61 protein-coding genes, 1 tRNA gene and 1 riboswitch (1 of these 63 only partly in view) are annotated in these 55,626 nt (G+C 68.2%); of the genes, 18 read left to right on the forward strand and 44 right to left on the reverse strand.

The window, feature by feature from the left end; all coding sequences use genetic code 11:
• Positions 1–812 (reverse strand): DUF7159 family protein (locus MVA01S_RS04325; protein ID WP_255251672.1); only part of this gene is annotated, 812 nt, incomplete at its 3' end.
• Between the two features lie 307 nt (positions 813–1,119).
• On the opposite strand from MVA01S_RS04325, the gene MVA01S_RS31865 reads away from it, so the two are divergent.
• From MVA01S_RS31865 to MVA01S_RS31875, 3 genes are read left to right on the forward strand one after another with little or no spacing between them, the layout of a single operon-like run.
• Entirely contained in the window at positions 1,120–1,377 is a 258-nt protein-coding gene (locus tag MVA01S_RS31865; RefSeq protein WP_051015353.1) for a cytochrome P450 family protein, read from the forward strand.
• Positions 1,378–1,399: 22 nt separating this feature from the next.
• The gene (locus tag MVA01S_RS31870) at positions 1,400–1,546 is read left to right on the forward strand and encodes a hypothetical protein (protein WP_237024332.1); all 147 of its coding nucleotides are present in this window, start codon (positions 1,400–1,402) and stop codon (positions 1,544–1,546) included.
• The gene (locus tag MVA01S_RS31875) at positions 1,546–2,217 is read left to right on the forward strand and encodes a cytochrome P450 (protein ID WP_255251674.1); all 672 of its coding nucleotides are present in this window, start codon (positions 1,546–1,548) and stop codon (positions 2,215–2,217) included. The genes MVA01S_RS31870 and MVA01S_RS31875 overlap by 1 nt, the downstream gene beginning before the upstream one ends.
• A gap of 38 nt (positions 2,218–2,255) precedes the next feature.
• Here the strand turns inward: MVA01S_RS31875 and MVA01S_RS04340 are convergent, their stop codons facing one another.
• Positions 2,256–3,209: a 2-hydroxyacid dehydrogenase gene (locus MVA01S_RS04340; RefSeq protein WP_003932612.1), complete on the reverse strand. Its 954-nt coding sequence runs from the start codon at positions 3,207–3,209 to the stop codon at positions 2,256–2,258.
• A gap of 81 nt (positions 3,210–3,290) precedes the next feature.
• On the opposite strand from MVA01S_RS04340, the gene MVA01S_RS04345 reads away from it, so the two are divergent.
• The gene (locus MVA01S_RS04345) at positions 3,291–4,376 is read left to right on the forward strand and encodes a DUF2855 family protein (RefSeq protein ID WP_003932613.1); all 1,086 of its coding nucleotides are present in this window, start codon (positions 3,291–3,293) and stop codon (positions 4,374–4,376) included.
• On the opposite strand, the gene MVA01S_RS04350 is transcribed toward MVA01S_RS04345, so the two are convergent.
• From MVA01S_RS04350 to MVA01S_RS04380, 7 genes are all read right to left on the reverse strand, one after another.
• A complete protein-coding gene (locus MVA01S_RS04350; RefSeq protein WP_003932614.1) occupies positions 4,326–5,285 on the reverse strand; it encodes an AraC family transcriptional regulator in 960 nt (319 codons plus the stop codon). The genes MVA01S_RS04345 and MVA01S_RS04350 overlap by 51 nt on opposite strands.
• Positions 5,286–5,340: 55 nt before the next feature.
• The gene (locus MVA01S_RS04355) at positions 5,341–6,075 is read right to left on the reverse strand and encodes an SDR family oxidoreductase (RefSeq protein ID WP_040542644.1); all 735 of its coding nucleotides are present in this window, start codon (positions 6,073–6,075) and stop codon (positions 5,341–5,343) included.
• A gap of 75 nt (positions 6,076–6,150) precedes the next feature.
• A complete protein-coding gene (locus tag MVA01S_RS04360; protein ID WP_003932616.1) occupies positions 6,151–7,590 on the reverse strand; it encodes a UDP-glucose dehydrogenase family protein in 1,440 nt (479 codons plus the stop codon).
• 221 nt (positions 7,591–7,811) lie between these two features.
• Entirely contained in the window at positions 7,812–8,591 is a 780-nt protein-coding gene (locus MVA01S_RS04365) for a LuxR C-terminal-related transcriptional regulator (protein ID WP_081529162.1), read from the reverse strand.
• A 635-nt stretch (positions 8,592–9,226) separates the two neighbouring features.
• On the reverse strand, positions 9,227–10,555 hold the full coding sequence (locus tag MVA01S_RS04370) for a PE-PPE domain-containing protein (RefSeq protein ID WP_003932618.1): 1,329 nt from the start codon (positions 10,553–10,555) through the stop codon (positions 9,227–9,229).
• A gap of 548 nt (positions 10,556–11,103) precedes the next feature.
• Complete coding sequence (locus MVA01S_RS04375) at positions 11,104–11,526, reverse strand: nitroreductase family deazaflavin-dependent oxidoreductase (protein ID WP_003932619.1); 423 nt, start codon at positions 11,524–11,526, stop codon at positions 11,104–11,106.
• 123 nt (positions 11,527–11,649) lie between these two features.
• Positions 11,650–11,732, reverse strand: a tRNA-Tyr gene (locus MVA01S_RS04380).
• 154 nt (positions 11,733–11,886) lie between these two features.
• Between MVA01S_RS04380 and MVA01S_RS04385 the strand changes: the two genes are divergently transcribed.
• Positions 11,887–12,378 carry a YajQ family cyclic di-GMP-binding protein gene (locus tag MVA01S_RS04385; RefSeq protein WP_003932620.1) on the forward strand — a complete coding sequence of 164 codons (492 nt, stop codon included), beginning with the start codon at positions 11,887–11,889 and terminating at the stop codon, positions 12,376–12,378.
• Positions 12,379–12,437: 59 nt separating this feature from the next.
• Here MVA01S_RS04385 and MVA01S_RS04390 read toward each other — a convergent pair whose 3' ends face one another.
• Entirely contained in the window at positions 12,438–12,893 is a 456-nt protein-coding gene (locus tag MVA01S_RS04390; protein ID WP_237024328.1) for a WXG100 family type VII secretion target, read from the reverse strand.
• 132 nt (positions 12,894–13,025) lie between these two features.
• On the opposite strand from MVA01S_RS04390, the gene MVA01S_RS04395 reads away from it, so the two are divergent.
• Positions 13,026–14,051 (forward strand): NAD(P)H-dependent glycerol-3-phosphate dehydrogenase, encoded by a 1,026-nt coding sequence (locus tag MVA01S_RS04395; RefSeq protein ID WP_003932622.1) that lies wholly within the window; start codon positions 13,026–13,028, stop codon positions 14,049–14,051.
• 8 nt (positions 14,052–14,059) lie between these two features.
• Here the strand turns inward: MVA01S_RS04395 and MVA01S_RS04400 are convergent, their stop codons facing one another.
• Complete coding sequence (locus MVA01S_RS04400; RefSeq protein ID WP_003932623.1) at positions 14,060–14,533, reverse strand: Lrp/AsnC family transcriptional regulator; 474 nt, start codon at positions 14,531–14,533, stop codon at positions 14,060–14,062.
• A 172-nt stretch (positions 14,534–14,705) separates the two neighbouring features.
• Between MVA01S_RS04400 and MVA01S_RS04405 the strand changes: the two genes are divergently transcribed.
• The 5 genes from MVA01S_RS04405 to MVA01S_RS04425 are packed head-to-tail and all read left to right on the forward strand — an operon-like array spanning position 14,706 to position 20,335.
• Entirely contained in the window at positions 14,706–15,563 is an 858-nt protein-coding gene (locus MVA01S_RS04405) for an ABC transporter permease (protein WP_003932624.1), read from the forward strand.
• Between the two features lie 4 nt (positions 15,564–15,567).
• The gene (locus tag MVA01S_RS04410) at positions 15,568–16,356 is read left to right on the forward strand and encodes an ABC transporter permease (RefSeq protein ID WP_003932625.1); all 789 of its coding nucleotides are present in this window, start codon (positions 15,568–15,570) and stop codon (positions 16,354–16,356) included.
• A 21-nt stretch (positions 16,357–16,377) separates the two neighbouring features.
• A complete protein-coding gene (locus MVA01S_RS04415; RefSeq protein ID WP_003932626.1) occupies positions 16,378–17,487 on the forward strand; it encodes a polyamine ABC transporter substrate-binding protein in 1,110 nt (369 codons plus the stop codon).
• Entirely contained in the window at positions 17,487–18,740 is a 1,254-nt protein-coding gene (locus tag MVA01S_RS04420; RefSeq protein WP_110765678.1) for a M24 family metallopeptidase, read from the forward strand. The genes MVA01S_RS04415 and MVA01S_RS04420 overlap by 1 nt, the downstream gene beginning before the upstream one ends.
• Positions 18,737–20,335, forward strand: coding sequence for an amidohydrolase (locus tag MVA01S_RS04425; RefSeq protein WP_003932628.1), 1,599 nt, complete (start codon positions 18,737–18,739; stop codon positions 20,333–20,335). The genes MVA01S_RS04420 and MVA01S_RS04425 overlap by 4 nt, the downstream gene beginning before the upstream one ends.
• Here the strand turns inward: MVA01S_RS04425 and MVA01S_RS04430 are convergent.
• From MVA01S_RS04430 to grcC1, 3 genes are all read right to left on the reverse strand, one after another.
• Complete coding sequence (locus MVA01S_RS04430; RefSeq protein ID WP_003932629.1) at positions 20,328–20,858, reverse strand: hypothetical protein; 531 nt, start codon at positions 20,856–20,858, stop codon at positions 20,328–20,330. The genes MVA01S_RS04425 and MVA01S_RS04430 overlap by 8 nt on opposite strands.
• A gap of 43 nt (positions 20,859–20,901) precedes the next feature.
• The gene (htpX, locus tag MVA01S_RS04435; protein ID WP_003932630.1) at positions 20,902–21,792 is read right to left on the reverse strand and encodes a zinc metalloprotease HtpX; all 891 of its coding nucleotides are present in this window, start codon (positions 21,790–21,792) and stop codon (positions 20,902–20,904) included.
• A gap of 77 nt (positions 21,793–21,869) precedes the next feature.
• Complete coding sequence (gene grcC1, locus MVA01S_RS04440) at positions 21,870–22,877, reverse strand: nonaprenyl/(2E,6E)-farnesyl/geranylgeranyl diphosphat synthase (protein WP_003932631.1); 1,008 nt, start codon at positions 22,875–22,877, stop codon at positions 21,870–21,872.
• A gap of 48 nt (positions 22,878–22,925) precedes the next feature.
• Between grcC1 and menJ the strand changes: the two genes are divergently transcribed.
• Both menJ and MVA01S_RS04450 read left to right on the forward strand, forming a co-directional pair.
• Entirely contained in the window at positions 22,926–24,173 is a 1,248-nt protein-coding gene (gene menJ, locus MVA01S_RS04445; protein WP_003932632.1) for a menaquinone reductase MenJ, read from the forward strand.
• Positions 24,174–24,261: 88 nt separating this feature from the next.
• The gene (locus MVA01S_RS04450) at positions 24,262–24,678 is read left to right on the forward strand and encodes a hypothetical protein (RefSeq protein WP_003932633.1); all 417 of its coding nucleotides are present in this window, start codon (positions 24,262–24,264) and stop codon (positions 24,676–24,678) included.
• 47 nt (positions 24,679–24,725) lie between these two features.
• On the opposite strand, the gene MVA01S_RS04455 is transcribed toward MVA01S_RS04450, so the two are convergent.
• A complete protein-coding gene (locus MVA01S_RS04455; protein ID WP_003932634.1) occupies positions 24,726–25,784 on the reverse strand; it encodes an alpha/beta hydrolase fold domain-containing protein in 1,059 nt (352 codons plus the stop codon).
• A 154-nt stretch (positions 25,785–25,938) separates the two neighbouring features.
• Positions 25,939–26,625, reverse strand: coding sequence for a demethylmenaquinone methyltransferase (locus MVA01S_RS04460; RefSeq protein WP_003932635.1), 687 nt, complete (start codon positions 26,623–26,625; stop codon positions 25,939–25,941).
• A 91-nt stretch (positions 26,626–26,716) separates the two neighbouring features.
• On the opposite strand from MVA01S_RS04460, the gene MVA01S_RS04465 reads away from it, so the two are divergent.
• A complete protein-coding gene (locus MVA01S_RS04465) occupies positions 26,717–27,541 on the forward strand; it encodes an SDR family oxidoreductase (protein WP_003932636.1) in 825 nt (274 codons plus the stop codon).
• Between the two features lie 8 nt (positions 27,542–27,549).
• Positions 27,550–27,735, forward strand: a complete 186-nt coding sequence (locus MVA01S_RS04470; protein WP_003932637.1) for a hypothetical protein — start codon at positions 27,550–27,552, stop codon at positions 27,733–27,735.
• Positions 27,736–27,757: 22 nt separating this feature from the next.
• Here the strand turns inward: MVA01S_RS04470 and MVA01S_RS04475 are convergent, their stop codons facing one another.
• The 5 genes from MVA01S_RS04475 to MVA01S_RS04495 all read right to left on the reverse strand — a co-directional run bounded on the left by MVA01S_RS04475 (position 27,758) and on the right by MVA01S_RS04495 (position 31,002).
• On the reverse strand, positions 27,758–28,591 hold the full coding sequence (locus MVA01S_RS04475; protein ID WP_003932638.1) for a class I SAM-dependent methyltransferase: 834 nt from the start codon (positions 28,589–28,591) through the stop codon (positions 27,758–27,760).
• A gap of 26 nt (positions 28,592–28,617) precedes the next feature.
• Positions 28,618–28,911, reverse strand: a complete 294-nt coding sequence (locus MVA01S_RS04480; protein WP_003932639.1) for a cytochrome C oxidase subunit IV family protein — start codon at positions 28,909–28,911, stop codon at positions 28,618–28,620.
• A 2-nt stretch (positions 28,912–28,913) separates the two neighbouring features.
• The gene (locus MVA01S_RS04485; RefSeq protein WP_003932640.1) at positions 28,914–29,432 is read right to left on the reverse strand and encodes a cytochrome c oxidase subunit 3; all 519 of its coding nucleotides are present in this window, start codon (positions 29,430–29,432) and stop codon (positions 28,914–28,916) included.
• Between the two features lie 86 nt (positions 29,433–29,518).
• Positions 29,519–30,262: a hypothetical protein gene (locus MVA01S_RS04490; protein ID WP_003932641.1), complete on the reverse strand. Its 744-nt coding sequence runs from the start codon at positions 30,260–30,262 to the stop codon at positions 29,519–29,521.
• On the reverse strand, positions 30,259–31,002 hold the full coding sequence (locus MVA01S_RS04495; protein ID WP_040542775.1) for a hypothetical protein: 744 nt from the start codon (positions 31,000–31,002) through the stop codon (positions 30,259–30,261). The genes MVA01S_RS04490 and MVA01S_RS04495 overlap by 4 nt, the downstream gene beginning before the upstream one ends.
• 173 nt (positions 31,003–31,175) lie before the next feature.
• Here MVA01S_RS04495 and MVA01S_RS04500 point away from each other — a divergent pair, with 173 nt between their 5' ends.
• Positions 31,176–31,778, forward strand: a complete 603-nt coding sequence (locus MVA01S_RS04500) for a TetR family transcriptional regulator (protein ID WP_003932643.1) — start codon at positions 31,176–31,178, stop codon at positions 31,776–31,778.
• Between the two features lie 7 nt (positions 31,779–31,785).
• Here the strand turns inward: MVA01S_RS04500 and MVA01S_RS04505 are convergent, their stop codons facing one another.
• Positions 31,786–32,913: a glycosyltransferase family 4 protein gene (locus MVA01S_RS04505; protein ID WP_003932644.1), complete on the reverse strand. Its 1,128-nt coding sequence runs from the start codon at positions 32,911–32,913 to the stop codon at positions 31,786–31,788.
• 117 nt (positions 32,914–33,030) lie between these two features.
• Here MVA01S_RS04505 and MVA01S_RS04510 point away from each other — a divergent pair, with 117 nt between their 5' ends.
• Complete coding sequence (locus MVA01S_RS04510; protein ID WP_003932645.1) at positions 33,031–33,717, forward strand: DsbA family protein; 687 nt, start codon at positions 33,031–33,033, stop codon at positions 33,715–33,717.
• Here MVA01S_RS04510 and MVA01S_RS04515 read toward each other — a convergent pair.
• The 22 genes from MVA01S_RS04515 to MVA01S_RS04620 form a co-directional block, all read right to left on the reverse strand.
• Positions 33,678–34,226 (reverse strand): DUF3592 domain-containing protein, encoded by a 549-nt coding sequence (locus MVA01S_RS04515; protein WP_003932646.1) that lies wholly within the window; start codon positions 34,224–34,226, stop codon positions 33,678–33,680. The genes MVA01S_RS04510 and MVA01S_RS04515 overlap by 40 nt on opposite strands.
• Positions 34,223–35,872 carry a 2-succinyl-5-enolpyruvyl-6-hydroxy-3-cyclohexene-1-carboxylic-acid synthase gene (menD, locus tag MVA01S_RS04520; RefSeq protein ID WP_003932647.1) on the reverse strand — a complete coding sequence of 550 codons (1,650 nt, stop codon included), beginning with the start codon at positions 35,870–35,872 and terminating at the stop codon, positions 34,223–34,225. The genes MVA01S_RS04515 and menD overlap by 4 nt, the downstream gene beginning before the upstream one ends.
• A 2-nt stretch (positions 35,873–35,874) precedes the next feature.
• Complete coding sequence (locus tag MVA01S_RS04525) at positions 35,875–36,657, reverse strand: alpha/beta fold hydrolase (protein WP_040542651.1); 783 nt, start codon at positions 36,655–36,657, stop codon at positions 35,875–35,877.
• 10 nt (positions 36,658–36,667) lie between these two features.
• Positions 36,668–37,420: a DJ-1/PfpI family protein gene (locus tag MVA01S_RS04530; RefSeq protein WP_003932649.1), complete on the reverse strand. Its 753-nt coding sequence runs from the start codon at positions 37,418–37,420 to the stop codon at positions 36,668–36,670.
• An 81-nt stretch (positions 37,421–37,501) separates the two neighbouring features.
• A complete protein-coding gene (locus tag MVA01S_RS04535; RefSeq protein ID WP_003932650.1) occupies positions 37,502–38,458 on the reverse strand; it encodes an o-succinylbenzoate synthase in 957 nt (318 codons plus the stop codon).
• Between the two features lie 14 nt (positions 38,459–38,472).
• Positions 38,473–38,850: a DMT family transporter gene (locus tag MVA01S_RS04540; protein ID WP_003932651.1), complete on the reverse strand. Its 378-nt coding sequence runs from the start codon at positions 38,848–38,850 to the stop codon at positions 38,473–38,475.
• A gap of 1 nt (position 38,851) precedes the next feature.
• On the reverse strand, positions 38,852–39,166 hold the full coding sequence (locus MVA01S_RS04545; RefSeq protein WP_003932652.1) for a DMT family transporter: 315 nt from the start codon (positions 39,164–39,166) through the stop codon (positions 38,852–38,854).
• A gap of 12 nt (positions 39,167–39,178) precedes the next feature.
• Positions 39,179–39,246, reverse strand: a riboswitch (guanidine-III (ykkC-III) riboswitch).
• Between the two features lie 51 nt (positions 39,247–39,297).
• Complete coding sequence (locus MVA01S_RS04550) at positions 39,298–40,860, reverse strand: long-chain-fatty-acid--CoA ligase (RefSeq protein WP_003932653.1); 1,563 nt, start codon at positions 40,858–40,860, stop codon at positions 39,298–39,300.
• A gap of 45 nt (positions 40,861–40,905) precedes the next feature.
• On the reverse strand, positions 40,906–41,499 hold the full coding sequence (locus MVA01S_RS04555) for a TetR/AcrR family transcriptional regulator (protein ID WP_003932654.1): 594 nt from the start codon (positions 41,497–41,499) through the stop codon (positions 40,906–40,908).
• 6 nt (positions 41,500–41,505) lie between these two features.
• Complete coding sequence (locus tag MVA01S_RS04560; protein WP_003932655.1) at positions 41,506–42,471, reverse strand: oxygenase MpaB family protein; 966 nt, start codon at positions 42,469–42,471, stop codon at positions 41,506–41,508.
• Between the two features lie 79 nt (positions 42,472–42,550).
• Positions 42,551–43,147 carry a hypothetical protein gene (locus tag MVA01S_RS04565; RefSeq protein ID WP_040542653.1) on the reverse strand — a complete coding sequence of 199 codons (597 nt, stop codon included), beginning with the start codon at positions 43,145–43,147 and terminating at the stop codon, positions 42,551–42,553.
• A gap of 2 nt (positions 43,148–43,149) precedes the next feature.
• Positions 43,150–43,956: a mannan-binding family protein gene (locus tag MVA01S_RS04570; protein ID WP_003932657.1), complete on the reverse strand. Its 807-nt coding sequence runs from the start codon at positions 43,954–43,956 to the stop codon at positions 43,150–43,152.
• Entirely contained in the window at positions 43,956–44,618 is a 663-nt protein-coding gene (locus MVA01S_RS04575; protein ID WP_040542655.1) for an Rv1363c family protein, read from the reverse strand. Before MVA01S_RS04575 ends, MVA01S_RS04570 begins: the two co-directional genes overlap by 1 nt.
• Positions 44,619–44,638: 20 nt before the next feature.
• The gene (locus tag MVA01S_RS04580) at positions 44,639–45,889 is read right to left on the reverse strand and encodes an MlaD family protein (RefSeq protein WP_003932659.1); all 1,251 of its coding nucleotides are present in this window, start codon (positions 45,887–45,889) and stop codon (positions 44,639–44,641) included.
• Positions 45,886–47,247: an MCE family protein gene (locus tag MVA01S_RS04585; protein WP_003932660.1), complete on the reverse strand. Its 1,362-nt coding sequence runs from the start codon at positions 47,245–47,247 to the stop codon at positions 45,886–45,888. Before MVA01S_RS04585 ends, MVA01S_RS04580 begins: the two co-directional genes overlap by 4 nt.
• Complete coding sequence (locus tag MVA01S_RS04590; protein WP_003932661.1) at positions 47,247–48,365, reverse strand: MCE family protein; 1,119 nt, start codon at positions 48,363–48,365, stop codon at positions 47,247–47,249. The genes MVA01S_RS04585 and MVA01S_RS04590 overlap by 1 nt, the downstream gene beginning before the upstream one ends.
• Positions 48,362–49,417, reverse strand: coding sequence for an MCE family protein (locus MVA01S_RS04595; protein WP_040542657.1), 1,056 nt, complete (start codon positions 49,415–49,417; stop codon positions 48,362–48,364). Before MVA01S_RS04595 ends, MVA01S_RS04590 begins: the two co-directional genes overlap by 4 nt.
• A complete protein-coding gene (locus MVA01S_RS04600; protein ID WP_003932663.1) occupies positions 49,410–50,465 on the reverse strand; it encodes an MlaD family protein in 1,056 nt (351 codons plus the stop codon). Before MVA01S_RS04600 ends, MVA01S_RS04595 begins: the two co-directional genes overlap by 8 nt.
• Positions 50,462–52,030, reverse strand: a complete 1,569-nt coding sequence (locus MVA01S_RS04605; RefSeq protein WP_003932664.1) for an MlaD family protein — start codon at positions 52,028–52,030, stop codon at positions 50,462–50,464. The genes MVA01S_RS04600 and MVA01S_RS04605 overlap by 4 nt, the downstream gene beginning before the upstream one ends.
• Positions 52,031–52,888, reverse strand: coding sequence for an MlaE family ABC transporter permease (locus MVA01S_RS04610; protein ID WP_003932665.1), 858 nt, complete (start codon positions 52,886–52,888; stop codon positions 52,031–52,033). It lies immediately after the preceding gene.
• A gap of 2 nt (positions 52,889–52,890) precedes the next feature.
• Positions 52,891–53,736 carry an MlaE family ABC transporter permease gene (locus MVA01S_RS04615; RefSeq protein ID WP_003932666.1) on the reverse strand — a complete coding sequence of 282 codons (846 nt, stop codon included), beginning with the start codon at positions 53,734–53,736 and terminating at the stop codon, positions 52,891–52,893.
• Between the two features lie 258 nt (positions 53,737–53,994).
• Complete coding sequence (locus MVA01S_RS04620) at positions 53,995–54,639, reverse strand: TetR/AcrR family transcriptional regulator (protein ID WP_003932667.1); 645 nt, start codon at positions 54,637–54,639, stop codon at positions 53,995–53,997.
• A gap of 171 nt (positions 54,640–54,810) precedes the next feature.
• Between MVA01S_RS04620 and MVA01S_RS04625 the strand changes: the two genes are divergently transcribed.
• On the forward strand, positions 54,811–55,626 hold the 5' portion of the coding sequence (locus MVA01S_RS04625; protein ID WP_060941546.1) for an oxygenase MpaB family protein. The gene runs 93 nt beyond the window's last position; the window shows 816 of its 909 coding nt (coding positions 1–816); its start codon is at positions 54,811–54,813; the stop codon falls past the right edge of the window.

Here is a 55,626-nt window from a genome sequence, read left to right on the forward strand (position 1 = left end):
GGCGGGGCTTCGGGCTCGGGCGCACGCGGGGCCGCGGTGGCGGGCTTGGGCGGAGCGACGCGCTCGACGGTCGGCTCGGTCACCGCGCGGGCCATCTGCGGGGCGGGATCGTCCGGCGTCAGGCTCATGCCGACCGCGACAGACAGGGACACCACGAATGTCACCACCGCGGCGGCCAGCACCGACACCAGCGTCGCCGTCGGCGACAGCCTGCGCCGCTTCGGCGCGGCCTCGGCGTCCAGGATCGACACCGCCGAACCGGACGCCAGCGCCGCTCCGCGGGCCAGCGCGAGCTCGGCCTCGGCCGCAGTGACCACCGGAACCTCGAGGCGTTCCTCGACAGCGGCCACCACGCCCGCGACGTCACCGGAACCGACCACGAAGACTGCGTCGGGATCCAGGCCGTCGACGTCGGCGAGTGTGGACGGGTCGACGCGGTCGGCCGTCACCCCGTCCGGGGTCACCGCGGCGATCACCGAGGCTCCCGGCTCGGCGACGCACACCACCACGCGTTCCAGGCCGGCGAGGTCGGCGATACCGCAGGCCAGCGCTTCGGCGGCTTCGACGTCGGACACCGCGATCACGTTCTCGACCGCGCGGTCGGTCAGCGCCTGCCAGACGGCGCTTGCGATGCGCTCCGCGTCGCTGGTCCAGGTCAACCCGAGGGCGTGCACCGGCCGGTCCAGCAGCGCGCCCACCAGGGTTTCGGCACTGAAAGCAGGGTCGACGGGAACGGTGCCGCGGTCAACGGTGCGGCTCTCTGCGCCCGTCGCGTCGTCGACGAGGACCCAGCGGATCGATGACGCCGTCATCGACAAACCGAGTACGAGGTCCATGTATTAGCTACCAATCTTCCTGAGACTGGTTCTCGACATTACCGCGACCGCCCGCGAGCGCACAGTCGCCGGCACCCCGGACCCCGGGGGCTCCCGGGCACTCCCCTGCCGAGATTGCATCTACGCAGGGGTTTTGCGCCCGGACGCCGCATGGAATGCGGTTTCGGCGAAGAGGTCAGTCCGACAAGCGGAGGCGGGCCACCTCGGCGGCGCCGTTGCCGGTGATCAGCCACAGCGCGGTCAGGCTCTCGATTTCGACGAGCACCGAGATCACCGCCGGATCATGCAGCAGGCGTTCACCCGCACCGCGCTGAACGGCTATCTGGAGCTCATGCAGCCCAGTATCGACCGGATGCTGAGCACATGGCCTGCGGCACAGACACTTCCGTTCTACGACGCGATCAAACACCTGCTCCCCGAGCAGGCCACCGAGGTGTTCGTCGGCGCCCCCCTGGGTCCCGAATCCGACCGGTTGTCCGCCGATTTCCACGCCACGGTGCGAAGACTACTTCCGCAAGCAGCTTCCCGACCGCCGCGCTGATCCCGGCAACGACCTGTTCTCGATGCTGTGCGGCAGCCGCGATGACGACGGCGTGCGCTTCAGCGATCAGGACATCGTCAACCACATGATCTTCCTGCTGATGGCCGCCCATGACACCAGCGCGATCGCGCTGTCCATGCTCGCCTTTGAACTGGGCCGGAACATCTAGTGGCAGAACGCGTTACGCGAGGAGGCCTGGGCCGTCCCGACGATGCCCCCGCCGGCACGTTGTTCCGGCAGGCCGTGAAAGACACCGAGGTCGCCGGCTATTACCTCCCGCGGAAGTGTCAGGTGGCCATCAAGGTCTACGCGTCGATGCGGTTGCCGAACTGGTGGGACAACCCGGACCAGTTCGATCCCGGTCGGTTCACCTCCGGACGTGGTGGGCACGACGTCAGCCGCTATGTGTTCGCACCGTTCGGCGGCGGCGCGCACAAGTGCATCGGCCAGCAGTTCGCCGACATGACAGTCAAAGCGGCAACCTGGGTGTGGATACGGCCGCGGCCGCCAGTTGACTGCCGGCGTCGCTCCTGGACTCCGGTCCGGGCCCGCCGAAAGTGCATTCCGGTAGGTCGTGACTCGGACTTTGCCCTCCTGGAATGCACGTTCGGCGAGGACAGGCGCGGGAATCGGGCGCGGGAGAGAAACTCAGCCGCGACGCTGTTCCGCGCGCGTTCAGAGGGCTACCGTCGAAGGTATTCGATGAAGGAGTTCGTCATGGGCGACGACCACAAAATCTCAGAAGCACTCAAGCACAAAGGCTGCAGGTGCCGCTGCGCCGGCTGCAAATCCGAGGGGCACTGCCACAACGTCGCCGCCGGTTGCAACGTACCGCGGTGACCAGCCTCAGCGTCTAGTTCGCCGCTGATCGCGCAGGGTCAGATGGGGGTGACGAGTTCGCCCGTCTTCAGGTAGCTGTCGAGGTTGCGCAGGGTGAGCGCTTCCATCGCCGCCCGGGTCTGCACCGTGCCGCTGCCCACGTGGGGCAGTAACACGACGCTCTCGAGGGCGAACAACTCCTCGGGCACCTGCGGTTCGTCGGCGAAGACGTCGAGGCCCGCCCCGGCCAGCCGACCCTCCACCAGCGCCGAGACGAGTGCGTCCTGGTCGACGACGCTGCCGCGGGCGATGTTGATCAGATACCCGTGCGGGCCGAGCGCGTCGAGAACATCGCGCCCGACCAGCCCCCGGGTGCCGTCACCGCCGGCGGCAGCCACGATCAGCACATCCACCGTCGAGGCCAGCTCCACGGGCGACGCCGCGTAGCCGTACGGCGAATCCGCTACCTCGCGGCGGTTGTGGTAGCTGATCGCGCAGCCGAAAGCGCTGAGCCGCAACGCGATCGCCGTGCCGATCCGGCCCATCCCGAGGATGCCGACGTTGGTGTTGCTGACCTGGCGGGTCAACGGGTACATGCCCTCCACCGGCCAACGACCCTCCCGCACATAGCGATCCGCGGCCGAGAACCGGCGCAGCGTGTCGATCATCAGGCCCACCGCGGTGTCGGCCACACAGTCGGTGAGCACGTCCGGCGTATTACTCACCGCGACCCCGCGGGCCGCCGCGGCGTCGACGTCGACGGTGTCGTAACCGACGCCGAAGTTCACCACCGCACCCAGATTGGGCAGCGACTGCATCAGCGCGGCATCCACCCCGGTGCGCCCCGACGTGACGATCGCGGTGATCTCGGCGCCGCGCTCAGTGAGGAACTCGGTGCGTTCGGCAAGGTCGGTGGGCAGTTGCCACGCCGCATAGTCCTCGGCCAGTGTGCGGGCCAGGGACGGCATCAGCGGCCCGACCTGCAGGACGCAGCGATTCTGTGCGGTGCTCATAGTCCGACCCACGGTACGGCCACGTTCGGATACCGGTCTACGTCCTGTTTCGTCGCGCTCATCACCGTTACCATCGACTCGATGACGACCCGGCTCGAAATCCAGCGCCGCGACATCCGACAGACGCACTGGCAGGACGCCCCGTCCCCCGCCCTGGGCGACGGCGCGGTCCGGATGCGCATCGACAAGTTCGCACTGACGGCCAACAACATCACCTACGCCGGCCTCGGCGACCTGATGAACTACTGGCAGTTCTTCCCGACCGGCGATCCGACCACCGGCTCGCTCCCGGCATGGGGATTCGCCACCGTTGCGGAGTCGCGCCGGCCCGGAGTGGAGACCGGGGACCGCTTCTACGGCTACTACCCCGTGGCCGACGAGGTCGTCCTCCAACCCGATCCGGTCGACGACGCCGGGTTCACCGACGCCGCCGAGCACCGCAACGCCCTGCACCCGATCTACAACCGCTACGTGCGCTGCAGCACCGATCCCGGATACGTCGCCGCCTACGAGGACCACCAAGCCCTGCTGCGGCCGCTGTTCTCCACATCGTTCATGCTCGACGACTTCCTGACCGAGAACCGGTTCTTCGGCGCCGACACCGCGATCCTGTCCAGCGCGTCGAGCAAGACCGCCTACGGCACCGCGTTCTGTCTGTCGCGCCGCGCCGGTGCGGCGCGGACCGTCGGGCTCACCTCGACGGCGAACCTGGACTTCGTCCGCTCGCTGGGCTGCTACGACGACGTCCTGACCTACGACGACATCGACTCCCTGCCCGAGACGTCCGCGGTGTACGTCGACTTCAGCGGCAGCACGTCGACGCGGGCCGCGGTTCACCACCGGCTGGGTGAGCGGCTGGTCTACGACTGCGCGGTCGGCGGCACGCACTGGGACAGCCTCGGCCGTGACGACGATCTGCCCGGTCCCGCCCCCGTGCTGCTCTTCGTCCCCGACCGGCTGACCAAGCGCATCGCCGACTGGAGCCGGGCCGGCCTGCTGGAGCGCCTGGCGGGCGCGTGGCTCGCGTTCATGGAACCGGTCACGCGCACCGGCGATCCGTGGCTGACCGTGGTGCCGGGGCACGGCCCGGACGCCGTCGACGCCTGCTACACCGCGTTATTGGACGGCGCGGTCCCCGCCCGCGAAGGCCACGTCCTGTCGGTGTGAAGCCGTGCGCGCGAACTCCGTCGGCGAGCATCCCGCCACCCGGGCGAACGCGGTCGTGAACGCGGTCGCCGACTGGTAGCCCACCTGCTGCGCCACCTGCGCCACCGACGGCCTCTCTCGCCGGAGAAGATCCTTGGCCAACGCCACCCGCCACTCCAGCAGATACTGCATCGGGGGCACTCCTATTGTCCGCGTGAATCTTTGAGCGAACACCGCCCGCGACACCGCCGCTTCCCGGGCGAGCCGCTCGACGGTCCAGCCGTGCCCGACGTCGGCGTGCAGTCGCCGCAAGGCCGGCGCGAGCACCGGGTCGGTCAGTCCGGCGATCAGACCACGCTGCGGGACACCGAGATCGGTGGCGGTGTGCACCCGCATCGCTTCGATCAGCAGCACCTCGACCAGCCGCTGCAGGATCACGTCACGGCACGCGCCGTCGGCGTCGGCTTCCTCGGTGATCAGCTCGACGAGGCGGTGCAGGCGCTGTGCTCCCGGTCGGTCGGCGCGCACCAGGATCGACGGCGGCAGCAACGCGACCAGCAATGCCGCATTCGCCGGGTCGAACCGGAAGTAGCCGCCTAGCATGCGCATGGTGACCGCGTCCGACTCCGCGCCGTGCCGGGTATGACGTGAATGGTCAAGCGCGCTGGGTGTCGGGGTGATGTCCCGATCGGCTCCCAGCGTGAACCCCGGGGTCTGCGGCAGCAGCAGGAAGTCGCCGGCACCCAACTCGACGGTGTCGAGACCGTCGGCGTCCAGCCGGCACGAGCCCTCCAGCATCAGACAGAACGCGGGACCGCCGAACCGGGGCTTGCGTACGCTCCACCGGCCGCCGCCGGATATGACCTTCGGCAGCACCGCCTCCGGCCGCAACAGCGACATCAGCACTTCCATCGGATCGGCGTCGCCCACCCCGCCGACGTTAGCGTGTCATCACCCGCGCGTGGCACGGGTCGGGACAGCGCAATCAGGCCAGCGCCACCGCATCGGCTCCAGCTGGATACTTGAGCCGGTCGGAGGTGTCGGTGGCGGCGAGAAAGACGACGTCGGCGACGTCCTGTGGGGTGGTCACCATCCCCGGCGTTTCGAACGACGCCATCACCGGTGCGGCGAACGCCTCGTACTCGCCGGGAATCAGATCCGCCATCCGGTGAGAACCGTTGTGGGCGAACCGGGTCGACGGACCGTACCCGGGAGCCACCAGCTTGACCCGCACGCCGAAGAACCCTAGCTCCAGCGCCAGCGAGCCCGTGAAACCCTCGACCGCCGACTTGCTCGCCGTGTACGCGGCGGCCAGCGGCATCGCCGCCAGGGTGACGCTCGAGGTGACGTTGACGATGGCGCCGGATCGCCGCGCCCGCATCTGCGGTATGACCGCCTGCGTCGTCCTCATCACGCCGAACGTGTTGGTCTCGAACAGCTCCCGGATGGTCTGCGACGGAGTGGCCTCGAACGCGCCGACGGCGCCGATCCCGGCATTGTTGACCAGCACATCGATCGGGCCCGCGGCCTCGACCGCTGCGGCGACGCTGTCGGGATCGGTCACGTCGAGCGCGACGATGCGCAGCCGGTCCGACGGGGGAAGCACGCCCTCGCGCGGAACGCGCATGGTGGCCACGACATTCCAGCCTTCGTCAAGGAAGCGTTGAGCCGTCGCCAGACCGTAACCCGACGAGCAGCCCGTGATAAGCACTGTGTTCATGAACGAAAGTCAAGCCGCCACAGGCTCTGCGAGCAACGCCGCAGCGTCCGGAAGTCCTTCGCGATCGTCTTGCGACTAGCCGGCGCCGGCCACCTCACCCCACGACTCGAGCCGCTGCATGACGATCTCAGTCCACACCTTCGATGTCGAGATCGACTGGCTCTGCACAGGATGCCCGCCTTCGGCAGCGGCCACCGGCCTGCCCATCCCGCGGTACTCCCACCCGGCACCTCGCCACAGCTGAGGATCCAGCCAGTTCCTGCCGTCGATGATCCTTCGGCTGCCCACCACGCCGTCCAGGTCTGCCGGACGCAGGTCCCGGAACTGCTGCCACTCGGTGAGTACCAACACCGCATCAGCACCCTGGCAGGCTTCGACGGCGTCGCCCGCGTAGTCGAAGTTCGGGAACACACCGCGCGCATTGTCCATCGCGTACGGATCGAAGACGCTCACCGAGGCGCCTTCGGCGTGGAGGTGGCCGGCCACGTTGAGCGCGGGCGAGTCGAGGACGTCATCGGAATCCGCTGTGTACGCCGCCCCCAGTACCGCGATCCGTGCTCCCGTGAGCCGGCCGCCCAGCACGCTGCTGGTCAACTCGACCATCTTCGACCGGTGTCGCACGTTGATGCTGTCCACCACGCCGAGCAGTGCCAGCATCTCGTCAGACCCGGCCTGGCCGGCTCGGGCCATGATCGCGCGGACGTCGCCGGGCAGTGCTCCCCCGTAACCAACCCCGGCTTCGAGCAGATTCCGCCCGATCCGCCTGTCACGTCCCACCGCATCGGCGACGACGCCGATATCCGCCCCGACGCCGTCGCACATGTCGGCAACGGCATTGGCAAACGAGACCTTCATCGCCACAAAGGCGTTCGTCACCGACTCAACCATCTCCGCGGTGGCCAGGTCGGTGACCAGAAATGGCGTGCCCGCATCGACGAACCTGGCGTAGACAGCTCTGAGCACCCGTTCGGCGTAGTTCAGCCGATCGCTCTCGATGCCGAGCACGATCCGGTCCGGCGCCAGCGCGTCCTGCACCGCATGGCCCTTGCGCAGAAAATCCGGATTCCAGCCCACGTTCACGGCATAGCCGGCCGGCGCCAGGTGCCTGATCCGGGCGCTCACCTGCCTGGCTGTGCCCACCGGTACGGTCGACTTCCCGATGACCACTGCCGGGCTGGTTAATCGGGGCGCCAACTCGTCGATGGCCGCGTGCAGCGCACCGAGGTCCGCACCAGGCCCGCCGTATTTCTGCGGGACCGGCACCGTGAGGAAGTGGATTGATGCGAGTGCAACGGCCTCATCGTAGGAGGACGTGAAGGACAACCGGGAATCGTCCAGATGCCGCCGCAGCAGCTCCGCCAATCCTGGTTCGTAAAAAGGTAATTCACCGTTGCGTAGCCGGTCGAGCCGGCCGGCGTCGGGGTCGACCACCTCGACGTCGTGCCCGAGTTCGGCCATGCAGGCCGCGTGCGTGACACCGAGGTGGCCGGCACCGAACACCGCGATCCGCGCCATCCGCGCTCAGACCCGTCCGAGATCGTCGGCGAGGCCGCCCGGCAAACACATGTGACAGTCCATGCTGGGCGAAACCCCTCTCCTGCAAGTGGATCCGGCTGGACCGGTGAGCGACGCCCTTGCGGATGCCTCAGCTAACGCTCCGACCACCCTGCTCACTATCCGGTCATACCGGCGAGGGGTACATAGACCTTTGGAGCCAATTTCGGCCCCGCACAGGACTAGTTCTCTGACGCGGTCTCGGCGTACCGGACCGTCCGGAACCGGGCGGCAGCCTCGGCCCGATTGGTGACGCCCAGCTTCGTCAGGACGCTGTGCACATGGTTCTTGACCGTGTGGACGGCGATACACAAGCGCTCGGCGATGTCCCGGTTCGACATCCCCATCTCAAGCAACCGGAGAATCTCGACCTCGCGGGCCGTCAGGACTAGTTCCTTGGCCATCGGCTCGCGTGCCGACGCGAGGCTGGACAGCCGGCGCAGCAGGACCGCCGACACTTGCGGCGAACACAGCATCTCACCGCGGGCAACCTTGGTCATCACCGTGAGCAGATCGTCGAACGATTCGGTGCGGAGGTGGTACCCGGCGACGCCGGCTTCCGCGCAGGCGATGATCCCGTCGTCGTCGTCTTCGGCCATCCCCAACACGATCACCCGGGCGTGCGCGTTCATCTCGAACACCGCGTGTAACAGCACGACACTGTCGCGGGTGTTGATGTTGAGCAGCACGAGTCCGGCAGGCGCCGAGCTGAGCGCCGTGCACAGCGAAGGAAGATCCCAGGCGACCCCCACCGTCCGCGCGCCGTTGGTCCCGAACACCGCCGCCAGGTTCTCCCTGTTCAGGGTGCTGTCGTCGATGATCAGAACACTGGTGTCGTACAACGCGCGGGTACCGTCACCGGCCACGGCAACACTGGGCGCGCCCTCGGTGATGTCCGGTATGGACACCGGCAGCGGCTGCCAGGGCAGACCACCACGCACCGTGTCGCGGAGCGGACTCATCCCGATCGGACGCTGGTACACACATTCGGCCGCCGCGCCGTGCCCGTCACGCCCCGGCCGTCTCCGCACCGCCACCAATGTCGAGCGTGGCCCGGCCCCCGCGTCAGCCGATTTAGCTGATGCCCGTTCAGTTTCCCCGACTCGGATTGACATTTCCTACCCCCCATAGGCTCTTTCGCCGTCCCACGATCTTTGGACGCAACGTAATTCTGGCTTACTTCAGTGGTGGCTGTCGCTCTTTTCGCCCCCGTAAATGTTCAAGTCCTTGCACATGCGGGTAGTTGCCGGACAATCCCATTAGCGTATGCGCATCTCGCCACCAAGCGCTCCAGCAAGCCGGGTTGTAACCGGATTTGTCTTTAGACCTATCGTTCTAGCAGGACTTTTAAGATTCTCAGGATCTACGCGAAGTCTCGCCCACGGTCTCGCTCTTAAGTACCAGCCCCGGCCTAGCTCTCAAAAATCGTTTGCTGGTTTTGCAAAGACCGTCGCAAACTGGCCTCGGCGCCGCCATGTCGAAACTTCGCCTGAGCAGGCCGCACACCGCGCCACAGCAAGCTCAAGCGCCCCACAGGACGTGAGAACCCAGCACTCAGCAGCTCTCCAGACTCCTGGATAGCTCACCAACCCGTCGTCTACGCCGCGTCGGCGGCGTCACCGTCCCCCGGTTCCGACGCGCCCCCGATGGCGGCGGAAGGCTCAACCGCGGCATCGTCCGAGACCTGGTCCGCCGCGTCCTGTACCTGGTCGGCATCATCGTGCAGCTGATCGGCCTCCTCGGCCTCCTGCGCTTCCAGCGCGTCCTCGGCTTCGCGGACGTCCTCTTCAGCTATCGACGCCGCCTCGTCGTCGACCGCACCAGACGTCTCGATGTCGTACCCATCGACTTCGTCGGGGTCGGGTGTTTGAGCAGCCTCGTCGTCACCGACGTGATCGGAGACGTCACCTCCGCGCTGGTGCCCGGATTCATCGTGGGAAGCCGCCACCGGACCGTCGATCGCGGCCGGCTCATCGACAGTCACCTCGGCCCTGCTGAGCGGTCTCAACGGCGCGAAGAACTTGGCCCGGGTCGGCTCACTGTAATCGCTTCTGTCATAGGCTAACTCGATGAACTTACGCAACGGCGCGTCCAGCGCCGCGATGATCGAGGCGGGCAGCAGCGCGGTCAGCGGCATGAGTAGCGGCACCGGGTAGGTCTTGACCACGTAGTAGTGCGTGTTGGAGCCCGCGTGGAACTGGTAGTGGTCCGGATCGCCGGACGCCTTCGCGGCTTCCAGGTCGGCGGCGGTCAGTTCCATCTGAGTGTTGCCGTGTACCAACACTATTCCCATGACAGCGTTGGCCAGCGCGATCGGATTCCACAGGTAGGTCGGGAAATCCGCCCAGCCGTCGTACTGGCGCACGATGTCGTAGGTCGGGTCCCCGTTGTCGGGTGTCGCACCGTCGAACGTGAAATCCAGGATCGGGATCGTGATGCCCTTGAAGCGTGACAGCACGCCTCCGTTGGGCCGGTTGGGGTTGGCGACCAGGAGATAGGTGTGGCCGGTGTGGGTCTGCTTGTACCGTGACGCGACGACCGCGCCCTGGGAGAAGCCGAAGATCAGGTCACCGGCGGCCGGCGCCCCGGCTTCCAGCAGTGCGACGCCCTGCCGGACCGACCGATTGAAGGTCAGGTCCCGGAAGCCCCCGTGGGAGACGGGCCAGAAGCCTGCGCTGTAGTCGACTTTCTCGTAAGGCAGGTCCGGCGGCGTCACGTCCACGCCGTCGACCACCCGACCGATGAAATCGCCGAACATCGCGTCCGGCGGCACGTAGCCGATTCTCGTGCCCGGCAGGTAGTGCAGCGACGCAACCAACTGCGGGGCGGCCGAAAGGGTGGGCGTCACCCCCAGCAGCGCGGCGGTCAGCGCGACACCCGCCGTCCCCAGCGCCGACAACGCAGCTCCCACATGCTTCCTGGCCATGCCGTCCCCTCAACGTCGCCCGAGTTCGCGCGTCGAGTGTATGACGAAGGGTTTGCTGCCGCGAGGCTTTCAACGACTGCGGTCGCCGATCCCAGCCGACGGACGCAGGTGTGCCGGCCTGGGCGGTCAGGAAGAGTGACGTTGCGGCCCGAGACGGGTGATCGAGAAACTCGGTGCATACAGTTCAGCGAGGCACGGACATCGCGTGTACCCGAGTTCGCGGTGACTCTCGCGAGGAGGCGACATGGGAATCAGGCGCACACGCCCGGCACGTGAGCAGGGTCGGTGGCTTGGCGTTTGCCCCGGGGGTTCGGCGCGGCGGTGGCGAGAACAACGGGTCGGTGTCAGTCTGACCACAACGCGTTTGACGGCGTGCCGCCGCGGGAACCTTGGCGCCACGCACGACCCGTAGGAGGTGGAGATGTCCGGCCCGAAAGCACTGACCAGGGTGCTCGACTTCTGCCGCGCCGGCTACCCGACCGCCGGCGTTCCGGCCCACGGCCACGTCCCGCTGCTGGCCCTGTGCTCGCGGAGCTCCGAGGCTGCGCTCAGCCCGCCCGCACCAGCTCGACAACGGGGATGACGCGCGTCGTCTTCCGCTGGTAATCACCGAACTGCGGCTCGCGCTCCACATGCTTGGCGTAGATCTCGTCGCGCTCGGGCCCGTCGAGGACGCGGGCCGTCGCCAGGTAGGTCTCGCTGCCCAGCTCGACGGTGACGTTCGGGTTGGCGACGATGTTGCGATACCAGTCGGGGTGGGTGTCCGCGCCGCCCTTGCTGGCGAAGACGTATACGCGCCCGTCATCGAGCAACGCAACCAGCGGGGCGATGCGCTCCTTGCCGGACTTCGCGCCGACGTGGTGGACCAGCACGAGCGGCTTGCCTTCGAACACCCCGCCGGCCTTGCCGCCGGTGCGGCGGAACTCGTCGATCACCGGACGGTTCATCGCGTCGAACGCTGCTTTGTCCATGAAGGCTCCTTCGGTCGCATCGGGCACCACCCGTTACCTACCGCCGGATACGGGCGCATATTCCCGCGAGCACTGCGATCGGAGAAAGAAATCAGGCCCCCTCGAAAGGGGGCCTGACCAGTGTGGCAGGTACAGGATTCGAACCTGTGTAGGCGTTAGCCGACGGATTTACAGTCCGCTCCCATTGGCCGCTCGGGCAACCTGCCTGGATGCTGCTCGTGCGCTGCACAGCGCGCACAGCAGAATACAACGAGGACGGTGCCCGACTACAAATCGTGCGGTGGGGGGCGGTGTCCGGCCGGTCGTGAGCAGCGACCAAGATGGAGCCAGGTACCGAACCACGAGGGAGGGACGAGTCCAATGGCGGATTCATCGTTCGACGTCGTCAGCAAGGTCGACCGCCAGGAAGTCGACAACGCGCTCAACCAGGCCGCGAAGGAGCTGTCGACCCGCTTCGACTTCCGCGGGACCGACACCACGATCGCCTGGAAGGGCGAGGAGGCCATCGAGATCGTGTCCTCCACCGAGGAGCGCGTGAAGGCCGCCGTCGACGTGTTCAAGGAGAAACTGGTCCGGCGCGACATCTCGATGAAGGCGTTCGACGCTGACGAACCGCAGGCCAGCGGCAAGACCTACAAGGTCAGCGGCACCCTGAAGCAGGGCATCTCCAGTGAGGACGCCAAGAAGATCACCAAGCTCATCCGCGACGAGGGCCCCAAGGGCGTCAAGGCGCAGATCCAGGGCGAAGAGATCCGCGTCAGCTCCAAGAAGCGCGACGACCTGCAGGCCGTCCAGTCGCTGCTGCGGGGCGCCGACCTCGACGTCGCGCTGCAGTTCGTCAACTACCGCTGACCCTGTTGCGTGACCGCACGGCGATTTCCGGGCCGGATGTCGCCGTGTGGTCACGCAAGTCAGCGCAGCACGCCGCTGATACCGGCCGCGGTGCCGGCGTCGATCTCGTCGAACAGCCGCAGCAGCCGCCTGATCAGCGTGGTGAAACCGGGTTCGAACCGTTTCAGCAGCGCCGGGGACGCCGGGGCGATGGCGTGGCCGGCGTCGGTCACCGTCCACCCCGCCCCGCGCAATGCGGCCACCAGATCGGTCAGCCCGTCGCGCGTCGCGACGAGGTGCGCTCCCCCGCCCGCCAGCGCGCCGCGCACCTCGGCGAGCCGCTGCCGCAGACGCAGCTGCGCGGCGAGGTTCTGTTCGGCCTGAGCGATCGTGGCCTCACCCGCCCCGCCCTGCCATGCGCGCCGCAGCCGCTGCACCGATCCGCGCTGCTCGGCGATCAGTGCGTCGAGTTCGTCGATCTTGGCGCCCAGTTCGCTCGCCGCGGCGGCCAGGCTCCGCACGTCCGTAGCCTCCACCGTCGATACCGTGAACGGCACCAGCCACCCCCTCAGCAGTCGGCTCCCATTATCGCCGCCGCCGGACGGGGGTCGGCGCACCTGTTCGAAATCCACCCTCGCCCCGGGTTTCCCGCCCTAATGTGATCTCCCATGGCACCAGCGCAGCGTGAACCCAGAGTCGTCGTCCTCGGGGGCGGATCGTGGGGAACCACCGTCGCCTCCATCTGCGCCAGGCGCGGGCCGACGTTGCAGTGGGTGCGCTCGCAGGAGACCGCCGACGACATCAACGACAACCACCGCAACTCGAAATACCTTGGCGAAGAAGTGGAATTGACGCCCACGCTGCGCGCCACCACCGACTTCTCCGAGGCCGCCGAATGCGCCGACGTCATCGTGATGGGCGTGCCGTCGCACGGTTTCCGCGGCGTGCTGACCGAACTGGCGACCCAGCTGAGGCCGTGGGTTCCGGTGGTGTCGCTGGTGAAGGGCCTCGAGCAGGGCACCAACTACCGGATGAGCGAGATCGTCGACGAGATCCTGCCCGGGCACCCGGCCGGAATCCTGGCCGGGCCCAACATCGCCCGCGAGGTCGCCGAAGGCTATGCCGCAGCCGCGGTGCTCGCGATGCCCGACCAGCATCTGGCCGCCAACCTGGCACAGTTGTTCCGCACCAAGCGGTTCCGCACCTACACCACCGATGACGTGGTCGGTGTCGAGATGGCCGGAGCGCTCAAGAACGTGTACGCGATCGCCGTCGGCATGGGCTACTCGCTGGGCATCGGCGAGAACACCCGGGCCATGGTGATGGCGCGCGCGGTCGCCGAGATGTCCAAACTCGGGGTCGCGCTCGGCGGCAATCGCGACACGTTCGCGGGCCTCGCCGGCATGGGCGACCTGATCGTCACGTGCACGTCCCAGCGCAGCCGCAACCGGCACGTCGGTGAACAGCTCGGCCAGGGCAAGTCCATCGACGAGATCATCGCGGCGATGAACCAGGTCGCCGAGGGCGTCAAGGCCGCCAGCGTGGTGATGGAGTTCGCCGAGAAGTGCGGCATCTCGATGCCGATCGCGCGCGAGGTCGACGGCGTGGTCAACCACAGCTCGACCGTCGAGCAGGCCTACCGTGGGCTGGTCGCCGACAAGCCCGGCCACGAGGTGCACGGCTCCGGTTTCTGAGCCTCGGGTCAGCCGGTGGTGGGCCACACCCCGGACTGATAGCTCAGCTTGAGCAGCTTCAGGTAGATCAGGGTCTGCACGTCGGTCACCGCGTCGAGGGTGCGGATCGAGCCCTCGATGACGCTCAGCAGATGCGCGCCGTCGCGGGAGGTCACCTCCACCAGGACGTCATAGGCGCCCGCCGTGGCGACCGCGAAGGTCACCTCAGGCACGTTCCGCAGCGCTGCGGCGACCTCATCGACCCCGCCGTCGGTCTTGACCAGCAGCATCGAGGTGAATCTGCCGGGGCCCACCGGGTTGGTGACCGCGACGATCTGCATGTGGCCCTGCTCGATCAGCTTCTGCAGGCGCTGCCGGACGGTGGCCTCCGAGACCCCGACCTCCTTGGCGATCGCCGCGTAGGACTTGCGGCCGTCCGACCGCAACGAGTCGACTATCGCGGCTGAAACTTTGTCCAGCGCGCCTTCGGTTTCATCCGCCACCTTCGCCCCCGATCAGTGATGTCTTCCGTGGATTCACTCAACAATAGGGCCAAATCATTACTGATTCCGTGATCTGCACGGCGAATTGTTTTGTTTTCCGCGACGAAACATGCGGAAAACAAACTAAGGTCATCGTTTGTCGGAGTTGTTTCGACCATGTGAGGGATCACCGATGAGCACACGGGCCGGTTGGGTTCGCGCACTGCTGCCCGGCACCACGTGGCTGACGTGCTTCTATTTGATTCCCCTGGCCCTGATCCTGGCCGCGGCGGTGGCCACCCCCGACATGATCGGCCGCCCCGTCTACGGCTTCAGCACGGCCAACTTCGCGCTGGTCTTCCAGTCCACCTACCTACCGGTGGTGGCACGCACCTTCGCCTACGCCGTGCTGGCCACCGCGGTGTGCCTGCTCATCGGGTACCCGTGCGCCTACGCGATCTCGCGGTACGGCGGACGGGCCAAACCCGCCCTACTGCTGGCCGTGCTGGTGCCGTGGCTGGCCGACTACCTGATCCGGATCTATGCCTGGGTGCAACTGCTGGGCCGCGAAGGCCCGGTCAACTCGCTGCTCGCCCGGTTCGGGATCGGACCGGTCAACCTGATCGGCAACCCGTACGCACTCAACCTCGGCCTGGTCTACAGCTTCCTGCCGTTCATGATCCTGGCGGTGTTCCTTGCGGTCGAGCGCGTCGACTGGCGGCTCGTCGACGCCGCCCACGACCTGAACGCCGGTCCGTGGCGGGCGTTCCGCACGGTCGTCGTCCCGCTGACCGTCGGCGGCATCGCCGCCGGCTGCCAACTCGTGTTCCTGCTCAGCCTCGGCGACTTCGCGATCGCCCAGTTCCTCGGCGGGTCGACGTACCTGATGGGCAACCTCATCCGCGACCAACTCGCCACCGCCGGATCACTGCCGTTCGGCGCGGCACTGACCGCGACCCTGCTCGCCGGCATGGTCACGTTCATCGCACTGGCCTATCTGGTCGTCAGCGCCGGCCGGGCGCTGCGCCGGACCCGGGTGCGCCGTGGGTAGGCGCATGCCGGTCGGGCTGATGCTGGTGCTGGCCGTCACGCTGGTGTTTCTGGACCTGCCACTGGTCGTCATCGTGCTGTTCTCGTTCAACTCCTCGTCGTCGCTGTCGGAGTTCGAGGGTTTCAGCACCCGCTGGTACCGGCAGGCGGCCGAGAACCCGGACATCCTCGCCGCGCTGGGCCTGAGTCTGACCGTCGCCGCCGCGGCGACGGTGATCGCGGTGGTGCTGGGCTGTCTGCTGTCCTACGCATTCGTGCACGGCAGGCGCCGGGTGACCCGCCCGGTCGAAGCCGTCGCGATGTCGACGCTGGTGACACCGGAGCTGGCCACCGCGGTGGGACTGATGACACTGTTCACCACCGCGCAGTTAGCCCTGTCCACCCTGACGCTGATCATCGGACACGCCACCTTCGTCCTGGTCTATGTCACCGTGCTGGTCGGCAACAGGCTGCGCACCCTGGACCCGCGGCTGGAAGAGGCCGCCGCCGACCTCGGGGCCGGACGGCTGCGCACCTTCGCGACCGTGATCCTGCCGCAGCTGCGGTCGGCCATCGCCGGCGCCGCCGCCCTGTCCTTCGTGCTGTCCTTCGGCGACTTCGTCACCTCGGTGTTCCTGTCCGGCACCGAGATCGCGCCGCTGCCCGTGCGCATCTACGGAATGCTGCGGTTCGGCCTGTCCCCCGAGATCAACGCGATCGGCACCGCGATGATCGTCCTCACCGTTCTTCTCGGCGTCACCGGCCTCTGGCTGCAACGCTCCCGCCGATCCACCACCACCTCAAACCCTCTGTAGCACAACTTATTAGGAGCATGAATGTATCGAACGACGCGGCGTGACTTCCTGTTCATGACCGGCGCGGGAGCCGCCGCGCTGTGGCTGGCGGGATGTGCCAAGGAGTCGTCGCCGGGGACCGCCCTGGAACCACCGAAGGCTGAGATCGACGGCGACCTGGCCTATTACGCACCGACCGGGTACGTGCCCGACGACGTGATCGCCGGATTCGAGAAGGAATACGGCGTCAAGGTCAACCAGACCTACTTCTCGACCGTCGACGAGATGATCCAGAAACTCGGCGCCGGCGCCGCCTACGACATCACGTTCATGCCGTCGAACTTCTTCGCCCGCGCCACCGCGGCCAACCTGCTACTGCCGATCGACCATTCGGTGATGAGCAACTGGTCCGAGGTCACCGACCTGTTCCAGGATCCGCCGTTCGAACCCAAGGCCGAGCACCTGGCCGGCCCCTACGCGATGGGCGGGATCGGGCTGGCCTACCGCAAGAGCAGGGTCGAGGGCCTGACCGGATCGTGGAACGACCTGTGGACGCTCGCGCCGCGACTGGACCGGCGCGCCTTCATCTTCGACGACGTCACCGTGTCGATGACGATGGCGCTGGCCCGTCTCGGGCTGCCCACCGACACCAGCGACGCGGGCGAGCTCAATCAGGCCGCCGACGCGCTGATCGAGTTGCGCAAGAGCCTGGGCGGTTTCGGCAGCTCGGCCGGGGAGAAACTGGCCAACGGCGAGGCCGACCTGTTGATGAACTACACCGGCGCGACGTTCTCCACGCTGAAGGAGGCGTCCTTCGCCGACGACATCGGGTTCGAATTCTGCCGGGAGACCCTGGCTTTCAACTCCGACTGCCTGGCGATCCCGTCGGCGGCCAAACATCCCGGCACCGGCCTGATGTTCGCCGACTACCTGTTGCGCCCGGACAACATGGCCAAGATCGTCGACTTCGTCGGCTACCCGATCGCGACCGAGGCCGGCATGGCCGCCTACGACACCTTGGTCGCGCAGTACCCGTTCCTGACCTACGACCCGGCGGTGCTGTCGAATCCGGATGTCTGGCTCGCCGCGCTGCAGGATCAGCAGCTCACGGCCTGGAATCAGGCCTGGACCCGCGTCAAGGCCTCCGCGTGATGCGCACCGCCCATCCCGAGGTGGACTCAGCCCGGCTCCGGCAGTTCATCTCGCGGACCTACGCCGACGCCGCCGCCGAACCCACCGTGCACGCGTTCACCGCCGCCGAGTACGAGAGGCGCAGAGCCGCGCTGCAGGACGCCGCGCGCCGAGCCGGGCTCGATCTGGTCCTGGTCAGCTCACCTGACGCCATGTGCTGGCTGCACGGCTACCAATCCCGCTGGTACCGCGCACAATCGTCGACCCGGTGGCCGCCCTTCCAGTGCACCGTGCTGCACGTCGGCTCCGGCCGCTACGTCGTCTACGACGTCGAGCACCACGCCGATCTGATACGGCGCACCTCCGTGGCCGAGGACGTGGTGCTCTCCCGCGACGACGACGGCGACGCGGTGCTGCGGCTGATCATCGACGACCTGCTGGTGCGCGGCTGGCTCGACGGCACCGTCGGCATGGAATTCCACAGCCACGTGCCCAACCGGGCCACCAGCGAGATCATCGAGGTGGCACTGCGTTCCGCAGGCTGCCGGGTCGTCGACGCCAGCGCGGTGACCCGCTCGGTGCGGCTGGTCAAGTCGGCCGCCGAGATCGCGGTGATCGAACGTGCCGCGGCGATCTGCGACACCGGCCTGCGCGCGCTGCAGGCCGAGGTCCGCGTCGGGATGACCGAGAAACAGGCCTGGGGAGTGATGATCTCGGCGATGGCGCAGGCCGGTGGAGAACCCGCTGCACTGCACGAGTCGGTGGTGGTCGGCCCGATCGAGCTGGGCCACGCCTACGCGTCCGACCGGGTGATCCGGCGTGGTGACGTGCTCTGCGCCGACCCGTGCGGCGTGGTCGACCGCTACCACGCCAACATCGAGCGCTGGTTCGTCGTCGGCCAGGACCCGACCGACGAGCTGTACCGGCTGGCCGAGATCGAGGCCGCCGCGTTCGCCATCCTGTGCGACCGCGCCGCCGACGGAGTGCGCGTCTGCGAGGTCACCGCCGAGATCGAGAACCTGTTGCGGGACAACGGACTCTGGGGGTTGCACGACTGGAACGGCGGCTACGAACTCGGGCTGTCCTTCCCACCCGACTGGGTCGGCGAATGGACGTTCACGGTCGGCGAACCGAGCGAGGACATCTTCCGGACCGGTGTGGTCACCAACTACGAGAGCATCGTGTTGTACCCGATGATCGACACCGTGGTGTTCGGTGAACACGGCGCCCGCACCCTGTCCACCCTTCCCCTCGACGTGCTGCGGACCGGATGATCGCCGACACCGTCTTCATCGGCCGGGTGTTCACCGCCGACCCGGCCCGCCGCTTCGCCGAGGCCGTCGCCGTCACCGACGGGGTGATCGTCGCCGTCGGCGATCGCGCAGAAGTGTTGTCCCACTACCGGTCCGGCGTCACCGAGATCGTCCACTCCACCGGCCTGATCTGCCCGTCGTTCCACGACGCCCACATCCACCTGCTGGAAGGCTCGCTGTTCGACCTGTGGGTCAACCTGCACGACACCGACCCCGCCGACTATCTCACCGTCGTCGAACGCACCGCCCTGCCACTGCCCGGGCATGCGTGGGTACGCGGCGGCGGGTGGTCGATGTCGGCGTTCCCGCAGGGCAATCCCGATGCCGCGGCGCTCGACACGGTGACCGGTGGCCGCCCCGCGTACCTGACCGCCCGGGACGGCCACAGCGCCTGGGTGAACTCCGCGGCACTGCGCCTGGCCGGAATCGATTCGCACACACTCGATCCCGCGGGTGGCCGGATCGAACGCGACGAGCGCGGCGAACCCACCGGCGCGCTGCACGAGACCGCGATGCGGCTGGTGGCCTCCCGGATGCCGGACATCACCGCCGACGAGTGGGCGGCCGCCCTGGCGTCGGGTCAGCGTTACCTGCACTCGCTGGGCATCACCGGCTGGCAGGACGCGCGACTGTCCGCGCCGATGCTGGCCGCCTACCTCGACGCCGAACAGGCCGGCTCCCTGCAGGGCCGGGTGACCGCGGCCCTGCACTGGGACCCCGCCAGGGGCACCGACCAGATCACTGACCTGCGCGAACTTCGCGACCAGGCCAAGGGCCGACTCGTCGGCGCGGGCATGGTCAAGATCTTCGTCGACGGCGTGGTGGAGAACCTGACCGCCTCGCTGCACGAGCCCTACCGGTGCAGCCACTCGGTCGGGGCGCCGCTGTTCGATCCCGCAGAACTGCGCGACGCGATCGCCACCTGCGCCGACGCCGGCTTCTCGGTGCACGTGCACAGCATCGGCGATGCGGCCACCACCTCGGCGCTGGACGCGTTCGCGCACAGTCACGATCCGGCCTCGGGACTCCGTCACCAGATCTGCCACCTGCAGGTGGTGCGCAGCGCCGACATCGGGCGGTTCGCCGAACTCGGTGTCATCGCCAACGTCCAGGCGCTGTGGGCGTGCCGCGACGAGCAGAACGTGACGCTGTGCCGTCCCGCGCTCGGCGCGGAACGGTTCGAGGCGCAGTACCCGTTCGGCGACCTCGCGCGCGCCGGCGCGACGTTGGCCTTCGGCAGCGACTGGCGGGTCAGCACGCCCGACCCGCTGCCGCAGATCGAAGTGGCCGTCACCCGGCGCCCGCCCGGCGACCTGGACACGGCCCCGCTGGGCGGTGCGCAGTCGCTGGACCTGACCACCTGCCTGCTCGGCTTCACCCGCCACGCGGCGTACGCCGCCGGGGTCGACGCGCATACCGGCTCACTGACGGTCGGACGCTCCGCCGACATCGTCGTCCTCGACACCGACCCCTACACCGTGGACGACCACGAGATCGGCCGCATCGATGTCGCCGCCACCTACTTCGAGGGCCGGCCCGTGTACACGACTAGTTGAAGTACGGGTTGGTGCCCTCGGGACGGGCGAGCAGCGGGTTGGTCGCGTTGACGATCCACGAGCCGCCCGGGCTGACGACGAAGCCGGCCTGGTTACGACTGTCCACGCACGAGGTCAGGGTGCCGTCCCCGCCGCAGCTGACGGTGCCGAACGACAGCCGGGTGTTCGGCGGCAGTTCGTTGACCGGCCCGCCGAAGATCGGCGCCGGCGAGGAGGCCCAGCCGGGCACCCCACCGGTCACGCCGCTGACCACATTCGCCCCCTGCGGCGCACCTGGCAGCACGCCGTTGCAGCCATAGCCGCCCGAGCGCTGCAGCATGCAGGTCAGCCCGTTGGAGCTGAACGCGTACGCGCTGCCTTCCAGCACCGCGTAGTCCTTGGGGCTGGCCGGCGGAAAAGCGTTGATGTTCGGCGCAGGCGGGGGTGGTGGGGGCTCAGGCTGCGCCGCGGCCAGACCGGACGCGTTGAGGACTGCGGCCGCGGCGACACACCCGGCACCGACGATTCTGCTGCGCACCTTCACAGCCTAGATGTCGCCGAACGGGCCGGCAGTGTTAGCGGACCGGTCAGAACCGGCCCGGATCCCGGTAATGATCGGGGCCGGCCATCGCCTCCAGCCGGGCGATCCGGTCGGCGACCGGCGGGTGGGTGGAGAACATCTTGCCGATCTTCTCGCCGGCCCGGAACGGGTTGGCGATCATCAGGTGGGCCTGGTCGGCCAGCTGCGGCTCCGGCGGCAGAGGGGCGCGCTCGACGCCGGCGCTGATCTTGCGCAGCGCGCTGGCCAACGCCAGCGGATCGCCCGTCAGCTCGGCGCCGGACTGGTCAGCCTGGTACTCACGCGAGCGCGACACCGCCATCCGGATCACCGTCGCGGCGATCGGGCCGAGCAGCGAAACCAGAAGGATCGCAAAGGGATTCGTGCCGCCGTCCCGGTTACCGCCGAACATGCTGGCGAAGAACGCCAGGTTGGCAAGCGCGGTGATCACCGACGCCATCGCGCCGGCCACACACGAGATCAGGATGTCGCGGTTGTACACGTGGGACAGTTCGTGGCCGAGGACGGCGCGCAGTTCCCGCTCGTTGAGGATCTGCAGGATTCCGGTGGTGCAGCACACCGCGGCGTTGCGCGGGTTGCGGCCGGTGGCGAACGCGTTGGGGGCGGCGGTGTCGCTGATGTAGAGCCGGGGCATCGGCTGGCGCGCCGTCGTGGCGAGCTCGCGCACGATCTTGTACATCACTGGCGCCTGCATCTCGTTGACCGGCTGCGCGTGCATCGCCCGCAGGGCCAACTTGTCGCTGTTGAAGTACACATAGGCGTTCATGCCGATGGCGAACAGCACGGCGAGAAACATGATGTTGCGCCCGAACAGCGCCCCGACACCCACGATCAGACCTGAGAACACCACCAGCAACAGGAACGTCTTCGCCCTGTTGGCGTGCGGATGCCAAGTCATTACGGAGTCCTCCTCATCACACCTTCATGAGTCTTCGCCGGAACAACGACCGAGGACGCCGCCTGGTTCCGCGGACGTCAGCCGTGCCGGTTGACGGTGTACTGCACCAGCGTCGCCAGCGCCTGGCGACCGGGCAGGTCCGGAAGGGAGGCCAGTTCCTGTTCAGCCTGACGGGCGTAGGCGGCGACGGTCTCCTTGGCCTTGGCCATGCCGCCGGAGGCGCGCAGCAGGCGCAGTGCCTCGGCCAGGTCGCCGTCGTCGGTGACGGGGGCGGCGAGCAGTTCGCGCAGCCGGTCGGCGTCCGGGCCGGTCTCCCGCAGCGCGTAGAGCACCGGCAGCGTGTGCACCCCTTCCCGCAGATCCGTGCCCGGAACCTTGCCGGACTCGTCGGGGTCGCTGTCGATGTCGATGATGTCGTCGGAGATCTGGAACGCGGTGCCCACGATGCCGCCCAGTCGGGCCAGCCGCTCGATCTGCTCGTCGTCGGCGCCCGAGAACGTCGCACCGAAACGGCCCGACGCCGAGATCAGGCAGGCCGTCTTCTCGTAGACCACCTTCAGGTAGTGGTCCACCGAATCGACCTGGTCGGCGGCGCCGCGCGTCTCCCGCATCTGGCCGGTGACCAGCAGCGCGAACGTGTCGGCGATGATCCGCACCGCGTCCGGGCCCAGCCTGCTGACCAGGCGCGACGCCGTCGCGAACAGGTAGTCGCCTGCCAGGATCGCGATGTTGTTGCCCCAGCGGGCGTTGGCGCTGGGCGCACCGCGGCGCACCTGCGCCTCGTCCATCACGTCGTCGTGGTACAGCGTGGCCAGGTGCACCAGCTCGATCACCGCGCCGGCAACCGAGACCTGCCACGCGTCCGGCTCGGGCCCCAGATGCGCGGACAGCACCGTGAACAGCGGGCGGAACCGCTTGCCGCCGGCCTGGAACAGGTGCTGGACGGCCTCCGACATCAGCACGTCGGCCTTGCCGAGTTCCTCGGACATCAGAGCCTCGATACGGGCAACTCCGTCGCGGACATCCTGAGCGAATTCGGCGTCGCCGAAGTCCACTCCCGCCACCACGTTCGCCGGTGTCCTCACACAGCCAACATACTGGGAGCTATGGACTCGGCGGAGGACGGTGGGCCCATGCCCGCAGGGCAGGCGACGATGCGAGGATCCTCGGTCGCCGATGTCGTGGTGGTCGGGGCGGGTCCGGCGGGGTCGTCGGCGGCCGCCTGGGCCGCCCGCGCCGGCCGGGACGTGCTGGTGATCGACTCCGCGCAGTTCCCCCGGGACAAGGCGTGCGGCGACGGGCTGACCCCGCGCGCCGTCGCCGAGCTGCGCCGGCTGGGGCTGCAGTCATGGCTGGACGGGCGGATCGCGCACCGCGGGCTGCGGATGTCCGGCTTCGGCGCCGACGTCGAGGTGCCCTGGCCGGGCCCGTCGTTCCCGCCGGTCAGCAGCGCGGTGCCGCGCACCGAACTCGACGAGCGGATCCGGCTGGTCGCCGTCGATGAGGGCGCGAAGATGAAACTCGGCGTCAAGGCCGTCTCGGTGGAGAAGGATGCCACCGGCCGGGTCACCGGCGTGGTGCTCGATTCGGGCGAGGTGGTGCGCTGCACCGACCTGATCGTCGCCGACGGGGCGCGCTCCACGCTGGGGCGCGCGCTGGGCCGCGAGTGGCACAAGGAGACGGTCTACGGCGTGGCCATCCGCGGCTACATCGCCACCGCACGCAGCGACGAACCGTGGATCACGTCGCATCTGGAGCTGCGCTCCCCCGCCGGTGAGGTGCTGCCCGGGTACGGCTGGATCTTCCCGCTCGGCAACGGCGAGGTGAACATCGGCGTCGGCGCGCTGGCCACCTCGAAGCGGCCCGCCGACGCCGGGCTGCGGCCGCTGATGAACTACTACACGGGGCTGCGCCGCGACGAGTGGGGCTTCGAGGGCGACCCGCGGGCGGGGCTGTCGGCGCTGCTGCCGATGGGCGGCGCCGTGTCCGGGGTGGCCGGGCCGAACTGGATGCTGATCGGTGACGCGGCGGCGTGTGTGAACCCGCTCAACGGCGAGGGCATCGACTACGGGATGGAGACCGGCAGACTGGCGGCCGAGCTGCTCGGTTCCGGGCCGTACTCGGCGGCCTGGCCTGCGGTGCTGCACGAGCATTACGCGCGGGGATTCTCCGTCGCGCGGCGGCTGGCGCTGCTGCTGACGTTCCCGCGCTTCCTCCCCGTGGCCGGTCCGCCGGCGATGCGCTCGGCGGCGTTGATGAAGCTCGCGGTCCGGGTGATGGGCAACTTCGTCACCGACGAGGACGAGGATCTGGTCGCGCGGGTCTGGCGGGGCGCGGGCAGGCTGTCCGAGCGGATGGACGCCCGCCGGCCGTTCAGTTGAGCCCGCCCCCGGTTGCGCGAGCGTGCGCGTCTGCGGGCGACACGCCGTCCCCGTCGGTCACTTCACGCACGCTCGTCGGGCGACAGTGGTGACGTCCGTCTACCGCGCGCCGTTGCGGTCACGCCGTGACGACATCGATCCTGCGCTGACGTTCGAGCGCGCACTGTCGTTGGGGCTGTGCGGGTTCGGCGATCACGGCGACACCGAGCGCTTGGAGCGTCGTGTGCAGCGGTTCGCCGCGGCGCCGGACGGTTCGCTGGTGTGGACCCGCGGCCCCGAAGGGCTGTACTGGCTGGGGCGCCTGGCCGGCTCCTACTTCTACGACGCCGCCGGCGAGGGCGTCGACCTCGTCCACGTCCGTCCGTGCCGGTGGCTGGATTCCCCGGTCGACGAATCCCGTTGTCCGGCAGCCGTCGTCGCGACGTTCCGGCGGGGCGGACGCAACTTCCAGCAGATCCACGACGACCGCGTCGACGAGGAGTCGATGCGATTGTGGGGTGGCTGAGCGCAGTCGCCTGAAGTACGCGGTCCTTTCAACGTTTCTCCGACGAATCAGCCCAGCGATGCGGCGAACCCACCGACATCGCGCAGACTGGCCGCGAACACGTCGGGCATCGCACTACCGAACAGCAGGTCGCCACCGTGGCAGGTGCCCGACACCACCCGGCCGACGGCGGGCACCCCGGCCCGCAGCAACCGGCGGTAGTACTGCAGCCCCTCGTCGCGCAGCGGGTCCAGTTCGTTCACCGAAATCACATGTGGCGGAAGACCTCTGAGTTCCTCGTCGGTCGCCATCGACGCCCAGCATGTCGCGTCCTGCGAGTGCCGCCCGTCCGGGTCGTACAGCGATCCGAGCAACGCCAACTGCTCACGGCTGACGAAGTAGCCGTCGTTCTCGGTGAGCGAGGGAAGATCCTCGCAGTCCTGCAGCCACCGGTTCGAGATGAACGGGCACTGGGCGTAGAAACCCGAGATCTCGCCGAGCCAACCGTCCCGTTTCGCCTTGTGGGCCAACGTCAGTGTCAGATTGCCGCCACCGGACTCCCCCGACACCACCACATGACTGATGCCGAGATCTGCGCGGTGGCTGCTGACCCACCGTGCCGCGCTCGCGCAGTCGTCGAGACCGGCCGGGTACGGGTGCGGCCCCAGTTTGCCGCCGGAGTTGCGGAATTCGACGCCGACCACCACCACACCGGTCGCGGCGAGGTGCTCACGGAGCCGGACGTAGGCGAGGTCGGCCGCGCTGGCGATTGCCATGCCGCCACCGTGCAGATGCACGATGCCGGCCAGCGGTCCCGTGACGTCTGCCGGTCGGCTGATGTGCAGGGTGATGACGTTGCCGTCCGCCCCGGTGATCGTCGAGGTCGTGGTCGCCACCCCGGCGGGAGCAGGAAGTTCGGCGGCGAGCGTGTCGAACACCGCACCCATGCCCTGCTCGCTCATGGTGGCGTAGGCATGGCGCTGCTCGAGCGGCGAATCCACGGACAGCCCGCTCGACGGCAGCCGTCCGTCGAGGCCGAAGCGAGCGAAGGTAGCGACCATCCGCGGGTCCGAGCGCGGGTCAGTACCGAGCGTGGATTCGGGATCAGCGTGGCGGCCGAGGAGCATGCTCCGACGGTAATGCCTGCCCTGTGGATCGAGGGTGCGATATGTCCTCGGCGAGCGTGCGTGATGTCGTGGATTTTCGCGGCGTGTCGGCCGCAGACACGCACGCTCGCGGGAAGGGGTGAGTGGGGACGGGGTGAGGGAAGGGGCGCGGGGGTCAGGATTTGGTGGCGGCGTGCAGGGCGACGATGCCGCCGGTCAGGTTGCGCCAGCGCACATTCGACCAGCCGGCCGCCTCGATACGCTCGGCGAGCTCACGTTGGTCCGGCCAGGCCCGGATCGACTCCGCCAGATAGACGTACGCGTCCGGGTTGGACGACACCGCCGTGGCCATCGCCGGCAGCGCCTTCATCAGGTACTCCTTGTACACCGTCGAGAACAACCCGTTGGTCGGCGTGGAGAACTCGCACACCACCAGCCGGCCGCCCGGCTTGGTCACCCGGGCCATTTCCCGCAGGCCCGCCGAATGGTCGACGACGTTGCGCAGACCGAAGCTGATCGTCACCGCGTCGAACACCGAGTCGGCGAACGGCAGCCGCGTCGCGTCCCCGGCCACCTTCGGCACGTCGCGCGAAGCCCCCGCGGCCAGCATGCCGACGGAGAAGTCGGCGGCCACACACCACGCGCCCGAGGTGGCCAGCTCGACGGTGGACACCGCGGTCCCCGCGGCCAGATCCAGCACCTTGTCCGACCTACCGAGCCGCAACGCCTCCCGGGTGGCCCGCCGCCAGAACCGGTCCTGACCCAGCGAGAGCACCGTGTTGGTCAGGTCGTACCGGCGCGCGACCCCGTCGAACATCGACGCCACCTCATGGGGATTCTTCTCCAGCGACGCGCGGTTCACGCAGCCGAACGTATCAGGCACGCCGACGGCAACGAGCCGTGCGCTCGCCGCCTCAGGGAATGCTCAGCCCCCAGAGGGCATTGATCCCGCTATGACCGAAAAAGTCTGGTTCATCACCGGCACCTCCCGCGGCTTCGGCCGGGAATGGGCCATCGCGGCCCTCGAACGCGGCGACAAAGTGGCGGCCACCGCCCGCGACCTGTCCACCCTCGCCGACCTCACCACCAAATACGGTGACGCGCTGCTGCCCCTGCAGCTCGACGTCACCGACCGCGACGCGGACTTCGCCGCCGTCGCGCAGGCCCACGACCACTTCGGCCGGCTCGACATCGTCGTCAACAACGCCGGCTACGGCCAGTTCGGGTTCATCGAGGAACTCTCCGAGCAGGAGGCGCGCGACCAGCTTGAGACCAACGTCTTCGGCGCGCTGTGGATCACCCAGGCCGCGCTGCCCTATCTGCGGGCCCAGCGCAGCGGCCACATCGTCCAGGTGTCCTCGATCGGCGGCATCACCGCGTTCCCGAACGTCGGGATCTATCACGCGTCGAAGTGGGCGCTGGAGGGCTTCTCGCAGGCGCTGGCCCAGGAGGTCGCCGACTTCGGCGTGCACGTGACCCTGATCGAACCGGGCGGTTTCGACACCGACTGGGCCGGTTCGTCGGCCAGACACGCCACCGAGCTGCCCGACTACGCCGACGCGCACCGCAGATCGCGGGAACAGCGCGCGTCCCGCAACGCCGAGCCCGGCGACCCGCACGCCTCGGCCTCCGCGATCCTCAAGGTCGTCGACGCGTCGCCGCCGCCGCTGCGGGTGTTCTTCGGAAAGGCCCCGCTGCAGCTGGCCAGGGCCGACTACGAGAACCGGCTCGCCACCTGGGAGCAGTGGCAGCCGGTGTCGATCGAAGCCCAGGGCTGAGGTCCGCGGTGAGCCGTCGTCTGCGCTCCGCGCGCACCCCGTTCTACGGGGCCGCGCTCTCGGGTGCGGCCCTGCTGTCCTGCGGGGTGGCCGCGTCGATCACGGTGACCTGGGTGGCGGCGTCGGTCTACGTCGCCGCGGCGATCGCGGCCGGGATCGGTGTCGGCATCACGATGCGCGACTCCTCGTCCTAGCGACTCAGCTCGTCCCAGCCACTCAGCCGAATTCGAGGAGCGTGTAGGCACCGCGGAAGTTCTTGGTGAGCTTGAGCTGCCAGAACGCCGGGAACACCCGCTCGAAGACGACGCCTCGGCCGCGGGGCATCGGCAGGTCGTGCACGGCCCGGATGCCCGGCACCGTGCGCGCGAGATCGGCCAGTTGCCCCGCCGACAGGCTGAACGGCATCGGCGGCACGCGGTAGCGCGCCGACGAGCGCACCCCCTTCGGCGCGAACTTCTTCACCAGCACCGGTGGCAGGTCGAAGATCATCTGGCCACCGGGGAACCGGCGCGCGCACGCGCGGATCAGATCCATCGACTCCTCGGGCTGCAGGTACATCAGCAGGCCTTCGGCGGTGATGAACACCCCGTGAGTGGTGTCGACCGCGTCCATCCAGCTGTAGTCGAGCGCCGACTGGGCGAGGGTGGTGATGCGCGGCGACGACGGCAGCAACCGCTTGCGCAGCTCGATGATCGGCGGCAGATCCACGCTCAACCACCGGAACCTGGCATCGGGGATCGCGGCGTCGAGCCGCCAGAAGCTGGTCTGCAGACCCTCGGCCAGCGCGACGACGGTGGCCTCCGGATGCGCGGTCAGATACCTGGTCGCGGCCCGGTCGAACGCCAGCGACCGCAGCGCCATCTCCTGGCCTTTGCGGCGGCCGAACTTGTCGAAGTCGAAGTCGATCGCGTCGGCCAGCTTGATCGCCATCGGGTCGTCGATGATGGCCTGCGGGTGCCCGGCCTGATAGGCCCGTCCGTTCAGGGTCAACAGCGCCGTCTCCGAGACTCCGGCCAGTGCGCTGGCATCGATCTTGCCGTCGGGATTCACACCGACAAACTTACCCGCGACCGGCGTCAGACCAGGTAGATGGCGAAAACGGAGACGAACAGCGCGCCCAGCCAGACGTCGGCGGAGGCCTTGAGCCAGCGGGGAGCGGTACGCACCTCCATGAAGTTCCAGAGGATCAGCCGCACCTTGACCAGCGTGAGCACCAGCACCAGCGCGGTGATCGCGGTGCTCGCGTGCACGGTCCCGGTGAAATGAGCCGGCGCCAACCACCACGATCCGACGGTGATCGCGGTGAGCACCGCCCACGTCCAGGTCATCAGGCGGGTGGCGTTGTGCCGGATCCCGGTCGCGTCGGTCATGGTCACCTCATCACGTAGAGCAGGCCGAAGATGATCACCCAGAGCAGATCGACCATGTGCCAGTACACCGCGCCGGTCTCGACCATCGATGTCCTGCGGCGGAACGGGTTACGCAGTTCCCGCACCAGCACCCCGAGCACGATCAGCCCGATCAGCACATGGAGCAGGTGCACGCCGGTGAGCACGTAGTAGAACGCGAAGAACATCTCGGCGTTGGTGTGGCCCGCGGCGATCTTGCTGTACCACTCGTAGCCCTTGAGCACGATGAACAGCACTCCGAGAGAACCTGCGCCGTAGATGAACCTGACGGCCTGGTCGGGCCGGCCGCTGCGCGCCGACAACACGCCGCGGGCGATGAACCACGAACTGGTCAGCAGGACCACGGTGTTCAGCACGCCGATGTCGATGTCCAGATGCTGCTGCGCGGCCAGGAACTCGTCTGGGTTCATGGTGCGGTAGACCATGAAGACCACGAAGTAGCCGGAGAAGATGACGAGGTCGCCGAGGACCATCACCCACATGTGCACGTCGCCGGGCAGGCGTCCGGCCGGCGACGGGGTCGCAGGCTTCGTCGTCGATACCGATTCCGATGGTGTCACAGCGGCTCTCAGTCCAGTCCCGGTGAATCGACGGGTTCGCTCATGGTGGCCTTGCGCAGCAGCACGATCAGCGCGCCGAGCCAGACGCTGAACACCACCACCGCCAACCAGAACGCCACGGACCCGTTCCAGGCGAACGGCCCGGAGTAGGCGACGAACATCTGCGTCGCGATGACTTCGGTGACGATCTGCCAGACACTCACGTAGGCAAACCATTTCGGGAAGATCTCGTTCTTGTCGTACAGGATCGCGATCGCGAACACCAGGTAGGCCACCGAGAAGCAGCCGAGCGACCCGTTGTAGGACAGCATGCCGAGGTCGTAGAGCATGCCGACCACCTGGGGGTCGCGGTCGGGCCGCAGCGCGGCCGTCAGGAAGCACACCGCGACCAGCAAGAAGCCGGGCAGCGCGCCCACCCCCATGCCGCCGAGGTAACCGTAGGCGAACACCTTGCCGACCGACATCCGCATCATGTGGTAGGCGACAAAGCCGTTGGTCACCGCGGCGCCGCCGAGCAGCACCAGCAGCAGGGTGAACCCGATCTGGATCGTCAGACCGTTGTCGACGAAGAACGCGACCTTGCCGGCGTCGGTGACATCGGGGCGCGGAGGCGGGGTGACCCGGGCCAGCACGCAGATGATGATGCCGAAGACCGCATACCAGGCCGGAAAGAACCAGCACACCAGGCGCACATCGGGTTTGCCGCCGGGTGCGGCACCGTCGGTGGTCCGCGCAGGCGCCAGCAGGCTCACTGCGTGACACCCTCGTCGCGTGCCTGGGCGAGCACCGCGCGGCGCAACACGAAGAACATGACGACGACGAACACCGCGAACGCGCCGTTGCGCAGCCAGAACGACAGCAGACCGTCCCAGGCCAACGGTCCGCTCGTCACCACCGCAGCCGCCGCGGCCGGCACCATCGCGATCCCGGTCGCCAGCGAGTAGTGGCCCACCCAGCGCGGGAAGACCGGATCGGGCCCACCGTCGAAGTAGACCGCGAGGGCGAGCAGCACGAACTGGGTGACGACCATGCCGACCGGGGCGATGAACACGATCCACGCCAGGTCGTTGAGCACCATGATCAGCTCGGGATTGCGGGTCGGCCGGAACGCCGCGACCAGGAAGAAGATGTTCGACAGCGCGAAAGTGGTTGCGCCGCTGACGACTGCGGTCAGGTAACAGTAGGCGAAGACGTGGCTCTGGGTCTTCATGCGTTTCATCTGCGCGACGATGACCATGAAGAACGGCAGGATCATGATGCCGCACAGGTTGAACGTCACCTGGCTGAACCGGATCCACGCGGTGTGGTCGGCGTAGAACCCGGCCACCTGCTCGGCCGACCACAGCGGCGACATCGGCGGCCGGAATCCGGGGAAGGCCAGGAACGCGATCAGCAGGACCACCCCGACCACGGGCCCGGTCCACAGACTGACCCACTGCGCCTTGATGTTGCCCGCCTTCGGCAGGTCTTGCACCTGCTCCAGGATCTGCACCATTACCTCCATAAGTGACCACAGTCAGGTGAATCTCGAGCCGGATGCGATGTCACCAGATCGCGAAAGTGTCGCACTGCCTTGCATGGACGCTAGCGGCTGCCGGACCGTAAGGGAAGAACGATTTCTGATTTGAGTCAGTTAACTGGACGGTCGAGGGTACCGTGTGGGGCGTGCTGAAGACGGACAGGCCCGGGCGCGGCAGGAAGGGCCTGCAGACGCGCGAACGACTTCTCGGCGCGGCGATCGCGGAGTTCAAGCGCGGCGGGATGGCCGCAGCCGACATCGGGGCCATCGTGTCGGCGGCCGGGGTCGCACACGGCACCTTCTTCTTCCACTTCCCGACCAAAGAGCACGCCCTGATCGAACTGGAGGACCGTGAGCAGGACCGCATCGCCACGGAGCTGACCCGGCGCTACCGGCACCCGCACGACGTCCGGACCACCTTCGCCGAGGCCGTCGGCGCACTCGAGCGCCTCGAAGCGAGGCTGGGCAACCGTCTGTTCAAAGACTTTCTCGCGCTGCACTTCTCCACCAGCCGATCGCCGTCCGAGACGTGGACCAGTCACCCCGCGATCGTCGCGGTGGTCGAGGATCTGCAGCGCGCCCAGCACCGCGGTGAGATCGCCGCGGAAGTCGACGTGATGCTCAACGGGGTGTCGTTCCTGGCCGGCCTCTACGCACTGATGATCACGCTTCCCGACGTCCCCGACATCCGCCGCCCCGTCCTCGACGAGTACCTGACCACCTACACGTACGGGCTGTGCACGAGATGACCCGCCGTCACGCGGCGCGCAGGCTCCGGACACCCGCGACGGCCTCGTAGTGCCCGACCAGTTCCTCGCAGATCACCGGCCAGGTGCGGCCCAGCACGCTCCTGCGCGCGGCCACCGAGTAGCGGCGACGTTCGGCGATCAGGTGGTCGACCGACTCCGGGAGCCGCTCCTCGAACTCGGCGACCGGCAGCAGCAGCCCGGTGCGGTACGGGGCCACCAGATCCCGCGGGCCACCGGCGTCGGGCGCGACGACCGGCAGACCCGAGGCCATCGCCTCCTGGACCGCCTGACAGAACGTCTCGTGCTCCCCGGGGTGGACGAACACATCCATACCGGCGTACGCGGCCGCCAGCTCCCGCCCGTACAACGCTCCGGTGAAAACCGCTCGCGGCAGCGCTGATTCGAGCTTCGCACGGTCGACCCCGTCGCCGACCACCACCAGCTGGAGATCGTCGCGCGCGTGCAGCGGGGCCAGGCGCTCGACATGCTTCTCCGGGGCCAGCCTGCCGACGAACCCGACGATCGGCTTCCCGTCCGGCGACCAGGACCGGCGCAGCCGCTCGTCACGCGTCGACGGCGCGAACCCCGTCACGTCCACCCCCCGCGCCCACCGGTGGACCCGCGGGACGCGGTGCACAGCAAGGCTTTCCATCGCCGCGGTGGACGGAGCCAGCGTGCGGTCGGCCTTGGCGTGCAGCCGACGGGTCCAGGCCCATGACGCCTGCGCGAGCACCCCGACACCGTAACTCTGCGCGAACCCCGCGACATCGGTCTGGAACACCGCCACCGTCGGGATGCCGAGCCGGCGCGCCGCGTGCACGCCGCCCCACCCGAGCAGCGCCGGTGAGGCCAGGTGCACGACATCCGGGCCGAAGCCCCGCAGCACCCCGACCATCCGCGGCCGCGGCACACCCAGCGGCAGCGAGGTGACCGCGGGGAACATCATCGCCGGCACCCGGTGCACCCGAACGCCGTCGTGCACCCTGTCGGCGGGCGGCTGACCACGCGGCGTGTCCGGGGCGATCACCAGGACCTCGTGGCCCGTGCGACGCAGATGTTCGATCACGCGGAGCACCGAGTTGGTGACCCCGTTGACATTGGGCAGGAACGATTCGGCGACGATGGCAACGCGCACCCCCAGACCGTGACATCGCCACCTGACGGCGGGGTTGCGGCCAGGAAGATGTCACACGAATTGCCGGTGCGCGGGCAAAAGCCAGCCCCGGGCCGGGATCGCGACAAGGATGGAGTCATGCACTGGATTCGCCCCCTGGCCGTGCTCGGCACGTTCGGGTTGCTGACGACCGCGCTCGGATGCACCACCGAGGTCAGCGGACAGGCCCGGATGGACGCGGCCGCGGCGCCACTGGCGCTCACCGAGGACGGCTTCGGCATCGTCGCGGGCTTCGACGACGCGCCCGCCAAGATCGAGATCTTCACCGAACCGCAGTGCATGCACTGCGGCGACCTGCAGTTCAACTACGGCGACCAGCTGGCCTACCACATCACCGTCGGGGCGCTGCAGGTCACGTACCGGCCGCTGACCTTCCTCGACCAGACCTACGACGGCTACTCCGCCGACGTCGCCAACGCGATGTTCCTGGCCGCCGACGCCGTCGACAACTCCGCGGCCACCGGTACCCAGCTCCAGCGCTTCGTGCACGAACTGTGGGTGAACCAGCAACCCGGTGGGCCGTCGTTCACCGCCGACGAACTGCGTGGCATGGCCGCCGACGCCGGTATCCCCCACGCCGTCACCGACCACATCGTCGCGGGCGGCGAGGCCGTCGACATCGTCGAGATGGACGACACCAACTTTGATCTGCTCTTCGACATCGACCGCGTCGACACCGGCACCCCGACGGTGTTCGACCTCAACGCCGAGGAAAAGCTCGACATCTACGACGTCGACTGGCTGACCGAACTGGTCGCTTCGTAGCCGGACTCGCGGCGCTTGCCGCGGCGCTCGATGAGCACGGTGGCGCCCAGCGCGGCGCCCGCGATCAGCCAGCCGACCACCGCGATCGACCCCGCCGGGATGATCGCCAGCCCGGCGTTGCGGTGCTGCACCCGCACCAGATCCGGGTCGTTGACGTCGTATTCGACGTAGATCCGCATCCCGTTCTCCAGCTTGGACGGGTACAGCACGCCGAGCTCCGGCCGGTAGGTGATCCGGTCCGGGGTGACGAACTCGATCGTCGAGCGACGCTCGCCGGCGTCGAGCACGGTGGCCTCGGCGACGCCGAGATTGCGTTCGATCTGGCGGTCGTTGCGCCATGCGCCGAACACCAGCAGCACCGACTGCAGCGTCACCAGACACGCGACGACGACGATGCCGATCCTGACCCGACGCAGCACCCGCGCCCCACGCGTCTCCCCGGGGTCACCGTTCAGGTAGGGAAACACGAACTGCCACACCGCCTTGAGGCGCTGCCGGAACGCACTCACAGCAGGGCAGCCCTGATCGAGGCGTGCAACGCCCGCAGCGAGGACCTGTCCGCCTTGACCTCAAGCACCCGCATGCCGTCGAAGTCCTCGTCCAGCGCGGCGGCCAGCTCACCGGTCTCGATCTGCCGGCTCTCGACGTGATAGGCGCGGCACAGCGCGCCGACGTCGACGTCGTGCGGGGTGCCGAAGATGCGCGAGGACACGTCGGAGAACCGCGGGTCGCCCTGCTCGAGCAGTTCGAAGATGCCGCCGCCGTTGTCGTTGGACACCACGATCGTCAGATTGCGCGGCGCGGGTTCCGTCGGCCCGATCAGCAGACCCGAGCTGTCGTGCACGAACGTGAGGTCGCCGATCAGCGCGACCGTGCGGCCACCGCTGCGTTCATGGGCGAGCGCGGCCCCGATCGCGGTGGACACCGTGCCGTCGATGCCCGCCACCCCGCGGTTCGAGCGCACCTTGACCTCGGCGGTGTTGAAACCGACCAGCGCGATGTCGCGCACCGGGTTCGACGCGCCGAGCACCAACTGGTCACCGGGGCGCAGCGCGTCGGCGACCGCGGCGGCCACGTGCAGGCCCGTCGTCAGCGGGTGCGCGGCGAGCTGACCGCGCACCGCGTCCATCGCGTGCCGGTTCGCCTCGGCGCACCGGCGCAACCAGTCCGGGGACGGCTCCCCGGAGGTGATCGCGCGGGTGCCGGTGGCCTGCGAGTTACCCGAGACGTCGGGCCAGCGCGGGCCGGTGGTGAGCGCGAAGACCGGGACCGCCGAGTCGGCGAGCAGCGACGAGACCGGGCGGTGCAACGTCGGCCGGCCCAGCATGATCACCTGCTTGGGACGGATCAGCTTGAGCGCCAACGGATGCAGCGGAGTCTGCGCGTACGGCGCCGTCGGCTCGGCCACGGTCGGCAGATGCGCCAGGTTCGGGTGCACGCCGGCGCCGTGCCCGGCGATGACCACGGTGTCCGGGGTGAGGTCGATGTCCAGCGGCTGGTCGAACGTCACCGGCGGGGTGTAGGTCCACGGCCTGCCGTCGGGGCGCCCGTCCGGGGCGTAGGGCACCGCGGGATCCTGCACGCCGGGCACCAGCGGCTCGCGCAGCGGGATGTCGAACTGCACCGGACCTGCGTTCGCCGAACGGGAACCCTTGGCGGCCACCACAACCCGGCAGGTCGCCGAGCGCCACTGGGCGTTGAGCGAGGTGAGGTCGGCCGCCCCGCCGGTCTTTTCGGGGGCCAGTCCGAGGCTGATGTTGGCGCGCACCTGCGTGCCGAAGTAACCCAGTTGCTCGAAGGTCTGGTTGGCTCCGGTGCCGAGCAGTTCGTAGGGGCGGTTCGCCGACAGGACGACCAGCGGGACCCGGGCGTAGTTCGCCTCCACGACCGCGGGACCGAGGTTGGCGACCGCGGTGCCCGACGTCATCGCCACACAGACCGGTGACCGCTCGGCCACCGCGAGCCCGATCGCCAGGAAGCCCGCGGTGCGCTCGTCGATGCGCACGTGCAGCCGCAACCGGCCTGCCTGGTCGGCGTCGTGCAGCGCGAAAGCCAGCGGCGCGTTGCGTGATCCCGGGCACAGCACGACGTCGCGGACGCCGCCGCGAATCAGTTCGTCGACGACCACCCGGGCCTGCGCCGTCGAGGGGTTCATCCCTACAGCGTATCGGCGAAGAAATTGAGGATCGCGGTGTTGACGACCTGCGGCTTCTCGATGAAGCCGAGGTGGCCCGTGCCCGGGATCTCCAGGAATCGGCCGTTGGGCAGCGCGTTGGCGACCTCCCGGCCCAGATACGACGGCAGCACCACGTCGTCGGCGAACCCGATCACCAGGGCCGGGGTGGTGACGTTCTGGTAGGCCGCCAGCCGGCTGCCCTGCGGGGCGATGTCCAGCTGGGTCCGCATGCCCGGCGTCGGCTTCTGCGGCCACATGGTGAACATGTCGATCCAGTCCCGCACGGCGTTGTCGTCGTTCAGGGTCTTCGGTGAGAAGCTCTCCAGCAGACGCACTTTCGCCTCGAACTCGACCGGGAGCTGGACACCCGATTCGGCCAGGGCGCGTTCGCCCTGCCAGAAGAAGTCGCGGGTGCGGTCGTGGCGTCCGCGGGTCGCCATCAGCACCGCGGAGCGGACCAGCTCGGGGCGGGCCACCATCAGTTCCTGGGCGATGTAGGAGCCCATCGAGACCCCGACGATGCGGACCGGCGCGATGCCCAGCTGCTCGATCAGCGCGGCGGTGTCGCCGACCATCGTCTCGGTGGTGAACCCCGACGCATTCTCGGTGGCGCCCACGCCGCGATTGTCGAACGTCACACAGCGGTAACCGGCACGGCTGAAGACGGGCACCTGGTGCAGGTGCCAGGTCCGCCCGGCCCCGCCCCGACCGGCGATGAACAGCACCGGCTCCCCCGAGCCGCGTTCGTCGAAAGCTAAATTCACCCCGCCGACGCTACTGGAGCGAATCGGGCGCGCTGACGCGCCCTGAGTGTCGCCTTCCGCGCCGGATTCGCTTGAGCGCGGCGTCCCAGAGCAGGCCGGTCGAGGCCGCCAGCGCCGCCGAGGTGGCCATCTCCCTGCCCATCAGCGCGGTCGCCAGCGCCTTGGTCGACGCCGATGCCTTCGACATGTGCCCGGAGTCGAACGGCGGCTGCGGGTCGTACTCAATCGCGAGCTGGATGGCCCTGGCCCGGGCTTCCCCGGCGATGCGCGCCGCCAGCCAGAGCCCCAGGTCGATACCGGCCGACACCCCGGCCGCGGTCACGGTCCTGTCGTCGGCGACCACGATGCGCTGGTCGCCCACCGGCTGCGCGCCCAGGGTCTTGAGCACCGGCAGCGCCGCCCAGTGCGACGTGGCCCGCTTGCCGTCGAGCAGGCCCGCGGCGGCCAGTATCACCGATCCCGAGCACACCGACGTCGTCCACGTCGAACTCTGGTGTGCGCGGCGCAGCCAGTCGAGCACCTTCTCGTCGCGGGCGTGCTCCATCGTCGCGAACCCGCCGGGGACCAGGATGATGTCCGGGGCCGGGGTCTCGTCGAAGGAGTGGGTGGCCCCGATGAGCAGCACGTGCGAATCGGCGGCGATCGGGCCCGGCTCGTGCCACACGAACCGCACCTCGGCTTCAGGCAGCCAGCGCAGGCTCTCGTAGGGTCCGATGAAGTCCAGGGCGGTGAACCCCGGATACAGCATGATGGCGACCTGCACGGTGGGCTCCCTCTGCGCTCGGGCGGATGCCCCCAGTCTCGGCGGCGCCGGCCGCTCCGTCCAGGGCATTCGTCCTGCAGATCAGGGCAGCAGCGGGTAGCACTCGCGCACGCGGTCGATCCACCACTGCCTGCGGTCCGGCGGTGCCGCCAGCGCGGCGAGCCGGTCGGGATCGGGCCGGACCGGCGCGGCGGGCAGACATCCGTCGACGGGGACGACCGGTTCGGCGACGTCGTCAATGAACAGTCCGCCGGTGCCGAGGCCGCAGGCATGTCCGAGCGCCGGCAGGCAGCCCGCGGCGACCAGTCCGGCACCGATGCCGACCGCGGAGTCCAGCGCGCTGGAGACCACGACCGGGATGTCGATCTGCGCGGCGATCCGCAGCATCGCGTGCACTCCGCCCAGCGGGGCCACCTTGAGCACCGCGACGTCGGCGGCGCCGCTGCGCACCACGTGCAGAGGGTCGTCGGCCTTGCGGATGCTCTCGTCGGCGGCGACGGGCACCTCGACCCGCCGGCGCACCTCGGCCAGTTCGGCCACGGTGCGGCAGGGCTGCTCGAGGTATTCGAGCGGGCCGTCGGCGGTCAGCGCCCGCGCCGCGGCGACGGCCTGCTCGACGGTCCACCCGCCGTTGGCGTCCACCCGCACGGTGTCCATCGCCGCGCGCACGGCGTCGACCCGCGCGACGTCGTCGGCGAGGGTCTGGCCGGGTTCGGCCACCTTCACCTTGGCGGTGCGGGCGCCGGGGAACCGCGCGAGCACCGCGGGGACCTCGTCGGGCGTGACGGCGGGCACCGTCGCGTTGATCGGAATGCGTGTGCGCACGACCTCGGGCAGCGGCCGGTAGGCCGCCTCCACCCCGGCGGCCAGCCAGTGGGCGGCCTCGGCAGGGCGGTACTCGACGAACGCCCCGAACTCGCCCCAGCCCGCGGGGCCGTCGATCAGCGCGACTTCACGCGTCGTGATGCCGCGGAAGCGCACCCGCATCGGCAACGCCACCACGTGTAGCCGGTCCAGGATGTCGGCGAGGTCCACCACCGACTCATCGTGCCTCAGCGGCCGGAGCGCTCCAGCACCGGCGGCCGCGGGTCGGCGTCGTCCCGCGCAGCGGCGCCCGACGGCAACATCTGGAGGCCGACGACCGCGACGATGATCCCGCCGAGGAACACCAGCTTGCCGAGCGAGACGGCCTCGACGCCGGTGACCATCGCGTAGCCGACGGTCAGCGCGGCACCCAGACCTGTCCACACCGCGTACGCCGTGCCGATCGGGATGTGCTTGGCCGCCCAGCCGAGGCCGATGATGCTGGCCAGCGCCGCCACCGCGAACACCGCGGTGGGCACCGGTTCCCGCAGCCCGTCGCTCGCACCGAGCGCGGTCGCCCACACGGCTTCCAGCACTGCGCTGAGAATCAGGATCGCCCACGGCATGTCAGCTCACCGCCTTGAGCCCGACGACGCTTCCGACGAGCACGGCGAGGAAGACCACCCGCGCGGTGGAGGCCGTCTCCTTTTTCGTCGCGATCGCCCACAGCACCGTCAGCGTGGCACCGATGCCGACCCAGACGGCGTACGCCGTGCCCGTCGGCAACGACTTCATCGCATACGCGAGGCCGACCAGGCTCGCGGGCATCGCGAGGACGATGACCAGCAACGGCCGCCACCGCCGGAAACTGTTCGACGTGCCGAGTGCCGTCGCCCAGACGGCCTCGAGGAATCCACTGATCACCAGAATCAGCCAGGCCACAAGACACTCCTCAATGAGTCAGTCTTGTCGCTGCGGGTACTGCTCCCTCGTCCGCCAGCTCCCAGGATCGGGTGCTGCACCAGCCAGGTTACCCAAGTGTTGCGGTCCGGTCATGTCCCGGAAACAACCGGCTACACGGTGGCGCGGTCGCGGCCCTCCCAGTGCGGCTTACGCAGCTCCTTCTTCAGGATCTTGCCGGTCGGGTTGCGGGGCAGGTCCTCGGCGATGTCGACGCTCTTCGGGCACTTGTAGGCGGCCAGCCGTGCACGCGCGAACGCGATCAGGTCCGCTTCCGAGGCGTCCCCGTCGAGCACCACGACCGCCTTGACCACCTCGCCCCACTTCTCGTCGGGCACCCCGATCACCGCGACCTCGGCGACGGCCTCGTGCTCGGCCAGCACCCGCTCCACCTCGATGGAGTAGATGTTCTCCCCGCCGGAGATGATCATGTCCTTGAGCCGGTCCTCGACGAAGATGTAGCCGCCCTCGTCGACACGGCCGACGTCGCCGGAGCGGAACCAGCCGTCAGCGGTGATCGCCTCGGCCGTGGCCTCGGGCTTGTTGTGGTAGCCCTTCATCAATTGCGGTGAGCGGAACCACAATTCGCCCTGTTCGCCCGCCGGGACGTCCTTGCACGTGTCCGGGTCGACCACCCGGACCTCGGCGTTGGGCACCAGCGTGCCCGCGCTGGACAGCCGCTCCTCCTTGCCGGGGTCGCGGTGCGCCTCGGGCAGCAGGTGGCTGACGACGCCGCACAGTTCGGTCAGCCCGTAGGCCTGCATGAAATCGGTGTCCGGCCAGGCCTGCAACGCCTGACGCAGCAGCGGCAGCGGCATCGGGGACGCGCCGTAGGCGAACGTCTTGAGCGAGGCGAACAGCTTGACCGCGTCCTCGCCCGCGTCGAGCACCTTGGCCAGCACCGCCGGCACCAGAAACGTGCGGTTGGCGCCCTTGAGGATGGCCCCGGCCAGGGTCATCCCGTCGACGTCGCGGGTCATCACGCTCGGGAAGCCGTCGTGAATCCCGAACTGCACGTAGGACGATCCGCCGACGTGGAACAGTGGCATCGCCACCATGTTCTTGTCGCCCTCGTCGAACTCGAATCCCTCGTGGGCGTTGACGGTGTGGGCGATCAGGTTGGCCTGGGTGAGCTCGACACCCTTCGGCCTGCCGGTGGTCCCGGACGAGTACATGATCACGCACACGTCGCCGGGGTCGACGTCGTCGGACCGTTCCACGGGCGTGGCCGCGTCCAGCATCGCCTCGTACTCGTCGCCGCCTTCGGGTTTGACGGAGATGACGTGCTCGATGCCGGCGAGCCGGTCGCGGATACCGTCGATCGCGTCCCGGAACTCCTCGCCAACGATGAGCAGCGTGGCACCCGAATCGTTGAGCACGTAGTCGAGTTCGTCGGCGGCCAGCCGGTAGTTGATGATCGCGTTGGCCGCGCCGAGCGACGCCGCGGCCAGGGTCAGCTCGACGCAGGCGGGATGGTTCTTGTCGAGGAAGGACACCACGTCGCCGCGCGCGACGCCGCGCTCCCGAAGCGCCCCGGCGAGCCTGCGCACCCGGTCATTCCACTGCGACCACGTCCACGACCGGTCGAGGTAGTCCATGGCTTCGGCGTCGGGGGTCGCGCTCGCCCAGTGGGCCAGGCGCTCGTCGAGGAATCGAGGTTCGGGCAGATCGGCCATGGCCAGAAGCGTGCCATGGCGTCGGGTGCCGTTCAGCGGATTTGCTCAATCTCCGCGCACGAGCGGGGCGAGGTACTTCTCGGCATACCTGACGACCGCGTCGTCGTCGGTGACGTCGAGCACGGCGGTGTTGATCTGAACCAGCGAGGCGGCCAGCCGGATGTGTACCTCGGCGACGGCCAGCAGTTCGTCATCGGGCATCGTGGCGCCGGCCGACCGCAACGCCTTCGCCATCGCCGTCGCGGCGCTGACGAGGAACAGCCGGGCCTCGTCCACCATGTCCTTGGTGGCGGTGAACTCGCCGTCGAGCTGGAGGAATCTGCGCATCACCGGCTCACCGGTGAGCAGCCGGACTCCTTCGCGGAACGCGGCCACCGCCGCCTGCTGCGGCCCGGAATCGATCGGTACGGTCTGCAGCCGCGCCATCGCGAAGTCGAACGTCTGCCGCCCCAGCTCGGTGATCAGGGCATCCCGGGTGGGGAACCGGCGGTAGAGCGTGCTGCGGCTGACCCCGGCCTGCCGAGCCACCACATCCATGCTCAGCCGGCCCACGCCGACCAGCGCGACCTCTTCGGCGGCCGCCTTCAGGATCGCCGATTCCTGCGCTGTCGCGCCGTCAGTGTTGCGTGCCCGTCGCATCCCAGGTCAGCTCGCCGGGCAGCCGGCCGGCGGCGCGAACGAGTCCAGCGCGACGGAGCGGTGCAACCGCACCAGCTTCTCGTACTCGATTCGATTGCGGGCCAACGGGATCAGCAGGAGCCTGTCCGGCAGCGTGCGCCAGGCGAGCTGCAGCACCCGGCTGTACAGCGCGAACTCCCGGTCGTGGCGTTCGTCCCACCGGAATCCCGTCATCTCCCGGATGTCGGGATGCAGGATGCCGAACGAGCAGACCTTCACCACCCGTCCGGCCAACGGGCGCAACACCATCCACGTCGGTGTCAGCGCCATCCGTACCAGAGGCGGCAGCACCAAGGTCGGCAGCGGGAGCCGGGTCAGATCCTCGGTGACCCGCTGCAGAAACGGATTAGTGGCCAGTTCGTCGCGGACCATCGCGTCGTAGTAGGCGACCGCCTCGGGGTAAGTCGCAGGCAGCTTCGCACTCTTGCCCGGTAGTTCCAGCGACCGGAAGCCTTCCAGGAGTTGCTGGTAGGCGACCTCACGTTCGTCGTCGGTCAGTGTGATGCCCGTACACGGCGTGAACGAGTTGAGTACCAGGAACAGGCCGCTGACCGCGATCCAGTTCCACAGTTTCGGGTCGAGGGCGCTGTAGCGCACGTCGGCGAACTCGCCGGTGCCCCGCCCGCGGACGTCGCGATGCATCGTCTTGAGCCGGTTTCCCTCGGCAGCCCGGTCCGTCGCGTCACCCCAGATGGCGAGCAGCGCGGAAAAGCCGCTGCGCACGCCGCGATCGGCGAAGTTCGACGCGAACCGGCCGGTGCGGTCGACGGCGGCTGCCACCGGCACCAGGGCTACTTCGTCGAAGGCGGCGGCGCCGAAGAGCCCACCCAGGACACTGCCGGAGTGCTTGCGGAATTCGTAGATGACCTTGGGACGGACGTTCTTGGCGACGGAGTCCCCCGACGTCTCGGACTCCCCGGCGATCGCGACCATTGCGCCTCCCGACATTGTCGTTGACACAAAGACTAGCTTTCTGTGTCAACATGTCAATGGCGGTTCCTGTTGCGGCGCGTCAGGCGCCGTTGCAGACCCCCGAGTCGCGGATCACGGTGCCGTACACGTTCGCGGTCGCGATGTTGGCGTTGATCTGGCCGGACGGCAGCCGCTGCTTGATCTTGTCGCTGATCTGGGTGAACTGATACCAGAGCCGGTAGAACGAATCGCCATGGAACAGCGGCGAATACTCGCTCTGGTCCGGATAGTTGATGATGAACAGCGTGTGCGCACGCGGGTCGAGGAACGCCGCGGACTGGTCGAGGTTGGCCGCGACGAGGTCGCCGGCCTCGGTCACCCCCGGCGCGGTCCAGACGTCGTGCTGGTCGGCGAGGAAGTTCTGAAATCCGTACACCTGGTTCATCAGCTCGCCGTACTGGGCGTTGAGCCATTGACACGATTCGCGCTCCGCGGTGATCTGCTGCGGTGTGACACGGTTCTGCCAGAGGTTGTACGGGAACACCGTGTAATTGGGTTGCCAGGCCGACGGATACGGGATGAACACCGGCATCGTCGGCGCGGCAGGTTCGGCGCGTGCCACCGGCGCGATGCCCAGCAGCCCGGCCGGACCCACCGCCACCGCCACCGCCACTGCCGTTGCCTTCGACCGAAACATGGCTACCCGCCGCCGAACTCGGGGCGAAGGACCGGCGCCAACGCCGAAAGCGGTATGTGGGCCTGCACCGTCCCGCCGTCCATCGACCACTGCATGATCCCCGGGGTGAAGTTGGTCGGGGAATCCCGTCCGACCGGGTAATCCGGCATGTAGATGACGAGTTCACCGGGTGTCAGCGCCCAGGCCTTGTACGCGCCGGAGTACACCTTGTCCGGGGTCCAACGGTCCGGGGTGAACGGATAGGTGCCGGGCTGGTGCGGCGGCGGCGCGGCATCGAGGGCAGCGACGATGAATGGCGCACCCAGGCGCGGGATCTCGGCCAGGTGGTCGACGCCAGGTTTGAACAGATCGGCCAGTTGCAACTGCCGCCCGCCGGCGAAGGTGAAGGTGCGGTAGGCGTCGCTGACGATGGGCGCATTCGGATGCGCCAGGGCATCGGTACCGACAGTACCCGAGTACATCTCGTGGAAGACGGCTGTCATCGCCTCGCCATGTTGAAAGATCTGGAACTGCTGCTCTCCGAAGCTGTTCTGAACCATCTTCGTCGCCGCAGTGCGCCAGTTGTTCATCAGGTTGGTGAGGTACTCCCGGATTACGGGGTTCTTCACGAGATCGCCGGGCAGCGCCATCTTGATGTTTCGGACCGCCTTGCGTTCCGAAACCACCGATGTCGTACAGAATTGCCCGTCCCACTGACCGCCCAGCTCATCACAGAACGAGGGTGCTGACGCCGACACGGGCGATGCGGTGGCCAACGCGGCCGCCACCACCACAGCGACCGCACTACTGTGAATGAACCGGCGCATCATCACGGGAGTTCGACTTTACTTGCGCGCCAACGTCCGTCGACGTACTCCATGGTCATTTTGATACGGCTGCGGTCGATGCGCGGATCGGGGACCGCGGAATTTGACACTGACTGGTCGACGAACAGCAGCACCACGACCTTGTCCTTGGACGCGGACTGGACGGCCGACTCGACGACGACGCCGTGCGCGGCCGCCTTGTTGTCGATGAGCAGCTGACGCAGTTCCACGCTGGATTTGGAGTACATGTCCTTGAACTCACCGGTCGCTCCGTCGAGGACCGCGTCGAAGTTCTCGTCGACCTTCGCCGAATCGATGCTCGTCAGAATCTGCGCATACTGGACCGCGGTGGCCTGCGCCTGCTCACCTGCACGGGTCACCTGATCGTCCTGCCACAGCTTCCAGCCCAGGAACCCCACTGCCGCCAGCAGCACCACGAACGCCGCGGCCAGCGCGCCCCGCAGCACGGGACGACGCCACGTGCGTGCGGTGGGTCGGTCGTCGTCCCCGCCGGCCTCGGTGTCAGCGGCCTCGGTGTCAGCGGCCGTGTCGGCCTCGGTACCCGCCGACTCGGCGGCAGCAGCTTCGGATCCCTCTGGGACGTCACCGCCGCCGGGCTTCTCGGCGGTGGCCTTGTCGTCGTCGGTGCTCACGGACATCATCATCTCCTAGCGACGTGCTCGGGTCAGCGGGGCGGCTCGATGGGCAGGGTCGGGCCACCGTAAGGCGTCGGAATCGTGTAGCGCCCCTTCGGGGTTGGATCGGTCTGTCGACCGAGATCCGCTCCCGCGGGCGGACCGGCGCCGTCGTCGCCTGCCGGGCGCGGTGCGTTCTTCGCCCCACGGACGAGTACGCCGGGATGGTCGTCGCGACAGTAGGTGTACATGTACGGCTCCGGATAGTCCGCCGACGACGGTGCTCGCCGGGGCGTGCCGTACTCGCAGGTGTAGCGCGGGTAGATGTCGCCGGTCGCCCACAGCCCGTTGTCGTGCATCACGCTGCCGATGGCATCCAGCACCGACGTGCGGTAGTCCGGGAACAACGCGTGCAGTGCCGGGACCCGCAGGTAGAGCAGCTGCGAGGTGGTCGTCAGGCTCCCCAGCAATTGGACCATCGTCTCGGAGTTGTCGGCGAACAGATTGTCGACCGACGTCAACGTGCCCGGCGTCCGCTCGGTCAGCCTGCGGAACCCCTCGCGCATCCGGTTCACGCCCTGGAACGTCTCGTCGAGATTCGCCGAAGCGACCTCGATACCGGCGTTCTTGTCAGCTGCGAGGGTGAGCACCACCCGGCTGGTGCGCAGCATGGTGGAGGTCTCGGGCAGCACCGAATCCAGTGTCGACAGCAGGAACGTGCCGCCGTCGATGATGTCGGCGAGTTTCTGCGGTCCCGCCTCACTCATGCTGAGCTCCTTCTTGATCAGCTCGAGTTTGGCGGGGTCAACCTGCCTCAGCGCGCCGTCGGCGTTCGCGAGCAGGTCGGCCAGGCTCACCGGAATGGTCGAGTTCTCTTGGGACACCACACTTCCGTCGCCGAGATAGGGGCCCGCATCGCTGTCGGCGACGAAGTCGATGTATTGCTCACCGGCCGGCGACAGTCCAGACACCCGGACCTCGCTCGCCGCCGGTACCGCGACCGTCGAATCGACCGTCACCACGGCGTTCACCCCGGCAGACGTGATGTCGAGGCGTTCGACCTTGCCGATCGGCACACCGCGCATCGTGACGTTCTGATTCGGCAGCAGACCCGCCGACGCCGGGAGTGCCACTGTCACGCGGTAGCTCGACCCGAGGGGGTTCACTTGCAGCGCGCCGAGGAACAGATACGCCGCCGCCACGACGAACGTCAGGACCAGTGCGCCTGCCGACAGCCAGGCGCGACGCCGGTGGCCCGCCCGGACGATCCGGACGGTGCGGTCGGCCACGGCGCCGATCATCGTGGTACCTCCGCAGGCAGCAACGGCCCGGGAGCAGGCGCAGGCCGCGGTGGCGGGGGCGCCGGCAGCCCCGGTCCCGGGGGCGCTTGTGACGCCTGGGTCGGCGGCGGAGTCCACACCGATGCCGGTGGCGGCTGCGGTATCGCGCCCGGCGGAGATGGCGGGGGCGGCGCCGCGGCACCCCCCGGAACGGTGATGATCTGCCCCGGCTCCGTCGGGCTCGGAATGACTTGCAGCTGCGGCACTCCGGTTCCCTTGCCCACCAGCCGCTCCTGCAGGCGGAAGAGTGTGAACTGCAGCGACCCGACGAGCTGGTGCCAGTTGTAGCGCTTGGGTCCGTGCAGGCCGGTGTCTCCGGTGAACCCGATATCGGGAATCGATCCGAGGATCAGACGGTCGATGCTGGCACGCACCGCGATCGCGTTGCTGGTCGTGGACTTGATGAAGGGCGGCATCAACCGGTTGAGCGCGAAGAGGGTCGCGTCGGGGGTCAGCACCACGTCGTTCCACGCACCGGCGATCGTGTTCGCGTCGGCGATGACGCTTCGACCGCTGGTGTCGGTGCCGGCGATGGACGGGAACTTCCGCAGCTGGTCTCCGGTGTCCCCGATTTGCAGTACCAGATCGGCGATCTGATCGGTATGGGCGGCCAACGTGTCGGTCGCAGGGCCCGCGGCGTCCATCACCTCGCCCAGCGCCTCATTCTTGGCGTCGAGCTGCTGTGCCAGCCGTGACGTCTCGGACAGCGCTGTCGAGATCTCGTCGGAACGGGCGTTGAGCTTTCCGAGGGTGCTGTTCGTCTTACGGATGAGATCGCCGAATGCCTGGCCCTGATCGCCGGTCGCGCGGCCCAGGCCGTTGATGATGTTGGTGAAGTTGCGCACCGCACCGCCGTTGACGAGGATCGCCGCGGAGCTCAGCACCGACTCGACGGTGGCTGCGGCCGTGGTGGAGTCGATGGGAATGGTGTCACCGTCGCCGAGCAACGGGGTCCCGGGACCGGCAGGGCCGGGCGGCCTGATCGACACGAACACGTCCCCCAGCGGCGTCGCCGACCGCAGTTCGGCGGTACTGCCCTTCGGCAGTTGCACTCCGTCTCTGATCCGCAACGTCGTCACCGCGGTGTAGTTGCGCGCCTCTATCGACTCCAGCTGGCCGATGTCGGCTCCGGCGAGTCTGACCTTCGCCATTGCAGGCAGGTTGAGCGCGTTGGAGAACACCGCGTTCAGCGTGTAGCCACCCGAGCCGCCGCCGGGGGCGGGCAGCGGCAGGGCCGCCAAACCCTCTGAGGCGCACGCGGACAGCGACAGGCTGCTGACCATGGCGGCCGCCACCACGGATTTCACCCGGCCGGCCATCACTTCTGCCCCATCGCCGCAAGTCCGTCCAGGACGTAACTCAATCCGAAGTCAGGTCCGAAATCCTGCAATGTGCCGGTACTGCACCCTAGTTGGCGCAGTCCCATCATGTTGCACACCTCTTTGACCGCTTGGGTTTCGAAGAGCACTTTGTCGGTGAGGACATGGACCCGAAGAGCCCCGTTCGTCCGGTCGATCGCGTTGTAGATGTTGTCCAGCGTCAACGGCGCCAGATCGAGGAACTCGGCGAGATCGCGCCGATGCTCCACCGTCGTGGTCAGCGCCGTGTCGCCGTTGGCGACGATCCGCTTGATCGCGTCCCGGTGGGTGTCGAGAACCTCGCCCAGCTGGTTGACCACGTCGTTGATCCTGCTCCCCGTAGTCCCGGTGCCGAAGTTCTCGTCGGCCAGCACCTGACTGAGTTGCCGGACGGTCGAGCCGAATTCCCGCAACGTGGAGTCGTTGTCGGCGGCCGCCTCGAACAGCGTGCTGACGTTTCTGATGATCGCGGTGAGCTGATCGCGGGTCACCGCGCCACGATCGGAGCTCAGTCGCAGGGCATTCGACAGTTCCCCCAGCGCATCCTTGATCTGTTGACCGTTGCCGTCGGCGATGGCGGCACTGGCGTCGACGACAGAGCCGATCGGTCCGGCGCCCTTGCCGTCTCCGCGCAAAGAGGTCGACAGCTTGTCGAGCACGTCGAGCACTCTGGCGAACTCCACCGGGGTCCTGGTGCGGTTCAGCCCGATCGTGTCGTGGTTCTGCAACGTCGGCCCGTCGCGGTACGGCGGGGTCAGCTCGATCTGCCGATCGGTCAGGATCGAGTTGGAGATCGTCACCGCCTGGACATCAGCCGGGACCCGCACGTCGCCGTCCACGGTGAAGTCGACCTCCACATAGCCGCCCTTGGGAACGATCTTGGTGACCTTGCCCACCGGCATCCCCAGCACCGCAACCGTATTGCCCTCGTAGAGGCCGGCTGCGCTGTCGAACTGAGCGGTGACCGAGATGGTATCGAGTTCGTCGCCCAGATAGGACCACCCGACGGCGGCCGCCACCACGACAACAGCAACGACCGCCGCGATCAGCACCGCCAACTTCTTCCTGGCGCTCGTCATTTGCAATCCTGGAAGTACTCGATCATGCCCAACTGTTTGGCGCGGCCGCTGATGGCGCACATCCATGAATCCACCGCAAGTCCGTTGGCGGCGTTGAAGTCGACGGCATTACCGTTGCCGGTGGCGTTGGCCAACCCGCGCAGGGCCAGCGGTCCCGATTGCAGGATGCTCCGGACCAGATCGTCATGCTGGGCCAGCATGTCGGAGAGTTCGCGGACATTGACCAGCAGCGCTTCCAGCTCCGGGCGGTCATCGATGATGATATCGCTCAGTGTCTGAACGAGATTGGTGATCGAATCCATCAACGCGTGGAAGGATGCCCGCCGCATCACGAACTCCCCGACCAGATCGTTGCCCTGGCGGACCATGCTGGCGATGTTCGCCTGCTGACGCCGCAGCGTGCTGCTGACCATCTCCGTGGTCTCCAGTAGTGACCCCAGTTGGTCGCGGCGCTCGGCGATGATCGTCGCCAGTGTGTGGGTATTGGCCATCGCCTGCGGGACCACCGGCGGCAGCCCTTGCAGCTGCCTGCCGAGGATGTCCAACGTCTCGGCGAACTTGTCGGAATCGACCTGTTCGAAGGTGGTTGTCACGTCGGTCAGGGCTTCCTGAAGGTCGTAGGGGACCTCGGTGTGGGACAGGTCGAACGTGTCGTCGGGCAGCGAGCCGTCACCGGCAGGCTGAAGGGCCAGGTACCGCGACCCGAGGATCGTCGTGACCTTGATGACGGCCCGGGAGTCCTCGCCGAGAGCGACGTCGTTGCGGACCGTGAGTTCGGCCTCCACGTGATCGCCGGCCAGTTCCATGCTCAGCACCTCGCCGACCGGGATCCCGGCGACGGTGACCGGGTTTCCCGGCCGTAGCGCCGCGGCCTGCAGGAACTGCGCGGTGACCTTGCGGTACCCCACGTCGGCGGCCTGCACCAACAGAAGGGCCCCAATCAGCACCACCACGACGCCGACGGCGACGGCCCCGAGCCACACCTTGTTCCGGTCCTCGAGAGGCCGCCGCCGTGAACGGTTCTTCTTCGACGTCCTACTCGACCTAGCCATTGGCCATATTCCTGCACTTCGGGGAGTACCTGGCGTCATTGCCGGGGGTCGCGGCATCGACGATGATCGGCGTGACGTCGTTGAGTCCGGGGAAGAAGCCGGTGGCATTGAGGTCACACGCGTACGCGTTGGCGTACGCCCCTTCGCTGGTGATCCTGGCGAATCCCTTGAGCAGCAACGGCAGGTTGGCCCCCGTGAACGCCAACTGCGGTTCGATGCTGACCAGGTGCTGGGCGAACCCGGGTTCCCGCTCGACCAGCTGGTTCAGCGACGGATACACCTGATCGGTGATCTCCGACAGTTGCCGTACCACCCGGGCCATCGATCCTGTCGCCTCCACCAGTTCCGGGCGGCGGCGGTCGAACGTCGCCACCGTCGACTGCACCTGGGTGAGCACCTGATCCAGACTGTCGTTGTGCTGGGCCAGATTTCCCATCACCGTGTTCAGATCGGTGATCACCGTGCCGAGTTCTTGGTCGCGACCGGCGAACGACTCCGTCAACGCCGATGTCTGGTCGACGAGCGCGGTGATCGACGCCTCGTCGCCCTGCAACGACTCGATGACGCCTTTGGTCAGGTTGTCGGCATCGCGGGGATTGAGCACGCTGAACAACGGCTCGTAACCGTTGAGCAGCGTCGTCACGTCGAATGACGGATCGGAGCGTTCGATGGGGATGGTGCTGCCTGCGGGCAGTGCGCCGGGATCGCCGGTCTTGCCCAGCGACAGACCGAGATACCGCTGACCGACGATGTTCTGGTAGGTCACCGATGCGACGGTGGTGCCCAACAGCTGCTGCTGGCTCTGCACCACGAACGACACCTTGGCGAGATCGCCGTGCAGCTCGATCTTCTCGACGCGGCCGACGCGGACACCGGCCATCCGCACGTCGTCGCCTTCCCGTAGGCCGAACACGTCGGTGAACATCGCCGCGTACGGCACCGTCGGTCCCGCGACGTCGCGCCGCAGCGTCACGTACACCAGCCAGGTCAGCGCGATGGCGACGACCATGAAGATCGAAAGCCCTGCCAATGCACCGCGGTACTTCATCGAGGCTCCTCGCTGGCGGTTTCCGTCGCCGACACCGTCGTTCCGCGCGCGACCGGTCCGAGCAGCAGCTGGGTCGCCACCGTCGCGGGCGCTCCGGTGATCACGCCGAGCTGGGCGCGTTCCTGTTGACTGCCAACGGGTCCCACGTTCCCTCCGAAGGACGCAGGGGCGGCTGCCTGCGCCCGCGGCGGATCCCACGGCTTCGGCGCGACCGGCGCAGCCGGAGACAGCGGCACCGGAGGCGCAGGGACGGGAACCAGCCCTGGGCTGGCTGTGCCCGGCACCGGCGGCGACGGGCTCATCCACGGCGGCAGTGGCGGATTAGGGTCCGCCAGACTGGGATTCGGGTTCACCAAGGGGGGACCCACAGCGACCAGGTTCCCGTTCGGTCCGATCTCGGTGCCGGGCGGCGGCGCGAGATCCGGTGGCGGCCGATAGTTCTGCGGCAGCAGCACGTCCGGCAATTCCGGGCGCGTCGGCACCAGCGGGGCGGTGAAGCAGCTCGGCCCCTTCAGCCCGGCGTACTGGGGGCAGTCGGCTCGGGTGTAGCTGTACGTCGGCGTGAACGACAGGTTCACCCGCATGTTGCCGATGTCGTGTTCGTGAATCCACACCTGGTCGAAGAACTTTCCCGACAGTTGGTTCATCTTCAGGAACGCAGGCACCCAATGCCGCGACGTGTCGGCGAGGCTGCCGATCACCGGGGTCAATTCGGAGGTGATCCGGACCAGGCGATCGGTGTGGTTGCTCAGTGCAGTGTGCGTGGTGGACACCGTGTTCACGCCGCCGTTGACGAGCGCGGTGAGTTGCGCGTCCTGTTCGACGAGCGTGCGCATGGGCTGTACCGCCTGATGCAGCGCGTCGACGAGGTCCGGGGCGGTCTGCTGAAGTCCCCGCGTCGCATCGACCAGCGCGGAGACGGTGGTCGGTCCCGGATCTGTGGCGACGATGCGGTCGAGCTCGTCGACCATTCTGTTCAATTGCGCACCGCCGGTGAGCAACTCGGTGCGCCGGCCTTCGGTTGCAGCCTGGACCGCGGCGAGAATGCCGATCGTACGATCCTCGCGGCCCCTGCCGGTGGCGGCGAGGACGTCACGCAGCTTGCTGATGGTCGTCTGGAACAACACGGTCGGCAGCTCGGTGTCTTCGGGAATCTCGGCGCCCGCCTGAATCGGCGGCCCCCCGGCCCGGTCGACGAGTTGCACCGACGACACGGCGAACACGTTGCTGGGCACCACCCGCGCGGTCACCCCCGCCGGAATCGACGCCGCATACTCCTGATTGAGGTCGATGTGCACGAAGTTGGGTTCGCCGTACGCCGCAGGTGTGACGTCGGTGACCGCGCCGACCAGCACGCCGTGGTACTTGACGTCGGAGCGCTGCGGCAGTCCGTCGCCGACGTTGACCATGGCGGCGACGACTCGCACCACGGTTTCCAGCCGTCCGGTCGACTTGATCAACAGCGTGGCGGTGACGAGGGACACGACGATCAGCAGTGCGACGCCACTGCCCAGCAGCTGCCGATCAGTGGGGCCGCGCCCGTCCAGCTCAAAGGAATTCGCCACTCAGCCCCCGAACCTCGCGCCGGCGTCGATGGACCACAGCGCCATCGTGAGAAGCATGTTCACCATGATCACGACGGTGATACTGGCGCGCATGGCGTGTCCGGCAGCGATGCCCACCCCGACCGGACCGCCGCTGGCGTAGAACCCGTAGTAGCACTGGACCGTCGAGGCGATCCACACGAAGATCACCGTCTTGAGCACCGAGTACAGGATGTCCTGCCCGGCCAGCATCAGCGTGAAGTAGTGCAGGTATGAGCCCGTGGCTCCGCCACTGATGACCTGGACCACGATCTGGGTGGTCAGGTAGCTGACCGCCAGACAGACGACGTAGAGCGGGATGACCGCGATCACCGAGGCCATCAGGCGCGTGGTCACCAGGTACGGAATAGGCCGGATGCCAAGGGATTCCAGCGCGTCGATCTCCTCGGCGATGCGCATCGAACCCAGCTGCGCGGTGAACCGGCAGCCGGCCTGGGTGGCGAACGCGAGCGAAGCGGCGATCGGGGCGAGTTCTCTGGTGTTCACCAACGACGAGATGACGCCGGTCGCAGGCCCGAGGCCCAGCAGGTCGAGGAAGTTGTACCCCTCGATCCCGACGAGAGCGCCGACGGTGATGCCCAGCACGACGGCCACGCCCGCGGTTCCGCCCCCGACGACCAAAGAGCCGTTGCCCCAGGCGACGTCCGACAGCAGCCGGACGAACTCGGCGCGGTAATGACGCACCGCGACGGGTATGCCGATCAGCGCGCGGCCGAAGAAGACGAGCATGTGGCCCAGCCGGATGATCGGCGCGGTCGTCCCGTGGTAGAGACGCCGCACCGGCTTCAGGAATCTGGGCGAATAGGTCGAGGCTGTCACGTCTACAGCCCCACCCTCGGAAACAGCATGATGTAGAGCTGACTGATCGCGACGTTGACGACCATCAGCACCAGGATGGATTCGACAACCGCGGCGTTGACCGAGTTCGCGACGCCCGTCGGACCGCCCTGGGTGGAGAGCCCCTTCTGACACGACACGATCGCCACGATCGCGCCGAAGATCACGGCCTTGACCAGCGCCACGACCATGTCACCGGTGGTCGTGAACGACGCGAACGTGGCGACGAAGCTGCCCGGGGCGCCGTTCTGGAAGTACACGTTGAACAGATAGCTGGCCAGGAATCCTACGAAGCAGACCACGCCGGTGAGCGCGACGCCGATCAGGATCGCGGCGGCGAAGCGGGGGACCACGAGCCGCCGAATCACCGAGACACCCATCACCTCCATCGCGTCGGTCTCCTCACGCATCGTGCGCGAACCGAGGTCGGCCGTGATCGCCGATCCGACCGCCGCGGCCATCAGGATCGCCGCGGTCAACGACGCGGCCTGCCGGATCACCGCCAGACCACTGGCGGCACCGGCCAGCGAGGTCGCGCCCACCTGCCCGGCGAGCAGCGCGAACTGGATGGACAGGGTCACCCCGATGGGCAACGCCACCAGAATGGTCGGCAGCACGGCGGTTCCGGCCATGAACGCGCCCTGGCGGATGAACTCCTGCCACTGAAAGCGCCCGGTGAACAGATCGAGCAGGAAATACTGGACGGTACGCACGCCGAGCACGAACTGGTCACCGACGGTCGACAGCGACGCCAGCGGGTGACGCCGGACGTAACCGCCGGCCCAGTCGGTGACGACGGCAACGCCGTCACCCTTTGCATCGTTGCTCATGCGCGCTGAACGGCCATTTACTTAATGCCTTTGACTTCGTCCACTACACCTCGGCTACCCACGTGTTCTTTCGCAGTTGAGGCCGCTAATTGACGCCCGCGCACACCCGGCGGGAGCCGTCGCATCCTGCCCTGTTGGCATGAGTATGCCCATTAGCTTCACGGATCGGTAAGGAATCAGCAAAATCCCTGTGCCGACCGTGCCCGGAATGCTGACACGAGCGGATGCTCGCCTTCAATTCGCGTTTCTGGCGCCCCATCAGAAGTGACCCTTTGACCGGGCGGGCCACGGGCGCAGGTAGTTCAGCGCCATCACCGCGAGCTCGTCGATGAACGTCTCGCGGTCGATCGCGGGCTGATCGAGGATGTAGCGGACGCAGAGGTGCTCGACCATCCGGACCAGCATCCAGGCCGCCGTGTCCACGGTGGCATCGGCCCTGACCTGCCGTTTGTTGATCGTCAGGTAGGCCACCGTCAGTTCCCCGATCCGCTGCTCGAAGGCCGCCAGCTTGCTGGTCGCGCCCAGTCGCGGCGTCTGCTCCATCACCGCCCGGAGGAACTCGGGATGCACGTCGAGCGCATCGACCAGCGCGGCGATCGACTCGCGTACATAGTCGGGGGCCGGCTGGTCCAGCCTCTCGGACACCCGGGCCGCCACGCGGGCAGACAATTGGTCGCTGAACCGGTCGATGACGGCCGCGGCGATCGCGTCCTTGTTCGGGAAGTACTGGTACAGCGAGCCCGGGCTGATCCCGGCCGCCGACGCGATGCGATTGGTCGACGCCCCGTCGAAACCGTGGGCGATCAGCATCTGTTCGCCGGCGTCGAGGATGCGGTCCACCATCGCCTTGGACCGCTCCTGTCTGGGCGCCCGGCGCAACCGGGACGACGCGTCGGGGCTCATCCGGATGCGAATTGAACGCGAATGATCGCTCGTGTCAGCATGGGCCATGGTGACACACGACACCACCCGTGTCGGGCGAACGGCGCAACCGCCCGGGCGGGCCCACCCGGAGCGGTGGGGGGACGGGTCCCGGGAAAGACTGCTGGACAAAGTACTTCGGGGAGCAGCAGCATGACGTCGGTGAACTCCCCCGCTGACGGCGTGGCCGCACTCGGGCCGTCCTCGCTGCTGTGGCGGTGGGCCGGCGACATGCGCATCGCCTTCGAGGGCGGCACCGCCGGCCTGCTGCAGACCATGCATCCGGCGATCGGCCAGGGGCTGATCGACCACTCCGACTTCTTCGACGACCCCGTCGACCGCGTGTTCCGTTCCCTGCCGGGCATCCTGGGCACGGTCTACGACGGCCCGGACGCCGAGACGACCGGGTTGCGGGTGCGCGACTTCCACCACGACATCAAGGGCACGCTGGCGGGCGGGCAGCGCTACCACGCATTGAACCCGGAGACGTTCTGGTGGGCGCACGCCACCTTCCAGCGGATGGTGGATCGCATTGCGCTGCACTGGGATCGCCACGGCCTTTCCGCGCGGGAAAGCGAACAGCTCTACGCCGAGGGGCGCGAGTGGTACCGGCGCTACGGGATGACCTCCGCCGTGGTGCCCGCCGATCGCGCCGCGTTCGACAGGGAGTTCGACCGGTACTGCCGCGAGGTGCTGCAGCCCAATCCCGCGTCGGACTACCTGATCGAGTTCATCGGCAGGCCTGCGATCCCCGACATGAGTGCCTCGCCGGACTACCCGACCCACCCCCGGCTGCGTCCGCTCGCCGACGCGCTGCTGCCCACCCTGCCGGTGCGGATGGCACTGGCCCCGCCGATGCGGCTGGTGATCTTCGGCGGCCTGCCCGCGGTGGTGCGGGAACGCTTCGACATCCCGTGGTCGCGGGGCGACGAGCGGCGCTACCGCGCGATCCGGTCGGCCATCCGCACC

Source organism: Mycolicibacterium vaccae NBRC 14118 = CIP 105934 (assembly GCF_001552715.1).
Taxonomy (GTDB): domain Bacteria; phylum Actinomycetota; class Actinomycetes; order Mycobacteriales; family Mycobacteriaceae; genus Mycobacterium; species Mycobacterium vaccae.

Coding starts and splice junctions, on each gene's coding strand:
- MVA01S_RS04420 (WP_110765678.1), top strand. CDS start 17,487: ATGCGCACCGCCCATCCCGAGGTGGACTCAGCCCGGCTCCGGCAGTTC.
- MVA01S_RS04600 (WP_003932663.1), bottom strand. CDS start 50,465: ATGAAGTACCGCGGTGCATTGGCAGGGCTTTCGATCTTCATGGTCGTC.
- MVA01S_RS04550 (WP_003932653.1), bottom strand. CDS start 40,860: ATGGCCGATCTGCCCGAACCTCGATTCCTCGACGAGCGCCTGGCCCAC.
- MVA01S_RS04575 (WP_040542655.1), bottom strand. CDS start 44,618: ATGATGATGTCCGTGAGCACCGACGACGACAAGGCCACCGCCGAGAAG.
- MVA01S_RS04370 (WP_003932618.1), bottom strand. CDS start 10,555: ATGGCCAGGAAGCATGTGGGAGCTGCGTTGTCGGCGCTGGGGACGGCG.
- MVA01S_RS04415 (WP_003932626.1), top strand. CDS start 16,378: ATGTATCGAACGACGCGGCGTGACTTCCTGTTCATGACCGGCGCGGGA.
- MVA01S_RS04540 (WP_003932651.1), bottom strand. CDS start 38,850: ATGCCGTGGGCGATCCTGATTCTCAGCGCAGTGCTGGAAGCCGTGTGG.
- MVA01S_RS04555 (WP_003932654.1), bottom strand. CDS start 41,499: ATGCGACGGGCACGCAACACTGACGGCGCGACAGCGCAGGAATCGGCG.
- MVA01S_RS04590 (WP_003932661.1), bottom strand. CDS start 48,365: ATGACGAGCGCCAGGAAGAAGTTGGCGGTGCTGATCGCGGCGGTCGTT.
- MVA01S_RS04455 (WP_003932634.1), bottom strand. CDS start 25,784: ATGCTCCTCGGCCGCCACGCTGATCCCGAATCCACGCTCGGTACTGAC.
- MVA01S_RS04375 (WP_003932619.1), bottom strand. CDS start 11,526: ATGGACAAAGCAGCGTTCGACGCGATGAACCGTCCGGTGATCGACGAG.
- MVA01S_RS04405 (WP_003932624.1), top strand. CDS start 14,706: ATGAGCACACGGGCCGGTTGGGTTCGCGCACTGCTGCCCGGCACCACG.
- MVA01S_RS04340 (WP_003932612.1), bottom strand. CDS start 3,209: ATGAGCACCGCACAGAATCGCTGCGTCCTGCAGGTCGGGCCGCTGATG.
- MVA01S_RS04480 (WP_003932639.1), bottom strand. CDS start 28,911: ATGACCGACGCGACCGGGATCCGGCACAACGCCACCCGCCTGATGACC.
- MVA01S_RS04410 (WP_003932625.1), top strand. CDS start 15,568: ATGCCGGTCGGGCTGATGCTGGTGCTGGCCGTCACGCTGGTGTTTCTG.
- MVA01S_RS04355 (WP_040542644.1), bottom strand. CDS start 6,075: ATGAACACAGTGCTTATCACGGGCTGCTCGTCGGGTTACGGTCTGGCG.
- MVA01S_RS04585 (WP_003932660.1), bottom strand. CDS start 47,247: ATGGCCGGCCGGGTGAAATCCGTGGTGGCGGCCGCCATGGTCAGCAGC.
- MVA01S_RS04465 (WP_003932636.1), top strand. CDS start 26,717: ATGACCGAAAAAGTCTGGTTCATCACCGGCACCTCCCGCGGCTTCGGC.
- MVA01S_RS04620 (WP_003932667.1), bottom strand. CDS start 54,639: ATGAGCCCCGACGCGTCGTCCCGGTTGCGCCGGGCGCCCAGACAGGAG.
- MVA01S_RS04360 (WP_003932616.1), bottom strand. CDS start 7,590: ATGGCGCGGATCGCGGTGTTCGGTGCCGGCCACCTCGGTGTCACGCAC.
- menD (WP_003932647.1), bottom strand. CDS start 35,872: ATGAACCCCTCGACGGCGCAGGCCCGGGTGGTCGTCGACGAACTGATT.
- MVA01S_RS04570 (WP_003932657.1), bottom strand. CDS start 43,956: ATGATGCGCCGGTTCATTCACAGTAGTGCGGTCGCTGTGGTGGTGGCG.
- MVA01S_RS04615 (WP_003932666.1), bottom strand. CDS start 53,736: ATGAGCAACGATGCAAAGGGTGACGGCGTTGCCGTCGTCACCGACTGG.
- MVA01S_RS04565 (WP_040542653.1), bottom strand. CDS start 43,147: ATGTTTCGGTCGAAGGCAACGGCAGTGGCGGTGGCGGTGGCGGTGGGT.
- menJ (WP_003932632.1), top strand. CDS start 22,926: ATGCCCGCAGGGCAGGCGACGATGCGAGGATCCTCGGTCGCCGATGTC.
- MVA01S_RS04485 (WP_003932640.1), bottom strand. CDS start 29,432: ATGTGGGTGATGGTCCTCGGCGACCTCGTCATCTTCTCCGGCTACTTC.
- MVA01S_RS04425 (WP_003932628.1), top strand. CDS start 18,737: ATGATCGCCGACACCGTCTTCATCGGCCGGGTGTTCACCGCCGACCCG.
- MVA01S_RS04365 (WP_081529162.1), bottom strand. CDS start 8,591: ATGAGTCCGCTCCGCGACACGGTGCGTGGTGGTCTGCCCTGGCAGCCG.
- MVA01S_RS04560 (WP_003932655.1), bottom strand. CDS start 42,471: ATGGTCGCGATCGCCGGGGAGTCCGAGACGTCGGGGGACTCCGTCGCC.
- MVA01S_RS31865 (WP_051015353.1), top strand. CDS start 1,120: ATGCAGCAGGCGTTCACCCGCACCGCGCTGAACGGCTATCTGGAGCTC.
- MVA01S_RS04385 (WP_003932620.1), top strand. CDS start 11,887: ATGGCGGATTCATCGTTCGACGTCGTCAGCAAGGTCGACCGCCAGGAA.
- htpX (WP_003932630.1), bottom strand. CDS start 21,792: ATGACTTGGCATCCGCACGCCAACAGGGCGAAGACGTTCCTGTTGCTG.
- MVA01S_RS04595 (WP_040542657.1), bottom strand. CDS start 49,417: ATGGCTAGGTCGAGTAGGACGTCGAAGAAGAACCGTTCACGGCGGCGG.
- MVA01S_RS31870 (WP_237024332.1), top strand. CDS start 1,400: ATGCTGTGCGGCAGCCGCGATGACGACGGCGTGCGCTTCAGCGATCAG.
- MVA01S_RS04345 (WP_003932613.1), top strand. CDS start 3,291: ATGACGACCCGGCTCGAAATCCAGCGCCGCGACATCCGACAGACGCAC.
- MVA01S_RS04510 (WP_003932645.1), top strand. CDS start 33,031: ATGCACTGGATTCGCCCCCTGGCCGTGCTCGGCACGTTCGGGTTGCTG.
- MVA01S_RS04580 (WP_003932659.1), bottom strand. CDS start 45,889: ATGATCGGCGCCGTGGCCGACCGCACCGTCCGGATCGTCCGGGCGGGC.
- MVA01S_RS04395 (WP_003932622.1), top strand. CDS start 13,026: ATGGCACCAGCGCAGCGTGAACCCAGAGTCGTCGTCCTCGGGGGCGGA.